Genomic DNA, 54,840 nt, shown 5'->3' with positions numbered 1-54,840 from the left:
ACAACCGGATCCGCATCCATTCGACGATCGGTTATCTTACCCCGCATCAATGCGAGAAAAGGTACTACGAGCAACACCAGGGCGCTTAGTTTCTGTGTCTACTTTCTTGACAGAGGTACAAAACGTCGAAGAATCGCCTTTGGCAATCTCCATAAGGCTGAAAAACCGCGTTACAGCTCGGAAAAAAGGAGCGGGACACGCGTAAATATCCCTTTTGAGGCAGCTCCATAGATTTGCTTGCTTCGGGATCGTGACCAACTTTAATTCGATAGCAGATGATGTTCTAGATCAAGAGGATATGAATTTTCCGAGTTTGCATGGGGAAGCTATGAAACCGAGATACAGCTACTATTTTCGGCAAACAAATTAATGGGAAAAGGTGGTGGCAGCAATGAGCGAGAAGCCAAAGGTTTTTATTACGGAGCAAATTGGGACGGAACCCGTCGAATGGCTTCGGCAGTATTGCGATTGTACGGTATGGGAGGGCGGCGGCAAGGCTCCGCGCAGTCATCTGCTGGAGGTGCTTGGCAGCTATGATGGTCTGATTACAACCGGCAGCGCAAGCTCGGGTCTTATTGATGCTGAACTGCTGGCTGCAGGCCAACAGCGACTTAAGCTCGTATCGACCATATCTGTGGGCTATAATCATTTCGATATTGAAGCGATGAGGGCTGCAGGGGTTATTGGTACCCACACGCCTTATGTTCTGGATGAAACGGTTGCCGATATGGTGCTCGGTCTTATGCTTAGCGTGGCAAGGCGCATGCCTGAGCTGGACAGGCTGGTGAAATCAGGCGAGTGGAACAGCTTGGCCGGAGATGCGCATTTCGGAGTGGATGTGCATCATAGCACATTGGGGATCATTGGCATGGGGAGAATTGGGGAAGCCATTGCCAGACGTGCTGTGGACGGCTTTGGAATGAAGCTGCTCTATTACAATCGCAGTCGCAGGCCAGAGCTGGAGAAGCGATATGGCGCTGATTATTTGCAGGTCGAGGAGCTGCTTCGACAATCCGATTTTGTCGTGCTGATGGTTCCGCTAAGCGAGGAGACTAGACAGTATATCCGCTCGGAGCATTTTGCCATGATGAAAAAGAGCGCCTTCTTCATCAACGCATCGCGCGGAGGAACGGTTGATGAGAGGGCGCTAATTGAAGCGCTTCGCAAGGGGCAGATTCGCGGTGCGGGTCTGGATGTCTATGAGCAGGAGCCAGTAGACAAGAATAATCCGCTGCTTGGCATGTCTAATGTTGTTGCGCTGCCGCATATCGGATCGGCGACTCACCGGACAAGGCAGGACATGAAGATGGTGGCTGTGCGCAATGCGGCTGCCATACTTACCGGACATGGGACCGCATATATCGTGAAAGAGCTCCAGCCGTAAGCAACGCGTGAACAAGTCAACCAACCAACCATCAACAATTCTGCTGCTCCGATCGAATGGACAGCGATAAGGGCTGCTCCGATTATCAGCAGCATCGCTGATATTGGAACAGCCCTTGGCGTTTGTCCTATTACTTGCTTGCACGGATGAGAGTGTTTCCCTCATCCTCGATGCGTTTCAATGTATCGGCAATGGATTGCGAGCCTTGCAGAAACAGATCGAGCTGGCTGACCGCCAAGTCATGAAGGGTCTGATCAAGCTGGGCGGGCTGTTTGGGCTTTTGATAGCTGCCGAAGCCGGCTTGGTAGAGCGGCTCAATATTTATGCCGTTAATGGTCGGGCGTTTATCGAATAGAGGCAGGTTGTCCAGACTTGGAACAGATACACGATCGCTCATTATATATTGCAGGATTTCCCATGCCAGCTCCTGATTATTGCTGGCGGAACCAATTCCAATCATTCCGGTTGCAGACAATTGGGAGCTCGTCTGGCGGTTATTCGCTTGGACAGGCGGAGCAAGCATTTGCCATTCGAAGTCGAGCTTTTTCGTTGAAAGCATTTCGCCATAAGAGGGACGCTGATAGGTAATCGCTGCCTTCCCTTCCGCAAATTTGTCCGCAACTGCAAGATCGAACCGCTCGCTTTTGAACAGGTTCTGGAAGGAGACGGCTTCCTCCTGCCACTCCTTATTATTAATCGTCATTTGCTTCCCGTCCCATATCTGGAGCGTATTCGACTTCGCTACACTCATGAGGAAGCTTGCCGGACTATCTTCATAAGCATCCAATCCAACGAGAGGGGATTCGAATCTGGAAGCAAGGCGCAGCACTTCTTGCCAGTCCATCGGTTCAGTCGTTGGAATCGGGACGCCTTCGGCCTGGAAGAGGCTTTTATTAATAAAAAGCGCGCTTGTCGTAAAGCCTGAAGGGATCGCGAACAGCTCGCCGCCGCCTATTTCCCTTAAATACGACAAGGAACCCAATGGATCATTCTCGTAATTTTTACTGTCCGTCGCAACAAATGCATCAAGCGATAACAGCGTGCCGGAATCAACTAAAGGCTGGTAGATGAGTGGGCCGACAATGGAATAGAGGTCAGCTGAAGTGCTTGTAAACCAATTAACATATTGATCGAAGGTCTTAATATCATCCGGCGGTGTGATGGTGTTTATCTTTACCTTCGGATAATGGATGCTTATGGCGTTGCCGTAAGCGGCGAGGAAACCCTCCTCCGAAGAGGTGACCACAGTTAGCGTGCCTTCGAGTTCTTCGTGACCTATCTCAGACGAGCAGGCAGGGAGAAGGGCAGCAGCACAGATGAGCAGCAACAGCAGACAAAGGAAGGATTTTCGAGTAGCAAGCAGCATTTACTTATCACCTCGCGCTTGAAGTTGTTCATTCCATTTGATTGCCGCCATATGCTCGATATTGTGCAGCGCTTGATCGATCGTTTGTTCCTGACTGAGGGTGCGAGCAATCTCGTTATCAATGATTCCAGTCAGGACAGGTGTGAAATACTCGATCAGCGAGTTGAAGGACGTCCATTTCGCAGCATCAGCCTCCAACCGATAGAAAGGCTCCCAGCGTTCATTGCTGATAAAAGCTGTTCTTACAGGAAGATCGGACGGCAATTCGTCCGCAACTCTTGACCGAAGACGCGCAGCTTCATCGCTGTTCATGAAAGCAAGCGCCTGCCAGGCTGTTTCGGCATGCGCCGATTGTCTGCTTATACCGATTGTTTTGGAGGGCTGCAGCGATCTGGAGACGGTTGGTTTGACCGGATTGATCGGCTCGCTCGCCAAGCCCCATTGAAAGCTGTCCTTCTGCAAATTCTGCATGTATTCCAGATTGGCGATTGTCATGGCTGACTTCCCTTTAAGGAAGGGGTCCAGCGTCAACGAGTTTTGTTTCTTCGACGGGTCCAGCTGTGCAGCCGTATCGAACACGACGCCAGTAGAGAGGGTGTCGGCAATTCGGGTCAGCACGCTGCGCCAGCCATCTGTGTTGAACAATACTTTTTTGCCAGCGGCGTCCAGCCATATTAAATTCTCACTGTGCCCTGCTTGAAGGACAAGCGAGCCCTTGCTCTGATAAACCTCGCTGTAACCGAAAGTATCCTTCAATCCGGCAAAACGCTGGGCGAGCTGCATGATTTCGGCGAAAGTCATGCCATCCGAAGGATACGGAATGCCATGCTCATCGAACAGCTCTTTATTGTAGAAGAGCGCATCGCCCGTGAAGGTCAGCGGCAGGGCAAACAAAGAGCCGTCCCCGGCGCTGCGGAGCTGCTCGACTGGACCGGGCATGAGGGCTTCTAAATCAAAAGCGTCCTTCCCGATTCGGCCATCCAGCGGCTCCAGAAGATCCTGCTTGACGAGCTTGCTGTACAGACCGGGAACATCATTGGGTATTGCAATCAAATCGGGCCGTTGCTCTTTAATAAATGCGATGAAACTATCCGTTCTATCTCTGCCCGGGGTGAAGATCTGCTGGAATTCAATGACCTGAATATTAACATTCGGAAGCTTGGCCTGAATCAAATTGTGGAAGTCGCTCTGAAATGCTGCTTTGGAAGCGTACAGCACCTTTAGTTCAACCTCTTCCACTGTATCCACCTCGGGTGGACTGCATGCGGCATTCAAACAAATGACAATCGTCAGCATCATGGTAAAATAAAAGGTTCGCATCATTTCTCCTTCGTTGCTTAGCGGCTACTAAGAAATTAATTAGGTTAACTATAGTTTCGCCAGAGAAGCGCATCTTCCTTTTATTTCCCAAAAATATTCCATCATTTAGCTGTATTTACTGTCATCGGTTTTATTAGCGCTCATCCACTTTCTCTTAAATTATTCGTTATAATAAGACTATACTTGGAATAAAGGAGCGGTCATTATGGGTAAGCTTTTCTCGCAAATAGAGCCCCAGCACGAGGCATTTATTAAGAAGCAGCGCATATTCTTCGTAGGGTCAGCGCCGCTGGATTCGGAGGGGCATGTCAACATATCACCTAAAGGCCATGATGTACTGCGAATATTCTCGCCGTCTGAAGTCGCTTACTTGGATTTGACGGGCAGCGGCAACGAGACGAGCGCACATCTGATCGATAATGGACGGATTACGTTCATGTTCATTGCCTTTGAAGGCGCTCCGATGATATTGAGGTTATACGGCAAAGGGCGTGTGGTGCTGCCGGAGACGCCGGAATGGGAGGCGCTTGTCGGACATTTCGACCCTCTGCCGGGCGCCAGACAAATTATTTGCGCAACAATCGATGCGGTAAAAACCTCCTGCGGCTTCAGTGTTCCTTTCTTCGACTATGTGGACGAGCGCAATACACTTCAGAAATGGGCGACACAGCAGGGGGAGGAAGGTCTTGCAGCCTACCGACAGGAGAAAAATTCAGTGAGCATGGACGGCATAATAACGCCGATAGGGCTAGTAAGCTCCTGATTGTTCGACATCTGTATCATGACAGAAATCAGTGTTTGACAACTTTTAGACGAAAGCGCTGCGGGGCAGAGGGCTTTTCCGATCGCTGTTAACCCCCCGCCAGCAGTCTATCGGTCATCGATGACCATCAGCTCGTCAAACGGCGAAATCTGCCGCAACTAACGGACACCTTTGTTTAATAGCTATCAAAAACAGCTTAAATGGGGCGGGAATGAGCGTTTATTGTCAATAGATGTCCTTTACAAAATGGGGTTTCCGCAAAAAGTGGTTCCTACGGTCATGGATGTCCGTAGAAACAAAGGCGGCCCAAAACCAAAATCCACAATAAGGTTAGTTGGAAGGAGGATTTACGAATGAAATTAAGCAATGATTATTATTCTTCTTTTATGAATGTGATAAGTAAGCATCCTTTTCTTTATGGAATTATATCTATAATAGCTTCAATCGTTCTTTTCTTATTGTGTGTGAAGGCTGGAAAAAACATTGGAGATGTATTGTGGAAGTAGTTGGCATATGAATTCCGCAGGTTGCTTGGGTGATTGTTTATTGGGAATTAGCGATAGATAATCAAGTATTAATATATAGTGATGGACGGCAGAGTAGCTCAATAGGGTTGGTGAGAACTCTATGTATGGTTTGGTTTCTGCGATTCGGAAGCGGACTAGCGCGCTCATGTTAAGAGGCTGTTCCAAAAGCAATAGTCTGCTTTGGGACAGCCTCGATTTCACCAGGAATCACTCTATTTTGCTGGTGCTACATCGCCTGCAGTCCGGCTTGATTGAGCAGGTTCCACGGCTTGTTGTAATGCGGCTGGAAGAAGAAGTCCACGAAGCTGAGCTGATCCATCGTCATGCCATTCTGAATGCAGACCGAGATCGTATTGATTGTCTGTGTCAGGTCAGCCTTCGAGAGAACCTGAGCACCGATGATGCGGCCGGTTTCCTGCTCGTATACGACCTTCAGCAGCACCTTTTCATACGTGGGCATGAACTCCGGTCTGTAATTCTCATGGAGGGTGACGGCCTTCACGCCCATTCCTGCGGCAAGTGCCGCTTGCTCGGTCATACCGGTCGAGGCGATATTATAGTGATAGATTTTGATACCCGAGGTTCCCTGCGTCCCCATATACGGAATTGTGGGCTGCAGCAGATTGCGAGCGACGAGCGTTCCCATCCTAACGGCGTTTGTCGCGAGCGGGATATAAGCGTGCTGGCCCGTAGGATTATATTTGACCGCACAGCTGTCGCCGGCTGCATAGACATCCTTATTGCTGGTGCGCATATAGCTGTCAACCACGATAGCCCCGCTTGGCAGCATCTCCACCTGCCCTTTGAGCAGATTCGTGTTGGGGCGGAAGCCGATACACAGCACAACCATATCTGTCTCGTATTCTCCGCCTGTTGTATGCACGCGGCTGACCATGCCTTGCTCGCCGCTGAACGAGGTGACAGTCTGCCCCAATTCCAGCTTAATGCCGCGAGCTTGCAGCGCTTCCTCCGTCATGTCGGTGAATTCGCGATCCAAATATTTGAACAATACACGATCTGTATTGTCGATTAGAGTGACCGTCTTGCCGAGCTGCTCGAACGCCTCCACCAATTCAATGCCGATGTAGCCTGCGCCAATAACGGTAATACGCTGCGCTTTCTGCGCTTTTTGAATAATCGTCTGAGCATGGGCGTAGTTTTTGCATAGTAAAATATTATCCAGCTCCATACCGTCCATCTGCGGAATAATCGGCCACGAGCCCGTCGTCATTACAAGCTTGTCGTACTGGTCCTCAAGCTCTTCGCCTGTCTCAAGATTGCGGACCAGAACGGTCTTCTTCGCTGTATCGACTGCTAGCACGTCGTGGCGCATACGCGTTGCGACGCCCAACTCCTCCAGTTGGGCAGGTGTGGCGTAGAAAAGCTGTCCCGCATCCTGCACAACTCCGCCGACATGAAGCGCGATTCCGCACGAGAGGAAGGAAATGTTGTCATTGCGCTCATAAACAGTTATGTTGGCTTCAGGGTGGAGCTTAGCGATTCCAGTAATGGCAGCTGTTCCGGCATGTGTACAGCCTATGACGATAATTTTCATTTGAAATTCCTCCTTGAGGTTTAGTTGTGATTAAATTCACAAATAACGACATGGAATAACGTGAATATTTTCACAAAACCATATAACATTGTGATTTAAATCACAATCATTGATTGGTACTATCATATGACTAACGAGGGAGATTGACAATAGGTAATTGTAGAATAGGTCGCATCTTTGTGATAACTTTCACAATTGTGTCACGCGTTGTTCATATTTTCAGATGGAGGAATGAACAGAAGTCGCTGCGGGAATGGATGAATAATTATGGTTGACAGAATTGGATTACGTGTGTAATCTAACGTTAGGATTACAAATGTAATCGAATGGAGAGTGAGAGTAATTGGATACCCGAGTACCGCGAATATCGGATGCGGAATGGGAAGTTATGAAGGTGCTGTGGTCACACTCGCCGCTTACAGCAAATGAGGTTGTCAAGGCGCTGGAGGGCAGCAAGGAATGGAATCCCAAGACGGTAAGAACGTTAATTAAACGGTTGGTTGAGAAGGAAGCTGTCGCCTGCAATCCCGACGGGCGAAACTATCTGTATGAGCCGCTAGTTAGAGAAGAAGAATGTGTCCGCTCGGAAACGACGTCGCTGCTGAAGCGTATATACGGCGGCGCTATGAAGCCGATGCTGGTCAATTTTCTGAAGGACGAGCAGCTGACGAAGGAAGACATAGCGGATTTGAAAGCGATTCTGGAGCAAAGAAGGGAGTAAGCCGATGCTATCCCTATTGACGCAATTTTTCCAGTGGATTCTGACCACGTCTTTGATGGCCTGTGTTCTTATCGTATTCATATTGGCGGCAAAGCTGCTGCTAGGAGAGCGATTAAAGCCGAGATGGTCCTATATGCTGTGGATGCTCCTGGTATTGAGATTGCTGCTGCCATGGACGCCGGATAGCTCGTTTAGTGTGTTCAACGTTGTGTCGTTGGATATACGAATGGAGGCAAATGAAGCCGGGCCAGCAGCGTCTTCTCCAGAGCAGACTCCAGCGGAGAAGGGAGCAGTAGAACAGACTTCGGCAGAGCAGACAACAGCAGGGCAGACATTAGTAGAGCAGACAACAGCAGGGCAGACATTAGTAGAACAGACAACAGCAGGGCAGACATTAGTAGAACAGACAACAGCGGGGCAGACAAATGCGGTGCGGCAGCAAGGGTTTGCAGCTCATGAACAAGAATCAGCAGCTCCTGCATCAGTTCCGCAATTAATCGCTTCATCGGACGCAGAGGAGAGCGCGCATATTGCGACGGAACGAAGCACGCTTTCCTTTGTACAGTTGATGTCTATGATCTGGTTGATAGGCGCTCTGGCAGCAGCGGGTCTGCTGATTAGAGTCAATGTGCCATTCATTAGGAGGATCAAGCTTGAGCCCCATGTTGCGAGGACGGACAGTCTGGCGATTCTTGAGCAATGCAAACAGGAGCTGGGCATTCGGCGCAAGCTTGCTTTAATAGAATCGAGGCATGTGGTCAGCCCGACTTTGATGGGTGTTTTCCGACCCAAATTGTTGATGCCGACAGGAGTCATGGAGCTGCTGAGCGAGCGGGAGCTTCGTCATATTTATCTGCATGAGCTATGCCATTTGAAGCGAAATGATCTTGCCGTTAACGCTATTATGAATGCGCTGCTCATTCTGCACTGGTTCAATCCGCTGCTCTGGTTTTCCTATAACAAGCTGCGTGAGGACCAGGAGCTGGCATGTGATTCTATGGCGCTGGCTCATATGGGAGCCCATGAATCTACTGATTATGCGCGTACGATTATTAAGCTGCTGGAGCTGTTCTCTGCACCGACTCGACGTTTGGCCAGTACAGTAACGATCTCAGGGAACAAGCAGGAATTGAAAAGGAGAATACGTATGATCCAATCTCAGAAACCGAATGCTTACCGATGGTCGCTGCTTGGCATCTCGCTCATGCTGCTGCTGAGCGGCTGCGCGCTGACGAATGCCAGTGACAGCTCATCGGGAAATACGCAAGGGTCTGCCGTTTATGGAGATCATATCATGCAGCTGGGTGGAAGCGAAAAGGAGCGGCAGCCAACGCAAGATGCTGCTCTGGGCGAGCTGTTAGTCGAGAATGACGGCGTTGCGCTATATGGCACACGGACGCAGGATGACATCATTGAAGATTATGGCACAACACCGGATGCCATCATTGAAAATATTACTGTTCGGACAAGCACGGGCTCGAAAACCTTCGCGTGGAAAAGTAGAACGAAGCTCACTACTTCTAAAGTTCATCCCTATGTAAATGTGGGAGATGTCGATGCTGACGGGCGGGATGAGATTGTCATTTTCTTAATCGCGAGCGATTCCGAGCAGCGGCCTGATAATATTTATAAGCAGGAGATTCATGTGTTGAATATGGAGGATCTTAGCGAGCTTCCGGTAGAAGACCCGATGAAGGCCATTCAAGAACGGGTAACATCCTCTATTACGGACAATGGCGATACGGTTAAAATTATTGTTGATACGGGTGATGAGCGGAGAGAGGAGAATTACGCCAAGTTTCTGCTGAACGATTGGGCGAATGAGGTTGATTTTCAAAAAGACTTCTACTATCTCTTCGCTGAGGATGGCATCAAAACCGTCGTTTCAAGCTCACCAACCCCTCCGGGAAGCGGAATTACATGGGGAAATATAAAACTATTAGTCGAATATGATTCCAGCCTTAAGGTGAAAAATATTAAAATCGCGTATATGTCATAGAACTTGCCCAAGCAGAAATAAGCTCGAAGATCAGCATGATGATCTTCGAGCTTTTTCTCGACTTGAATCGTATTGAATAAGAGGAACTATTATTGGAGGGCGATAATCGATTCGCGCTTCAAATATTTTCGGGCCAGATAGACATTGAAGTTGTCATTGTATAGTATGTAGTATTACAGGAAGTTAAGCAGACGAGGTTAATCACTCCAAGTTCGCTGTGGAGCGAAGGCCATTTTATTAGTAAGGACGGTTATAGAATGAGAACGCGCATGCGTATGGCTGCAATTCTGATCATGGTGTTGTGTCTCTCGCTTGCTGCTGGCTGCAGCATATTTGGAGGAGAGGCTGTTGAGCCCGTGGATAGCGATATTTCGGGCACGATCAAGGTGATGTACTGGGATGAGCAGAGCTTCATGAACAAATACGGCTATTTGTTTATGGCTGAGCATGAGCATATGGATATTGAAGTGGTTTCCACGTCAAAATTGCACAGCTACAGCCCCGGTGAGGTCCCCGACCTGAATGCGGCCTATCATAAGCTGATTGAGGAAGAGAAACCGGATGTCATCATGGTTGGCATTGATGAGCTGGAGCGGCTGGCTGCGGATGGGGTTCTATACGATTTGGAGCCTGCCATTATCCGGGATAAATTTGATATCGCGAACATTCACCCGACGATTATTGAGTATTTGAGAATGAAGGGGAAGGGCAAGCTGTATGCCCTCGCTCCGACTTTTACTAGCCAGGCGCTATTCATCAATAAGGATCTGTTCGAGAAGCATGGCATTGCGCTTCCCTCCGATAAGCTGAGCTGGGAGGAACTGTTTCTTACGGCGATGCGGTTTCCTGTTACTGGCGGCGACAAGGGCAGAATTTTTGGCTATGATAACGGGGAATATCGGAATACGCCTTACAATCTGCTGTTAACGGTGGCAGACGCGATGGGGCTTAAGATGGAGCAACAGGGGAAGGTTACGCTGCAGACCCCGAGCTGGAAGCATGCCTTCGAGCTTGTTGCGCAGCTGTACAAGAGCGGTGTTGTGCAAGTAGGGGATCTGCCGAAAACGCCGGACATGTCATACACGGAGATGTGGATGCTGGATCACCTGTTCCAGGCCGGACGGGTGGCAATGACGATGGGAGACCCGGATATGCTGAAGGATTTAAGCCAGATCGACGAGGCGGAAGGGGAGCGGACATTTAATTGGGAGATATTGAACGCCCCAACCGTTTCCTCAGGGCAGTCGAGAAATTTCGAGTTGAATGAAGTGTTCGCCGTAAATGCGCATTCACCGAATTTAGAGGCAGCATGGGAATTTGTAAAATATAGCAGCGGTGATGAAATTGCGCGAATCCGTTCCAGAAATCCGGATGAAATGTGGTCGCGCACTACGCATATGCAGACAAAGGACAGCAAAAACATGGAGCCGTTCTATCAGCTCTCATTTGACCGCAACGAAATGCCCGCTAACAGCCGATTCGCTGAGTTGCCCCAATTGCTGGAGACGGTAATCACGACAGAGCTCAACGAGGTTGTTGACGGTCGCAAATCGGTGGAGGAAGCATTGGCCGCTATTGAGCTGGAAGCACAGGTGCAGCTGATACAGCTGAACGCCCAAACGGAATAGCAGCCGCTGCTGTCTCCCTGCGGTTCGCCTGCATACAGCACAGATTGCCCGTCCGTGAGAAGGACGGGCAATTTGTGCTTGCAGAGCCTTTTCAAATCGGACTTCTCGTCATATAGTGGAGGGGAAGAGGAGGTGAAGGCATTGGACGGATCATTCTCATCATTAAGCAGGACTGCAATTTTGGAGCAAATGGCAGGGCAGGAGCTGGATGTGCTCGTTATCGGCGGAGGAATTACAGGAGCCGGCATTGCTTGGGATGCGTCGCTTCGCGGCATGAGGGCGGGCCTTGTAGAGAAGGGGGATTTTGCCTGCGGCACGAGCAGCCGCTCGACGAAGCTGGTTCACGGAGGCCTTCGCTATTTGAAGGGGGGCGAGGTGAAGCTTGTCGCTGAGGTCGGTCGTGAGCGGGCTCTTCTGCACAGACATGCGCCCCATGTCGTCATTCCGGCTCCGATGCTGATGCCCGTCTACGAGGGCGGAACCTTCGGCTATTGGGCTTCCTCAATTGGTTTATATATCTATGACATGCTCGCAGGCGTGAAACGCGGCGAGCGACGAAGGATGCAGCGAGCAGAAGAGACGCTCCGGCTGGAGCCGCTTCTGAAGCGGGAAGGATTGCGCGGCTCAGGCTATTATTATGAATACCGGACCGATGATGCGCGGCTTACGTTGGAAGTGGCGAAGACAGCCCGCCGTCATGGCGCGGACATTGTCAATTATGCAGAGGCGGTCTCGCTGCTGTATGAGGGAGGCCGCGTTTGCGGGGCGAAGGTGACTGATTTAATAGGTGGACAGCAGTATGCCATATACGCCAAGCGCGTGGTCAATGCAGCAGGACCTTGGGCAGATGAGGTGCGGCGGCTTGACGGCCGGATTCAGGGGAAGCGACTGATTCTGACCAAAGGGGTGCACCTCGTTGTGGATCATGCAAGGCTTCCTGTCAGGCAAGCCGCTTATTTCGACGTGGCGGACGGCCGGATGATCTTCGTCATACCCCGCGATGGCAAGACATACATCGGTACTACGGACACCTTCTATGACAGCAGTCTTGGTGTCGAGCCCAGAACGACGGAAGCTGACCGTCACTATTTATTGCATGCGGTTAATGCTGTGTTTCCATCAGTGGGGCTTGCGCCCTCCGATGTAGAGTCATGCTGGGCGGGCTTGCGTCCGCTCATCGGTGAAGAGGGCAAGCAGCCTTCTTCCATATCGCGGAAGGATGAGATATTTGTCTCTGACCGGGGACTTGTTACGATTGCCGGAGGCAAGCTGACCGGCTTCCGCAAGATGGCGGAGAAGGTGGTGAACCTGATCTCCGCGGGGATTGCCGCTGAGACGGGAGCGGTGTTCGGGCGCTGCCGCACCGACACAGATATGCTGTCCGGCGGCGATGCGGCGGGACATTCCTCCTATGCAGCGCTGCAGGAGGAGTTGCGCAGCTGCGGTCAGCGGCTCGGAATTGCCGCGGAAATAGTGAATGGCTGGATCGCGCGTTATGGCAGCAATGCAAGAGATATTATGCAGCGCTATGAAGCGCTGCCTGCCGATCAGGAACAGGGCCTGCGTGCAGAGCTTGCTTATTCCGTGGAGGAAGAGATGACGGTGCGAGCAGCAGATTACCTGCTGCTGCGCACCGGATCTATTTTGTTCGACAGGAAGGGTGCAGAGTCTCTTGCCCCGTCGCTCGTCCGGCTGCTCGGGGAGCAGCTGGATTGGAGTGCTGCGATGCGGGAAGAGGAGCTTGCCCGTATTGAGGCGGAGCTTCATGCCGCTTCAGCGTTTCCAGAGCATGATTAGCCGAGCATGGGAACACGAGATGAGTCGAAATGTAAGGGGGGAGGCTGCGGTGGAGCAGTATATATTAGCTTTGGACGAGGGCACGACATCCTGCCGCGCTATCCTTGTTGATGGCAGAGGAAAGACAGCGGCGGCTGCGCAGCAGGAATTCAGCCAATACTTCCCTCAGGCAGGCTGGGTGGAGCATGATGCCGATGAGATATGGCGCGTGCAGCTGCAAGTCATGCGAGAGGCAGCCGCACAGATCGACGGAAACGGAATTGCCGCAATCGGCATTACGAACCAGCGGGAGACGGTTGTGGTGTGGGATGCAATTACAGGTGAACCGCTCCACCGTGCGATTGTTTGGCAATGCCGCCGTACGAGCGCGTTCTGCGAGCAGCTGAAGGCGGAGGGCTGGGAAGCCGAGGTGCGGAGCAGAACAGGGCTGCTGCTCGACCCTTATTTCTCCGGCACGAAGCTCAAATGGCTGCTCGATGAGGTTCCGGGTCTTCGCGGGAAGGGAGAGCGCGGAGAAGCGTTATTCGGAACCGTGGACAGCTGGCTGATCTGGAAGCTGACCGAAGGTGCGGTACATGCGACCGATGTGTCCAATGCATCGCGCACCATGCTGTTTAATATTCATAGCCTGGAATGGGACGCACATATCCTGAGTAAGCTGAACATCCCGGAAGCGATGCTGCCGGAGGTAAAGCCGTCCACCGGTATATATGGCTACACCAGGCTGCTGCATGATGACGGCAGCATTGAGGTGCCGATTGCCGGTGTTGCGGGTGATCAGCAGGCGGCTTTGTTCGGTCAAGGCTGCTTCGACCCCGGAATGGCGAAGAATACGTATGGCACAGGCTGCTTCCTGCTCAAAAACACAGGAAGCAAGCCTGTTCAATCCGAGAAAGGCTTGCTTGCGACGATTGCCTGGAAGCATGGTGATGAAACGACTTATGCGCTGGAGGGGAGCGTCTTCACCGCAGGCGCTGTTGTTCAATGGCTGCGGGATGGTCTTGGGCTGATTGCGAATGCTGCGGAGAGTCAGACCATCGCCGCTTCGGTCGCGGATACGCAGGGCGTTTATTTCGTTCCGGCGTTTACCGGACTGGGCACGCCTTATTGGAAGCCGGATGCTCGCGGGATGATCACCGGGCTGACGCGTGGCATAACATCCGCTCATATCGTTCGGGCAGCGCTGGAATCTATTGCCTATCAGACGGCGGATGTGCTGAGGGCAATGAGCGCAGAATCTGGTATCGGCTTGCGCGAGCTGCGCATCGACGGAGGGGCGGTTGTGAATGATCTGCTCGTTCAGTTTCAGGCTGATCTGCTGGGTGTGACTGTCATCCGGCCCAAGACACTGGAAACAACTGCGCTCGGCGCAGCTTTTCTGGCGGGCCTTGGAATTGGCTTCTGGAGCAGTCTGGATGAATTGAGAGCGCTGTGGGAGCTGGATGCGACATTCACGCCGCAGCGCGATGAGGAATGGCGGCAGTCTGTCTATTCTGGCTGGCTGCAAGCGGTAGGCTATCAGGTATAGGCGGTACGTGTGGTGACACCCGTACCGCCCCACTGCGCGCGGTGCAGAAGCGAGAATTGTATGTTCGAAGTAGTAAGCAGCCTTGGTCGCCGCAGCGCCATCAGGCCAGCCAGAATAACTGGCTGGCCTTTTGATGCTGGTCATTGCCTTGGTCCCCGCTTTCCGCTTGCATGCGAAATGCAAGGTAGACAGTCACTGTCAAAACAACTTCCTCAAATATCTATAAATATAACGGGATATATAATATGTATATATAAGGAAATTAAATGAGCGCTAAAATCAAATTATGAGAAGATTATTATTGAACTATCTTAAAAACTTTAACCAAGTTTTAAGTTAAATTGTTATCTTAAAAAAGGAATGAGAACGTTTGCATAGTAAAGGGGGGATGTCCCTTGGTTATATTACATATTTTGGATATAACCAAAATTGCTCGGTTTATTAGCTCAACTTAGGAGGAAAAGTAAATGTTGAAAAAGAGCTACAAAGTTGTTCTAAGCACGATACTGCTCTGTTCCATGTTATGGAGTGTAGCGGTGTGGCCTGCTGAACAAGCGGCAGCAGCGGCAGATGCGCCAGCTGCAGCACCAGCGGCTGATGTGCCAGTCAATGGCACGATTATGCAGTTTTTTGAATGGAATACCGCTAAAGATGGCGGTCACTGGAACCACCTTGCTGCTGAAGCGGCAAATTTGAGTCATGCAGGTATTACATCAATCTGGATACCGCCAGCTTATAAAGGACATGTAGGAACAGACGATGTAGGTTATGGCGTCTATGATTTCTACGATCTCGGCGAATTCAATCAGAAAGGTACAGTTCGTACGAAATACGGTACGAAGGCTGAACTGAAAGCGGCAGTTGATGCGCTTCACAACAACAATATGCAAGTTTATGCTGACATCGTTGTCAACCATATGATGGGCGGCGATCAAAGCGAGAATATTAACGTGCAGCAGGTCCAAGGCTATGACCGCAATCAGGTTATCGGCCAGTTCAACACAAACGTTTGGACCAAATACAATTTTAATGGCCGCAATAATGCGTACTCCACGTTCAAATACAACTGGACGCATTTTAACGGCTCCGATGACTACGGTAAAATTTACCGCTATCCGGGCAAAAGCTGGGATTGGGAAGTCAGCGGCGAGAACGGCAACTACGATTATTTGATGGGTACCGACCTTGATTATGACAATCCGGCAGTAGCGGATGAGATCAAGAAGTGGGGCGTATGGTATGTGAACGAAATCGGTCTGGATGGTTTCAGACTAGATGCTGTTAAACATATCAAATACAGCTTTATGAAAGACTTTGTAGAAAACGCCCGCGCCCAAACAGGCAAGGAGCTGTTCACGGTCGGTGAGTTCATCGGTAGTGTGAGCGATTTGAACAATTATCTGGGCAAAGTGAACCAAAGCATGTCCCTGTTTGATTTTCCGCTTCGCAACAACTTTGCACAGGCTTCCAGCTCAAACGGAAACTTCAGCCTGCGCAACCTGTCCAGCGGAACGTTGACAGGCGGCAATTCTGTTAAATCCGTAACCTTTGTTGAGAATCATGATACGCAGCCCGATCGTTCGGATGCTCACGGAGCGCCAGTTCTTGACTGGTTCAAGCCGCTTGCATATGCGTACATTCTGACCCGTCAAGAGGGCTATCCTACCGTATTCTATGGTGATTACTATGGAACAAGAAGCAGCTCCACCGCTGCTCCTGGAACAGGTAAAATCAAATCGCTGAAGAGCAAGCTTGATCCGCTTCTCAAAGCGCGCAAGGATAACGCTTACGGCAAACAAAACGACTATCTGGATAACGATGATGTAATCGGTTGGACGCGCGAAGGACTGGCAGCCAAGCCAGGCTCCGGTTTGGCTGCGGTTATGTCAGACCGTGCTGCCGGATCAAAAACGATGCTTGTCGGAACAAGCCATGCTGGCGAGCAATGGAAAGATATCACTGGCAACTTCTCGGACAAAGTAACAATCGGCTCCAATGGTATGGGTACTTTCCAGGTTAAAGCCGGTTCTGTATCGGTATGGGTGCCAGATGTTCCAGTGGGCCCAATTGACCAAGCTCCAACAGCTCCAACGAATGTACAAGGAACAGCAGCAGGTACGACTTCTATTACCCTGACTTGGAATCCTTCTACAGACGACAAGGGAGTAGTGAAATACGAGGTTTACCGTGACGGCGTACTGATCGGTGAAACGACGACGAATTCCTACACCGACAACACGGTCGTTGCGAACAAGACTTACTCGTACACGATCAAAGCCGTCGATACAATCGGGCAGAAATCAGCGTTCAGCGCAGCAGTTGCGGTTACAACCGGCAACGGCGGCACGCAGGATCAGCTTCCTACTGTGCCGACGAATGTGCAAGGAACCGCTGTCGGTACGACAACTGTCAACCTGACATGGAGTCCTTCCACAGATGACAAAGGTGTTGCAAGCTACGAGATTTATCGTAACGGCACGCTGAAAGGCAGCTCCACAAGCACGTCCTACTCGGACACAACGGTAGCGAATGACAACACGTATTCCTACACGGTGAGAGCAGTCGATACAATTGGACAGAAATCAGCAGCCAGCGCTCCTGCAACCGTCAAGATCGGCAACGGCGGACAGCAGCCGCAAGCAGGCAGCCCATTCAGCTGGGATAATGCAAACGTATACTTCGTGATGACCGACCGTTTCAACAACGGCAACACGAGCAATGACGGCTCTTATGGAAGACCTAAGACCGATGCAGGCGGCAAGAATATCGGTACTTTCCATGGCGGAGACATTAAAGGCTTAACGAAGAAGCTTGAAGAAGGCTACTTCACCGACCTTGGAACGAATGCCATCTGGATTACAGCTCCATGGGAGCAAATGCATGGCTGGGTAGGCGGTGGACAAGGCGATTTCGCTCACTACGGCTTCCACGGCTACTATGCACTCGATTTCACTGCGATGGACAAGAACATGGGAACCATTGATGAAATGCGCGAGTTCGTTGATCTCGCACATACCAAAGGCATCCGCGTCGTTCTCGACGTTGTTATGAACCATGTGGCTTATCCGAACCTTGTCGACATGGCAGAATACAACTACGGCGATCGCGGCGGACTTGCTGGCAACTGGTTGCCAAATCTAAGCGGCGGTCAGAACTGGCACTCACACAACGACATTATGAACACTCAAAATGCAAGCGCTTGGTCAACTTGGTGGGGCAATAACTGGATTCGCCCGAACGGCATCGCTGGTTATGACCAATGCAGCGGCGGCGACTTCACTTCTTGCGTTGGGTTCTTGCCTGACATCAAGACCGATTCCACGAGCCCTACAACATTGCCGCCAATTCTGAAAACGAAGTTCGGCAGAGAAACAACCGGCTTTGACAACTGGATCGTTCCAGCTGCCAAGCAATACCGTAAAGACCTGAACGTAGCACCTAAAGACTACATGATCAAATGGCTGTCCTCATGGGTTGAAGAATTCGGTATCGACGGATTCCGTGCGGATACAGCGAAACACGTTCAATATGACAGATGGGGCGCACTGAAAATAGAAGCAAACAACGCCCTCGCGAAATGGAGACAGAACAACCCTACGAAGCCAGGAGCAGATTGGAACGACAACTTCTGGATGACAGGTGAAGTATTCGATAAAGGTCTCGGCAGAGACGGCAATTATTTCGATAATGGCTTTGATTCCCTGATCAACTTCTCGTTCCAATCAGCGAACTTCTCTGATTTGGAAGGCCTATTCTCGCGTTATGCCACCGAGTTTAACGGCAGCGCAGCGAACTACAACATGTTGAGCTACATCTCTTCACATGATAAGAGACTTTACACGCGTAGTAATCTGATCCAAGCAGGAACAGCGATGCTGCTTCTCCCTGGCGCAGTACAAACGTTCTACGGTGATGAAACGGCTAGACCAGTAGGCGAGAACGGTTCTGATCCGGATATGGGTTCACGTTCTGACATGAACTGGGGCAGCATCAATACAGCTGTTCAAAGCCACTGGCAGAAGATTGGCCAATTCAGAAACAATCACATCGCGATTGGCGCAGGTCAACATGCCAAAATCGCAGACGCTCCTTATACGTTCTCCCGTACGTATGAGAAAGGCGATATTCTGGATAAAGTTGTTGTAGCCGTAGGCGCTTCGGGCTCTGTAAGTGTAAACGTGGGCAGCATTTTCCCAGACGGCACGACAGTACGCGATGCTTACACGAAGAATGAAGTCGTAGTAAGCGGCGGCAAAGCTACATTTACGGCTGGCACGAATGGCGTTATCCTGATCGAGAATGTGGGCGCGAACAAGAAATTCCCGGTTCTGACCGCATCCCCGGCAGGCGGCAAGTTCAAGACAGAAACAACAACCGTTACCCTGTCGGTGAATAATGCAGACAGCGGCAAATACACGCTGGACGGCAGCGATCCGGTGAACGGCATTGCATTCACGAACGGCACAACGATCACGATTGGCGCAGGCATGGCTATCGATGAGACGAAAACGTTGAGAATGTATGCAGTGAATGAGAACGGCGAAGGCACAGGCTCGTTCACCTTTACGAAGGGCGATCCGAACGCCAAGCTTGATATCTACTTCAAGAAGCCAGCAGGCTGGGGAACACCGGCACTGTACTTCTACGAAACAGCACCTAAGCAAACGAATGAGCCTACATGGGCGACAGCTCCTGCAATGACAGACGTTGGCGACGGCTGGTATGTGTACAGCTTCGACACCGCTGAGAAAGCAACAATGATTTTCAAAGACAACACCGGCAAACAGCTTCCTGCTCAAAACCAGCCGGGCTTCACAAGAACCGCAACGAGCTGGTATGACGGAACGACTTGGCATGAAACAGATCCACGTCCAAGTACGAAGCCCGCAGCACCAACGAATCTGGCTTCATCGGCTAAAACAGACAAGACAGTAACCCTGACTTGGACGGCGTCCACTAGCGCAGGTATTGCGGGATACGACGTATATCGCAACAATGCGAAAGTTGGAACGACAACGGCAACGACGTATACCGATATGGGTCTGACGGCAGCAACGGCGTATTCGTACAAAGTAATCGCCAAAAACCAAGCGGGCGCAGAGTCCGATCCGAGCAACGTGATCAGCGTAACGACGAACCCGGCTGTTACGACGAAGCCGACGACTCCGACGAATCTGGCTTCATCCGCGAAGACAGACAAGACCGTATCCTTGACGTGGAGCGCATCCACAGATGCTTCCGGTATTGCGGGCTACGATATTTACCGCAATGGCAGCAAGGTGGGTACAGCTACGACAACATCCTTCACGGATACAGGTCTGACAGGTGCAACGGCGTACACGTACAAAGTTATTGCACGCAGCCAAGTGGGCGGCGTATCTGATCCAAGCAATGAGATCAGCGTGACGACCGAACCAGGCAGCAACAACGGCAACACGGTTACGGTTTACTACAAAAAAGGCTATGCAACACCATATATCCACTATCGTCCAGAGGGCGGCACGTGGACGACTGCTCCAGGCGTGAAGATGGATGAGTCCGAAATCCCGGGCTATGCCAAGTACACGATCGATCTTGGAACAAGCACAGCTACTCGTGTAGAAGCTGCATTCAACAACGGCAGCGGACAATGGGACAGCAATGGTCAGAAGAACTACTTCTTTAATAAAGGCGACAACACGTATAGTGCTGGTGTCGTAACGCCAGGCAAACCGGTATACGTACCAGGCAACAAAGTAACGGTCTACTACAAAGAGGGATGGACGAATGTCAACATCCACTATCGCGCAGAGGGCGGCACATGGACAGCTGTTCCAGGCGTGAAGATGGAGAACGATCCGCTCAACCCTGGCTACAAGAAAATAACGGTTGATATCGGCACGGCTACCCGTCTGGAAGCTTGCTTCAACAACGGCAGCGGACAATGGGATAGCAATGGTCAGGGCAACTACTTCTTCCCAGCAGGCGACAACACGTACATTCCTGGCAACAATGGCGCTCCAGGTCAAGTGAAAGTCGGGGAGAAACCGACAGGAGTCGACACGGTCGCTCCTTCGATACCAGCTAATCTGGCTGGCAACCTCAGCACAGGCACTCCCAAGACAGTTACACTGTCTTGGAGCGCTTCGACGGACAACATTAGCGTAACGGGTTATGAAATTACACGTAAAGCAGGCACAAGCACGGAGACCTTTACGGTGAATGCAACGACCTACATCGATAGCACAGTAGCGGCTGGTACGACGTACAAATACCAAGTTCGTGCGAAAGATGCAGCGAATAACTTCTCCGGCTACAGCAATGAAGTTACCATTGCAGTACCAAGCGATGTAGATACGATCAAGCCATCCGCGCCAACGAACGTAACCGGCACAGCGGCAACGACTTCCGTTGTCCTGTCCTGGACAGCTTCGACGGATAACGTAGGTGTAACGGGCTACGACATCTACAATGGCAGCGTTCTGGCTGGCAGCGCAGCTGGAACAGCTACCAGCTACAACGTGACGGGCTTGACGCCAAACACGGCGTACAGCTTTACAGTAAAAGCGAAGGATGCAGCGGGCAATGTGTCCGATCCAAGCGCAGCATTCAGCGCAACGACGCAGAACGTTGCAAGCAGCAACCTGCTTGTCAATCCAGGCTTTGAAACCTACACGGGAACGACAGGTGTAGCAGACAGCTGGAGCAAATCCGTAACAGCAGGCATCACGTCCACCTTTGAAGTGGCGGCTACACCAGTTGCTTCTGGAAGCAAAGCACAGAAGCTGACGGGCTCCAGCATGACAAACGGAAGTACGGTCAAGTTCTCTCAGTACGTTCCGGTTGAAGGCAACAAGCCGTATACCGCAAGCGGCCAGTTCAATGCCGTCAGCCTGACCAATGCACGCGCTCAACTGTATGTAGACTTCTACAATGCAAGCAACGCGATTGTTGGTTATGCGAAGTTCGACCAGAAAGTAGTAACGGACGGTTACATTACGCTGAGCTTGAACGGCGAAACGCCGGCAGGAACGACAAGAGCGAGAGTGTATGCGATCATTCGCAGCATTGGCGATAACGCTGCAGGCGTCCTGCTCGTCGATGATATGAAATTCTCGATTCAAGGCGAAGAAGATACGCAAGCGCCAAGCAACCCTGCAAGTCTTGCTTCTACTGGCAAGACAGATACAACGGTAAGCCTGTCGTGGACCGCTTCCACCGATAATGTAGGTGTAGCTGGCTACGAGATCTACCGTGGTGGCGTGAAAGTCGGCACGTCCGCAACAACGAGCTTCACAGATACAGGACTTACAGCAGCAACCTCCTACACGTACACCGTTAAAGCGAACGACGCTGCTGGCAACCTTTCAGGTGCCAGCAACGAAGTAACGGTGGTCACGAACAATGGTGTCGACACGCAAGCGCCAAGTGTGCCAGCAGGTCTTGCATCCACGGGCAAAACCGATACAACGGTAAGCCTGTCATGGACAGCTTCCACGGACAATGTGGGCGTAACAGGCTATGACATCCTGCGCAATGGCGTTAAAGTCGGTACATCTGCAACGACGAGCTTCACAGATACCGGCTTGACGGAAGAAACAACGTACAACTACAGTGTGAAAGCATTCGATGCGGCGAACAACTTCTCCGCAGCAAGCGCAGTTGTTCCCATTGTGACGTTGAAGGGAACGATCGTTATCCCAGGCGGCAACAAGCCGTATTCCACCAACCCATCGTTCGGCAAGCGCGTATCGACGCCAATTACAATCGATGGCGTGAACGGCGGTCAATGGACCGACGATATGCTGATCGCCATCGATATGGCTGGCGACGATCCGCGTACACTGGGCAGCAACTGGTCGCTGCACGAAACGCCATTGGATCTGTCCCACCTGTGGGCAGCATGGGACAATGAATATCTGTACCTGGCTTGGCAGTATGTAGATGTAACAGACATCGTTGATCCAGCGAATGCCGGTTCTGCAGGCGGTACGCCAATCCGTTCCATGGATATGCCGCAAACGATCGCGATCGATACGATTGCTGGGGCAGGCGCAACGCTTGACATGTGGAAGAAGAACGGTCTCCAGCCGATCTGGGGCGGTGCGAATCTGCCTGATTACCAGTTCAACATCGCATCGAACATGTTCCATTCCGGCTACATCTCCAAAGCAGTCAACGGCGTATTCCCGGTTGACGATGCTGGAGTGAATTACAAAACAGGCACTGCTGCAGGCATTACGGTGAAGTTTGCCAAGGGTGCAGGCTACAACACACTCTGGGGAGTGAAGGATGTAGACCATGCAGCGGATGCCAGCAAACTGGTGGACTTCAAGGCACTGGGCCACGATGTGAATCGTGACACGTTCTATGAGGCGAAGATTCCACTGAGCGCAATCGGCAATCCGAACATTGAAGGTTCAGGAATCGGCGTGAAGCTTCACCAAGGTGAATTCTCGCCGGTAGATACGATTCCGAATGATCCTGCAACAACGGATACACCAGGCGTAAGTGAGTCCAACTCACCTAAAGAGTGGGGCGATGTTGACTTGTTGACAACGGCTTTCGCTCGTATCGGCAAGTAATAAGCAGTAAAAGAAAACAGTGTATTCCAGATAATGGAATGCACTGTTTTTTTGTCCGGTTTTCGATAGGGAATATCGCTTTATAGACGATTGATATCAAGATACATAAATTCATATATTTGTAAATAGTAAAATTACATTAAAATTTTTAAAATTGTAATTTACTTCAATAATAATCCAATATATATTAGATGAGATGTACACAAACTAGACTAAGGATGCAGGTATATGGAACCAGAAATGAAAGTGGATATAGTTAAAAGGTCTTCAGAAGATCAAGCAGCTGCAAGAAGCAGAATGGATTCCGGGCTGCATTGTTTAATTACAATCGCGAATTACCACGGCATTGCAGCAGATGCTGCGCAAATCAAGCATGCGTATTCAATCGCAACCCAGGGTGCGACGTCAACGGATCTGCTGCGAATTGCCAAGGATCTTGGATTCAAGAGCAAGCAGGCAAGGATAGCGCAAACGCGGCTGAGGAAGCTTAATCTGCCTGCAATACTCGTCATGCAGGACAACAACTATATCATCGCCGCGAAATGTACGGATACGGAGCTGATCATATTTGATCCGTTAATCGGCAAACCGACCACGGTCAAATGGGAGGCGATTAGCGAGCAGTGGACGAACCAGGTTATTTTATTAGCTCCCAAGCAGAAGGACGACGACAAGCAGACGGGGTTTGGGCTGAAATGGTTTATACCAGCTCTATGGAAGCACAGGCGTCTCATTGGCGAGGTGCTTATTGCCTCCTTGTTTATTCAAATATTTGGCTTGATTTCCCCGCTTGTAACGCAAGTCATTATCGACAAGGTTCTCGTTCATCAAGGAATTACAACCCTGAATGTGCTCATAATCGGGCTGCTTATTGTGATCGTATTCGAATTTCTGATGGGGATCAGCAAGAACTATGTATTCACGCATACGACGAGCCGCATCGACATTACACTGGGCGTACGGCTGTTCCAGCATTTGTTTCGATTGCCTCTGGCCTATTTCGAGAATCGCAGAATAGGGGAGACGATTGCCCGCATAAGAGAGCTGGAAAATATAAGACAATTTCTTACCGGCGCACCGCTGACGGCCGTTCTGGATTTCTTGTTTATTTTCGTCTATTTCATCGTCATGTTCTATTACAGTCCTTCTCTATCGTTCCTTGTGCTTGGCTCATTCCCGTTATTCATCCTGTTGTCGGCATTGTTTACCCCTCTTATCCGGCGGCGTCTGGAGGAAAAGTTCGAGAAGGGGGCGGAGCAGCAATCGTATCTGGTGGAAGCTGTTTCAGGCATCCAGACGATAAAGTCATTCGCGCTGGAGCCGCTTTCCCAGAAGAAATGGGAGGGGCTGTTGTCCGGCTATGTGAAATCAGGCTTCAAATTATCGATTCTGTCCGGGACTGCCAGCTCATTGGCCCAGGTTGTGCAGAAGGTGTTTACGCTCGCCATTCTTTGGTACGGAACACATCTGGTGCTCAGTGGGGATATTTCGGTAGGGCAGCTTATTGCCTTTCAAATGATGGCTGGCAGGGTCAGTGATCCGGTGCTTCGGCTCGTTCAGATGTGGCAGGACTTCCAGCAGACGGGCATCTCCATCAAGAAGCTGAATGATATATTCTCCGTTCAGCCTGAGCCTAGCATCTCTGCAACGAAGACGCGGCTGCCGCAAATTAAGGGCAGCATCGAATTTCAGTCGGTCACGTTCCGCTATCGGCTGGATGGCCCCGAGGTACTGAGAAGATTATCGTTCACCGCCGAGCCGGGTCAAGTGATCGGCGTCGTGGGCAGAAGCGGATCGGGCAAGAGTACGCTGTCGAAGCTGATTCAGCGGCTCTACGTGCCGGAGTCGGGCAAAATTCTAGTGGACGGCATTGATCTGTCGCTCGCTGATCCGTCCTGGCTGCGGCGGCAGGTTGGCGTTGTCCTTCAAGAAAACTATTTATTTAGCGGTACGATACGCGAGAATATAGCGATTCACAGTCCTTCGTCATCCATTCAGGATGTGGCCAGGGTAGCTCAGCTGGCGGGGGCGCATGAGTTTATTCTGGAATTATCCGAAGGCTATGATACGGTGGTCGGCGAGAGGGGCGCTACGCTTTCGGGCGGCCAGAAGCAGCGGGTAGCCATTGCGAGAGCGCTGCTGGCCAACCCGAGAATTCTTATCTTCGATGAAGCGACATCGGCGCTTGACTATGAATCGGAGAGAATCATCCAGCAAAATCTGCAAAAAATTTGCCAAGGTCGAACAGTCATTATGATCGCCCATAGACTATCGACGATCAGGATGGCGAATAAAATTATAGTTATTGACAAGGGGGAGCTGGCCGAGCAGGGGAGCCATGATCAGTTGATGGCTGCTGGCGGGCTGTACAGATATCTCCATTCCCACCAAGAGAGGGTATAGGTATGTTTGGAATAAGAAGCAAGGATCGGCTTGAGTACGAGTTTATGCCGGATGCGATGGAAATCGAGGAAACACCGCCATTGCCCTTGGGCAGATGGCTCATATGGACAATAGGCAGTCTGTTCACGATAGCGGTTATTTGGTCCTGTATCGGGCAGGTTGACGAAGTGGCTACAGCGAGGGGCAAGGTGTTCCCTGAAGGAAGAACGAAGGTGCTGCAGCCGATGGAGGAAGCGTCGATCAAGTCCATATTCGTGGAGGAAGGCCAGCGTGTGAAGAAGGGCATGGTATTGATCGAGTTCGACAGTACCGTTGCCGTCGCTGATCAGGAAGGTCTCCAGAGGGGGCTGATGATTGCGCAAATTGAGAAGGATATGATCGCAGCCGAGCTTCTTGGAGATCCCTATGTGCTCTCTAATTACGGAGCGGACGGACAGCAGGCGGAGGCCAAAGAAATTGTTGATATGCAGCAGCAGCTGCGGGAAGCAAGAGATAATGCCTATGCAAGCAGGCTCGGGGCAGCCGAGCTTGTCGTCGCACAGCGGGAGAAGGATGTGACGCTGGCCCAATCCAAATTGGAATCCTTGCAAAAGCAGCTGCAGCTCAACAAATTATCGCGCTCAGAAGAGCAGGCGGATTCAACCTCAGTGGCAGACTTATTGAAAGAAGATAATAAAGTGGTTCAATCTGAGCGGGATATAGCGGATCAAGAGAGGAAGATCGAGCAGGCCGAGGATGCTTTGTCCGAGGCGCAGCAGAACGTAAGCGCCATCGAGGAGCAGCGGAAGAGAGAGCTGCTTGACTTGCTGGTAGAGAAGGAAAAGGCGATTACGAGTCTGAATGCAGAGCTGACCAAGGCCACTAAGAAAAAGGATTTGCAGCAGCTGATATCACCTGTAGACGGTACGATCCACGGCATCTCATCGCTTACGATCGGCGGTGTCGTCAAACCGGCGGAAGCGGTTATTTCCGTTGTTCCAGAGGATACGCCGCTAATCGTGGAGGCAACCGTCACCAATCAGGATATCGGCTTCATCAAGGTCGGGCAGGAGGTATTCTTGAAGGTGGATACGTTTCCTTTTCAGAAGTACGGTTATCTTTATGGCGAGCTCTTGCATATTAGCCCGGACGCCTTCGATGACGAGAAGCTGGGACCTGTGTACAAGGCCAAAGTTAAGATACGCTCGAATGAATCGTCACGGGGAGTGGCAATTCATCTCGTGCCGGGCATGTCGCTGACAGCTGAGGTCAAGACCGGCCAGCGCCGAATTATTGAGTTTTTCCTGTCACCTATTATGAAGTCAGTCGAAGAGGGCTTTAAACTACGTTAAGCGAGGAAGTTAGAGGGATGCGCAAATTCCGTTTATTCATCTGCTGTTTCATTATATTGTCAATCACGCTGGCCTTGAATGGCCGCACCGATCAGACAGCCGCCGCAGGCAAGGCCGTATCGACAGTAACGGTAGGCAAAATTGCCGTCGGCCAAACAACAATCGAGGTGATCGAGCCCCAGTTGACGAATTGGGGCAGCTCTGCGGTGTTTTCATTTCGTGTACGAGTAACCAACAACAGCAGTCAGCCGGAGAAGCTGATGCGTTTCGACTTCAAGGTTGCAACCGGGCAGGGAGCTGCTATTGCCGCCAAATTGGCAAGCAAGGATATAAGCACAACGATCAAGTCGAATTCTTATCAGGAATTTCAGTATTATGCGGAGGTAACCTCTCGTGAAACGCTCGGCAATCTCAAGCTGGTCGTCTCCGAATGGAATATTCATTATGCTGATTTCACGAAGAAGCTTGGCGTCATTGCGATTCCTGCTTCCTATCGTCCAACGGTTGGCATAGGTGACTCCAAGACGACGCAGATCAATCGGCAGCAGGTCAATCTCTCAACGAGCCATTTTTATTCTTTTGACCATTCGGACCATATGTCTCTGTCATTGAATCTTCATGTGCAGAATTGGGGGAAGAGCCAGCTCGAAATGCCTCAATATGCGTATTACTTGAAATCCGCTGAGGGTGTCCTGTATGAGCTGAAGCAGTTGGAGCAGGCATCGCAGGCCGTTGAATCCAAAGGACATCGTTCGATGATGCTGTACACGACGGTTCCGAAAAAAATGAGCAATCAAAAGTTCCAGCTTTTAATCGCACAGAAAGCAGGCGGCGATGGCGCTGTTTATGCGTCACAGTACGGATTTGAATTAGGGACTCCACAGAGCTGGAAGGCCATGAAGCCGTCAAGCGCTCCGGTCACGATTGCTTTTAACGAAGGGCAGTTCATGTTCAGTCTCAATAAAGCCGAATCAGCGAGCTATGATGGCGATGGCACAGCCCAGATTGCTGCCACGTTCCAAATTAAGAATACACGCCAGCTCAGTTTGCCATTGCCGAAATTAACGGCATTCTATGATATCAACGGGATACGATATGATGCCAAGCTGACGATCGGCAACGAGACAGGGCGATTGCTGCCGAAAGCTGTTGCAAGCGCTCATATGATTGCGGAAATTCCGAATGGGCTGGTTGCCGGCAAGAAGACACTGTATGTCATGGAGGTCCTCGCTGAAGGAGACAGCCCTGTATACCGCCCTCTGTTTGCCTATCAGGTTGAGCAGCAGGCATCGCCGGATGACAGTACTTCCCTGTACGGATACAAGTTTATTCAGAAGCACGGCGTCGAGCTGGCGCTTCATATTGAATCCATAGCCGTCCAGAAGGCCGGAAGCCAGCAGAAGGTCAATGGAATCATCAATATCGAGAACATCGGGAACCGTTCCGTTCAATTAGGCCAATATCGGGTTAGCTTGTTGACGAATGCAGGTATGGCGTATAGCGAACAATCAGGGGAAGGCTCCAGCGGAACGACACTGCAGCCAGGCTTTGCGCATAGCAAGACATTCGAGCTTACGCTTCCTGCCAATGCGAGTCTTACACAGGCTTCGATCAGATTGGAGGAGGCCATCGTGGACAATAACGATGACTTCTATCGTCCTGTTGCCAGCTTCACCATAAGCAGCGCGGGGGAGCTTGCAGCTGTGCAGGATAAGTGGAGCGATCTCATCTCAGACAGCGGCACATATCGTATAAAGACAGTATCGACGAATCGATTGCCGCTGGAGGATAAGGACATTATCGTTACTGAGGTGCAGGTCAAGGGAAAAGGTCGCGAGGGGCTTCCGCCGCCGCAATTGTCGGCGGGCTATATTCTGGATGGACAAACAAAGATCGATGCCGTCATTGTGCCGATGGATGACATTGCGTCTATCGCTGGTCAGACGCTGACCTATCAAGTTATTGGCGAGCTGCCGTATTCGTCGGTTGTCCGCAAGGCTGCTCTATCGATTTCAATTGAGGGAACCGCTCGCAAGAGCGCCCTCCAGTTTAATATCAGCAGCATGAGTCCGGTACAGAGCTATGACGGGGATCAATTGTACGCCGTCGGCGCAATAGGGAACAGCTCTGAGGTAAAGCTTCTTCATGTGCAGACCTATAAGGGAGATCGAGATGACTTAATCGAAGTGCAGTTCCTTCAGAAGTCGCTCAATAAACGAAGCGTGCAGCCGAATCAGCTTGCCGGCTATCTGGTCGGCGCCGACGAGACTTACTATCCGCTTGCCTTCAGTGAGCAGAGCGCGAAGATGAATAACGGGGAATATGCCGTTCTTTCGGCGACGGCCAAGGTTCCAGGCGGAACGAAGAGCGGCTCCCTGCAATTGCTGCTGGGGCAAGGCGTGAGCGGCGGCAAGCTTGCCAAGGGGAGCGGCAGTTCGAGCGGATATGTCAGGGCTGTGCGATATCAGCTGCCTGCCGAAGCAGAAGCAGTAGCAGTAGCAGTAGCTGAAACCCCCTCCACCACAACGGGGTTGAAAATGCTCGATATTAGCCCTTACGCGCTGACCGTTCATGCTGTAAGACCAAAGGTGTCCACAGGCATACTAACCTATGACTTGGAGGCGGAATTGGTTAAGAAAATGGATTTTCACCACTTTGAGTCGAAGCATGAGCTGGTAGTCGAGCTGATCGACAATAAGGGCAACAAGAGCGAGGAATCGTTCTTTATCAATAACGGGAGCTCCGGTCAGCAATTACGGCTTGGCAAAGAAGTTTACGAGCTGCAGGCATTGGCGTTTGAAGCAGCGTCCAGAGTCAATTTCTATGTGAGATTGGATGGTTATAAGAAATTGCTTGCTTCTTCGGCTGTTGCCTATTGATTCCTTGTCCATTGGTTAGTCGTTGATCCAAATGAATACAAGTGGAAGTGGCGAATACTGTGAAAAAAGTTATAGTTGGATTTTCAGTGCTCTTTCTAATTCTGTTTCTGTATTTCTATTTTGCGCCGAGAAGGCCAGAGCTGTATGAGCGGGCGCGTACGGCTGCAGAAAGCTTTATGAAAGAGAAGTACGGCAAACAAATGAAAGCAGATTCAGTAGACTATCACTCCAATGAGAACCAATCCTATTATGCTGTCGAGATGATTCCGCTTGATTCAGAGCATGAGGTCAGCATTGCGGTCAATGTGGCGTTGTATAAGGCGGGACACAATGTGCTGAATGCTGACCTAGATGGTGACTTTTTGAATTATTTGATAGGCGAGGACATGAACGCCAGGCTGCATCAGCTTGTGAAGAGTGAGTACCACCGCTTCAAAAGTGATGTGGATATTAAATTCAAGTTTAATGGTTTTAGCATCAATGACCGTGCCAAGCTTTTAAACCGTGAAAACTTCGGATCATATTTTTTCGATATTACCTTTTATATTTTGCAAAAAGGGAAGACGGTTGATCTCGATGCCGAATCGTTAACACTGCTAAATATAATAGCCAAACTCCACAAATTCGGATTGAAGGACTACGGTTTAAGAGTCGTCGTGCTTAATGACAGTAATAAACAATATTATTCGGAAAATAGTGCAGAGATCGAAAAATTGATAGCGGGCAGAAAAGCGGATTTCAGCGGTTTCCATTTCGATTCATCTCAAGCGGAACAAATAAAGACAGCTGAAGATATTAAAAGATACTTTGTTGAAAGATTAGGTGAAGGACAGAGCTGACCGAGGGAAATGTCCGAAGCTTAACGGATATGGGAAGCTGCTCGCTATAACGTCTATTTGTGGCGGACAGCTGGTAGCCGGCGAAGTGCTAGTTCAGAAAGCTGAAAGTGGGGGATCAAATGAAGCGAGCGCTGGTATTCATTGCAGTGTGCTTGGTATTAGCCATTCCTGCTGGCTGTGACAAATCCTACACCGAAGAAGAGAAGGCGTTTATGAAGGAGGCCGAGCTGAAGATTGAAAGCCTTCTTCATGAGGATGTAACTGTTACGGATATGCTCAAAGGAGAATATATCTTTAAAATCTTGATTTCTGGATATGTGAATCGAGTGGACTATCCGTTTGAATTTGATACGAATGAGGAGCTGAATGGTTTTGATTTCCTTAGCAGCTTTCATTTGAACCTAATGAGTTTTGATGCAAGAGAAGATTTTGAGGATATTATTAATGCTTCCTTCCCTGAGAAAACAGTTTTTGATCCCGATGTACATGTGGGCAAGATCAAGACGGAAGAGAAGTTTTTGAGCTATAAGCAATATAAGGAGAAGTACGCGGGAGAGATCATATATTCCTTGACCGTGGACAGAGATGTTGAGCTGAATCAAGAGACGGTTGAGCGTGAGGCGAAGGCAACGTATGCCTTCATTCAGTCTCTACGTGCTAAAGGCCTGAAAATTAGCTTTCTTAGAATGAAATATCCAGGTATGGTGATTATTGATTTGAAGAATTTTAGTGATCCTGACGAATCGTTGGATGAAACGGCGATTGGAGAAATATTCAAAGAGAAATTGGATGCCAATAAAATATCAAAATAGAAGAGGGGAACGACATCTCAAGCGGAACATATACGGACAGCTGAAGATATTAAAAAATACTTTGTTTAAAGATTAGGTGAAGGACAGAGCTGACCGAGGGAAATGTCCGAAGCTTAACGGATACGGGAAGCTGCTCGCTGCAACGTCTATTTGTGGCGGACAGCTGGTAGCCGGCGAAGTGCTAGTTCAGAAAGCTGAAAGTGGGGGATCAAATGAAGCGAGCGCTGGTATTCATTGTATTGTGCCTGGCAATAGCCATTCCTGCAGGCTGTGACAAATCCTACACGGAAGAAGAGAAGGCGTTTATGAAAGAGGCCGAGCTGAAGATTGAAAGCCTTCTTCATGAGGATGTAACTGTTACGGATATGCTCAAAGGAGAATATATCTTTAAAATCTTGATTTCTGGATATGTGAATCGAGTGGACTATCCGTTTGAATTTGATACGAATGAGGAGCTGAATGGTTTTGATTTCCTTGACAGCTTTCATTTGAACCTAATGAGTCTTGATGCAAGAGAAGATTTTGAGGATATTATTAATGCTTCCTTCCCTGAGAAAACAGTTGTTGATCCCTTTGTACATGTGGGCAAGATCAAGACGGAAGAGAAGTTTTTGAGCTATAAGCAATATAAGGAGAAGTACGCGGGAGAGATCATATATTCCTTGACCGTGGACAGAGATGTTGAGATGAATCAAGAGATGGTTGAGCGTGAGGCGAAGGCAACGTATGCCTTCATTCAGTCTCTACGTGCTAAAGGCCTGACAATAAGCGAGATAAGTATGAAATATAAAGGGATGGTTGTTGATTTGAAGAATATTAGTGATCCTGATAATTCGTTGGATGAAACGGCGATTGGACAGATGTTCAAAGAGAGATTGGATGTCAATAAAAAATCAAAATAGAAGAGGGGAACGACAATGAGTGTACGGGATTTTAGTTATGGATTTTTAAGCGCAGTTGTGTATGACCAATTAAGAGGCCAGCCTGATCTTGAGATAGGAGCGAAATTCGACGACAGATTTTCTAATTATTGGGAAGTTATCGGAGTTGTCGACGACAACAGCACCTTTTCTTATGATGGAAGCGGTCTATATGCTGCTGCTTTCAAAGAATTCGATACAGCGGGAAATTCAACAGGCAATATTGTCATTTCTATTCGCGGAACAGACAATCCTTATAAAATCGGAAATATTACATGGAATAAACCTAGTACATGGGATGACTTTATACCTTTTCTTGAAGATGCTTATTACAGTGATTACTTAGGAGTTGCACAAGGGGGGGATAACCCGCAGCTTCCGGAAGCGATCAAATTTATTGATTCCATTATTACGGGCTTCGGCGGGAGTAATAATATATCTATCACAGGCCAGTCTCTGGGTGGATATATCAGCAGTCTTCTGGCGGCACACTATCAGGGCTCTGCAAGCGCAACTAATCACGGTCTGAACGCAGTTACCTTCAATGCGCCGGGAGTAGCTGATGCTTCCCAATATACGGGCAATTATGATGCCAGCATCGTGAACTATGTCAGCTCATCAGACGTTGTAGGCAATGTTGGCACGCACTTGGGGCAAACCTATATCTTCAATCAGGGCTTCGCTACCATTGGCCGAACTCCTGACTTTACCAAATTTTCAGATATCGCTGCATATTTTGAGAAAATGCTATTTGGAAGACATAACGTAGAAGAGCTTTTAATACCGGGTGGATATGCCGGCGGCAGTTTCTTAAGAGGGGATTATTCTTCATACTTTATTAAATCGGATGGCACATTGAATAACGGGAATTTTGTGAGAAGTAAAGCAACCAACAATAATTCGAATTTGAACAATGTCATCCGTTATTACATTGAGGATTTTCTCAAGCCGTTTACGATTGCTGATCAGAATGACATGACAGGAACTTGGGCAGATAATTTTATTGATTATTCTGAATCGGTAGTAAATGCATTCCATGGGATGTTCCAGAGCATGTCGGAAGATAAGGACATCACGCCTTATTTTATCAAAGGGACAGATAATTCAGATGTATTGAATGGGGACTATTTAAACAATGTTTTACTCGGTGGAGATGACGACGATCACTTAACGGGGAATTCCGGCGAGGATCTTCTGCTGGGTGAAGCCGGCAATGACGTGCTTGATGGCGGACTTGGATCTGACATTTTATATGGAGGCAGCGGCGACGATACTCTTATCGGTGGAATTGGCGGTGATTATCTGAAGGGAGGGAAGGGGTCTGACAGCTATGTATTCGAAAAAGGCTTCGGATCGGATACGATAGAGGATCAATACGATGAGAACGAGGTTATTATTAAGGGCTATGCTCTCAAAGATTTATATGTGACGAGGAATGGCACAGATATCGTCTTCAATTTCCACTCCAGTCATGATCAAATTACGGTTAAAAGTGGGACGATCATTGAATTTGTGGAGATTCAAACTCCTATGGAATGGGGCACAATAACCCATCGTAAGAGATTTGCTGAGCTTGTGGCAATTGAGGGGACAAGCGGGAACGATATTCTGTTTGGAACGGAATATAATGACACCATCATTGGATACGCTGGAGATGATACGCTGTTTGGAGAAGACGGCGATGATACGATTCTGGGCGGTGTAGGCGTTGATGAGCTTTACGGCGATGACGGGGAGGACATGCTGCTCGGCGGTGAGGGCAACGACATTCTCTATGGCGGAGATGGGATCGATGAGCTGCTCGGTGAAGTGGGCGATGATGAACTGCATGGTGGTGAAGGCAAGGATACTTTAATTGGCGGAACAGGCAACGATACGCTTTATGGCGGCGAAGATGCGGATATTTATGTGTTCCACAAAGGTGATGGCACTGACCAGATCATCGATTCCAGCGACGATAATATATTGCAACTAAACGGCTATAGCTGGACTGACATGGAGATATCCTTCCCAGTGCCAGGAGCGTCGGATTTTATGACGTTAAAATTCAGCAACTCAGACAAGATCGAGATTTATGGTTTATTCTCTCCTGTTATTCAGTTTATAGAGTTCATGGATACGAATCAAAAGGTTCTGAAAAAGGTCGATTTATCTATACTCATTGATGAAATCGCCAAATCGAGAGATTCCTTGTTCGGCATGCAATTTGGTATTGGTAGTATTGCAGCCGAATTTGATAGAGCAAGTATTATCGCTCCGGCTCCTGTTGATCCGCTCATCCTTGATCTGGATGGGGATGGAATCGAGACGACCAATGTGAATGATAGTCCGCATTTCGATCATGATGGCAACGAATTCGCGGAGCGGAGCGGGTGGGTAGCGCCGGATGACGGCTTGCTGGCTATGGACCGCAATAATGATGGCATCATTAATGACGGAACGGAGCTGTTCGGGGATTTCACACCATTGTCGGATGGTACGAGGGCTGCCAATGGATTCGCTGCGCTGGCGGATCTGGACAGCAATCGCGATGGGAAAATCAATGCCGGGGATGCCAGATTCGGGGAACTGAGAGTTTGGCGGGATCTTAATCAGGACGGGCTATCCAGCTCTGATGAGCTGTTTACGATGGGGCAATTGAACATTAAGGAGATCAGCACTTCTAATACTGCTGTCAATCGGACAGACGCGCAGGGAAATCTGAAGCGGGCTGTGGGAACGTATGCCAAGCATGATGGCAGTGTGCATGAAGTCGGAGAGTACATGCTTGTACGCGATGAAATGAATAGCCAGGCGAAGCAAATTCTTGACGTTCCGACAGATATCAAGCTGCTTCCGAACGTCCGGGGATACGGCAATGTGCATTCTCTTCATCAAGCAATGATAAGGGATGCGGAGCTGAAGAAGCTCGTTGCAGCGTTCACGCAGGAGAAGAGCATTACGGTTCGCTCCATTACGCTGGACAATATTCTATACCGCTGGACGGGGAGCGCGAAGATTGATCCGACCTCCAGAGGCGGTTTAGTTGATGCCAGAAAAATTGCAGCCATGGAGCGGCTGCTGGGCAAATCCTTCCTTGGCACATCCTCTAATGGCATTCCGAATGCTTTGGCTGCCGATGTGCTGCATGCAGCGTATCAACAGCTATCAGAGAGTATATACGGCAAGCTGATCTCTCAATCTCATCTCAAGCCATTAACAGCATCAATCTCTTATTCCATCGGAGCCTCGGGCGCAATTGCAACCAACATTTCGCTCGTTATGCAGCGTTTGCAGAGCCTGTTTCTTACTGAGCCGGATAAAGGGCGGGAGCAAATCAGCGAGTTTGTAAGAATGCTTCGCGGCTTGGGGATGGAAGCCAATGTGGATATGAAGCATCTGAGAGATACTTTTGTGGGGATGGATGCTTCGTTGGGATGGACTATTGATTCGGCAGGCCGATATACGCGGCTTGGTACTGCGGTTAATGATACTGTTAATGGCTCCTCTGCTCATGATGCGCTCAAGGGAGCCGAAGGCGATGATATTATTAACGGGCTGGCCGGCGATGATGCGCTCTATGGCGATCAGGGAGCTGACAAGCTGTACGGCGGCGATGGAGCTGACCTTCTGGATGGCGGCGTCGGCAACGATTATATGGAGGGTGGAGCAGGCAACGATACGTATATGTTCCGCAAGGGTGACGGCGAGGATACGATTAATGAGAACGGCACGGGAAGCATTTCGGACACGCTGCGGCTCATTGATATAACGCCTGAAGAGGTAACCGTCAATCGAATTGGCAATGATCTGGAGCTTCTTGTAAACGGAAGTGCGGATAAGGTGACGATTCGGAACTATTTTCAAAACCAATCCTTGGTCGAACAGATTCAATTCGCTGACGACAGCATATGGAAATACGCGGATGTGTACAGTTTTTCGTTGAATCTGACAGGTACCGAGAATCAGGATACACTGACAGGCAATGGCGGCAACGATGTTCTAATCGGCCTTGAAGGAAATGATCGGCTGAACGGCAATGAAGGAGATGACCGTCTTCTTGGGGGTATCGGCTTTGATGCGCTTAATGGCGGGGCAGGTAATGACTATCTGGACGGCGGCAGCGGCGATGATACCCTTGAAGGGGGAAGCGGCATTGATATGCTTATTGGCGGGAGCGGCAATGATGCGCTGTATGGACAGGAAGGCGATGACAGTCTGATCGGAGGGGAAGGCTCGGACGTGCTGAATGGCGGCATCGGATCGGACCTTTTAGACGGGGGGACTGGCAACGACCAACTGGATGGCAGCGCGGGCAATGATGTCTATTTATTCAGCAAGGGATATGGCCAGGATACGATCTATGATTATGATTCAACTGCAGGTAATGTCGATACACTTCGAATGACGGATATTGCTTCGAGTGAAGCTGTGCTGAGCCGCAGCGGCGATCATTTGATTATAACTCTAGCGGACAGCGATGATCGGATAACACTCCAGAATTATTTTTATAGTCACGCTTATAGAATCGAACGGTTTGAATTTGCTGACGGAATCACTTGGATGTATGCGGATGTACTGAATCAGCCTATCCAGCTATTAACAGGAATAACCCTCTATGGAACAGCTGCGGACAACACCCTTACAGGCGTCAGCGGTAATGATTATTTGGAGGGTTACGGAGGAAACGATTCATTGTTTGGCGAGGGCGGTGATGATCGCCTGTATGGCTCAGAGGGTAATGACAGCCTGAACGGCGGTTCCGGGAACGATGTGCTGTACGGTGGATCAGGGTTGGATACGCTGGACGGAGGCCTTGGCAACGATACGTTGGAAGGCGGCAGCGGCAATGATACGTATTTGTTCCGCAAGGGAGATGGTCAGGACGTCATCGCCGACCTGGATGGGACAAGCGGCAATATGGATAGACTGCGGCTTGTCGATATTATGCCGGATGAGGTTGCGATTTCGCGCAGCGGCGATCATTTGATTATTGCTGTGAAGGGAAGCGCGGATAGAATCACGATTCAAAATTATTACGCCTACTCCTACTACTCTTCTTCCTACGGCTATCACTATCGAGTGGAGCAAGTCGCGTTCGCGGATGGGACGGTCTGGACGTATGAGGATGTCTATCGTCAGGCGATGAATCTGATCGGAACGGATGGCAATGATACGCTGACCGGCAATTCGGGTGATGATAGTCTGAGCGGCTTGGCAGGCGACGATACGCTGCAAGGCAATGACGGTCACGATCAATTGTCCGGAGCAGCCGGGAATGATGCGCTCTATGGCGGCAATGGCAACGATCTGCTGGACGGGGGCAATGGCAATGATTACTTGGACGGCGGAGTCGGCAATGATACGCTGCTCGGCGGCTTGGGTAATGATAGTCTTTATGGTTCTGACGGCGATGACAGCCTGAATGGCGGAGTCGGCAATGATGCGATGTACGGGGGAGCAGGCTCGGATACGCTGGACGGAGGCCTGGGCAGCGATACGTTGGAAGGCGGCAGCGGCAATGATACGTATTTGTTCCGCAAGGGAGATGGTCAGGACGTCATCGCTGACCTGGATGGGACAAGCGGCAATCTGGATAGACTGCAGCTTGTCGATATTATGCCGGATGAGGTTGCGATTTCGCGCAGCGGCGATCATTTGATTATTGCTATTAAGGGTAGCACGGATAGAATCACGATTCAAAATTATTACGCCTATACCTACCATGCTTCCTCCTACGGCTATCACTATCGTGTGGAGCAAGTCGCGTTCGCGGACGGGACGGTCTGGACGTATGAGGATGTCTATCGTCAAGCGATGAATCTGATCGGAACGGAAGGCAACGATACGCTGTCCGGCAATTCGGGTGATGATATTCTGAGCGGCTTGTCAGGCGACGATGTCTTGTATGGTAATGATGGTCACGATCAGTTGTCCGGCGGAGCAGGTATCGATACGCTCTATGGCGGCAATGGCAACGATCTGCTGGATGGTGGAGTCGGCAATGATTATCTGGACGGCGGAGCCGGCAATGATACGCTGCTAGGTGGCAATGGCAATGATTATCTGTATGGTTCTGACGGTGATGACAGCCTGAATGGCGGAGTCGGCAATGATGCGCTGTATGGCGGAGCAGGCTCGGATACGCTGGACGGAGGCCTGGGCAGCGATACGCTGGAAGGCAGTATCGGCAACGATACGTATCTGTTCCGCAAGGGAGATGGCCAGGACGTCATCGTAGACTTGGATGGAACAAGCGGCAATCTGGATAGACTGCGGCTCGTCGATATTATGCCGGATGAGGTTGCGATTTCGCGCAGCGGCGATCATTTGATTATTGCTGTAAAGGGTAGTGACGACAGAATCACGATTCGAAATTATTACACCCATACCTACCATGCTTCCTCCTACGGCTATCACTATCGCGTGGAGCAAGTCGCGTTCGCGGACGGGACGGTCTGGACGTATGAGGATGTCAATCGTCAGGCGATGAATCTGATCGGAACGGAAGGCAATGATACGCTGTCCGGCAATTCGGGTGATGATATTCTGAGCGGCTTGGCAGGCGATGATGCCTTGTATGGCAATGATGGTCACGATCAGTTGTCCGGCGGTGCTGGTATGGATACGCTCTATGGCGGCAATGGCAACGATCTGCTGGATGGTGGAGTCGGCAATGATTATCTGGACGGCGGAGCCGGCAATGATACACTGGTAGGCGGTATTGGCGATGATCGTCTGTATGGTTCTGAGGGCGATGACAGCCTGAATGGCGGAGTCGGCAATGATGCGCTGTATGGCGGAGCCGGCTCGGATACGCTGGACGGAAATCTAGGGAACGATACTTTAGAAGGCAGTATCGGCAACGATACGTATCTGTTCCGCAAGGGAGATGGGCAGGACGTTATCGCAGACTTGGATGGAACAAGCGGCAATCTGGACACGCTGCGGCTTGTCGATATTATGCCGGATGAGGTTGCGATTTCGCGCAGCGGCGATCATTTGATTATTGCGGTTAAGGGAAGCGCGGATAGAATTACGATCCAAAATTATTATCTCCATACCTACCATGCTTCCACCTACGGCTATCACTATCGTGTGGAGCAGGTTGCGTTCGCGGACGGAACGGTCTGGACGTATGAGGATGTTTATCGTCAAGCGATGAATCTGATCGGAACGGAAGGCAACGATACGCTGGCTGGCAATTCGGGTGATGATATTCTGAGCGGCATGGCAGGTGACGATACGCTGCAAGGCAATGACGGTCACGATCAATTGTCCGGAGCAACTGGTAATGATGCGCTCTATGGCGGCAATGGCAACGATCTGTTGGATGGTGGAGTCGGCAATGATTATCTGGACGGCGGAGCCGGCAATGATACACTGGTAGGCGGCATTGGCGATGATCGTCTGTATGGTTCTGAGGGCGATGACAGTCTGAATGGCGGAGTCGGCAATGATGCGATGTACGGGGGAGCCGGCTCGGATATGCTGGACGGAGGTCAAGGCAGCGATACGCTGGAAGGCAGTGTCGGTAATGATACGTATCTGTTCCGCAAGGGAGATGGTCAGGACGTCATCGCCGACCTGGATGGGACAAGCGGCAATATGGATAGACTGCGGCTTGTCGATATTATGCCGGATGAGGTTGCGATTTCGCGCAGCGGCGATCATTTGATTATTGCTGTGAAGGGAAGCGCGGATAGAATTACGATCCAAAATTATTATCTCCATACCTACCATGCTTCTTCCTACGGCTATCACTATCGCGTGGAGCAAGTCGCGTTCGCGGACGGAACAGTCTGGACGTATGATGATATCTATCGTCAGGCGATGAATTTGGTCGGAACGGAAGGCAATGATACGCTGTCCGGCAATTCGGGTGATGATATTCTGAGCGGCATGGCAGGCGATGATGCCTTGTATGGCAATGACGGTCACGATCAGTTGTCCGGCGGAGCTGGGAACGATACGCTCTATGGCGGCAATGGCAACGACGCTCTGGATGGTGGCGAAGGCCATGATTATTTGGACGGCAATGCAGGCAACGATACGCTGCATGGCGGTGAGGGCAACGATCGTCTGTATGGTTCAGAGGGCGATGACAGCCTGAATGGCGGGGCAGGCAATGATGCGCTGTACGGCGGAGCAGGGTCGGATACGCTGGACGGAAGCCAAGGCAACGATACGCTGGAAGGCGGCAGCGGCAATGATACGTATCTGTTCCGCAAGGGAGATGGTCAGGACGTTATCACAGACTTGGATGGAACAACCGGCAATCTGGACACGCTGCGGCTCGTCGACATAATGCCGAATGAGGTGGCGATTTCACGCAACGGCGACCATCTGATCCTAGCTGTAAAGGGCAGCCAAGATAGAATCACGATTCAAAATTATTATACCTATACCTACCATGCTTCTTCCTACGGCTATCATTATCGTGTGGAGCAAGTCGCGTTCTCGGATGGAACGGTCTGGACGTATGACGATGTCTATCGTCAGGCGATGAATCTGGTCGGAACGGAAGGCAATGATACGCTGGCCGGGAATTCGGGTGACGATATTCTGAGCGGCTTGTCAGGTGACGATACGCTGCACGGCAATGACGGTCACGATCAATTGTCCGGAGCAGCTGGTAATGATGCGCTCTATGGCGGCAATGGCAACGATCTGCTGGACGGGGGCAATGGCAATGATTACTTGGACGGCGGAGTCGGCAATGATACGCTGCTCGGCGGCTTGGGTGATGATGGTCTGTATGGTTCTGACGGCGATGACAGCTTGAACGGCGGAGCCGGCAATGATACGCTGTCCGGCGGAGCCGGCTCGGATATCCTGGACGGAGGCCTGGGCAACGATACGCTGGGAGGCGGACTCGGCAACGATACGTATCTGTTCCGCAAGGGAGATGGGCAGGACCTAATTGCTGATAATGATTCAACGATCGGCAATTTGGACACGCTTCAGCTTGTTGATATTGCGCCGCAAGAGGTTGCGCTTACGCGCAGCGGCGATCATCTAATAGTCGCTATTAACGGCAGCAATGACAGAATTACGATTCAGCACTTTTTCTATAGTGTGAACTACCGTGTGGAGCGGATTTTGTTCGGGGAAGGCACTGTTTGGACGCAGGAAGATATATTGAGGCAGCCAATGAACCTCCTTGGAACAGAAGGTCAGGATACGCTGACAGGCAATAGCGGAGACGATTGGATAAGCGGCTTGGATGGCGATGATACTTTAACAGGCAATGAGGGGAACGACCAACTGTCGGGAGGCAGCGGCAATGACAGGCTTTATGGCGGAGCCGGCAATGACTTCCTGGACGGCGGTAGCGGGGATGATACGCTGGATGGCGGAACTGGAAGCGATACGCTGTTAGGCGGATCAGGATCAGACCAGTTGTCGGGAGGTGCAGATGCAGATATTCTCGATGGCGGGCTTGGCGATGATAGTTTGGACGGCGGTACTGGCAATGATACGTATCTATTCCGCAGAGGCGATGGTCAGGATACGATCCGCGACTATGACTCCGCAAGCGGCAATGTCGATATACTCAAGCTTCTAGATATTGCTCATGACGATGTGATGCTTAGCCGCATCGGCAATGATTTGATCATAAGCATTAGCGGCAGTACAGACAGCTTAACGGTGCAGGGCTATTTCAATATCAATTATCGGATGGAACAGATTCAATTCGGCGATGGAACGATTTGGAGCTATGAGGATGTTCTTAATCAACCGATTGTAGATATTACAGGTGTAACGAAGTATGGAACGGCAGCGGATGAGGCTCTTGCAGGCGGCTCCGGCAATGATTATCTGGATGGCCGCGATGGAAACGATATGTTGAACGGCGGCAGCGGGGCAGATGCGCTCTATGGCTCTGGCGGCAATGACAGTCTGTACGGAGAAGAAGGGGCGGACCGTCTGTTTGGCGGAGCCGGCAATGATATTCTGGATGGCGGCAACGGGAATGATTATCTGGAGGGCAGCTCCGGCAACGATACGTATCTGTTCAGCAAGGGCTCTGGTCAAGATACAATTTATGACGCTGATGCGACAGCCGGAAACGCGGATACGCTGAAGCTCGCTGATATTTTGCCTAGCGAAGTGAAGCTCCTTCGTATGGGAGACAACCTGGTCATTTCGATAATTAACAGCGTGGAGCGAGTGACGATCCGTGAATATTTCAACACAAGCGGCTATTATCGCGTGGAGAATATCCAGTTTGGGGATGGAACGCTATGGGAGTACAGCCATGTCATGAGCCAGACCATCTTCACCATTGGAACGGAGAGCAACGATACGCAAAATGGCGGTGAAGAACGCAATGTCATGAGCGGTCTTGGCGGCGATGATCGACTCAATGGCGGAGGCGGCAATGATACGCTGGATGGCGGCAGCGGTCATGATCTGCTGGACGGCGGTGCAGGCAACGATACACTGGCAGGCGGCAGCGGAAACGATACGCTGTATGGCAGAGACGGCGATGACAGTCTGAGCGGAGATGAAGGGGCCGATCAGTTGTACGGCAACAATGGCAACGACTTGCTGGATGGCGGAGCAGGCAATGATAATCTGGAAGGCGGCGCGGGCAACGATACGTATCTTTTCCGCAAGGGCTCTGGTCAGGATGTCATATATGAAGCGGATTCCACCAGCGGCAATAACGATATTTTGCGGTTGGTCGATATTGCTCCTGACGAGATTAAGCTTCTCCGTACCGGCGACCATCTCACGATTAGTATGAAGGACAGCACGGACAGCGTAATGATCCGGGAGTATTTTAACAGCAACGGATACTACAGAGTGGAGCAAATTGTATTTGCTGACGGAACGATATGGGACTACAGCGGGATTCTTGCTCAGACCGTATATGTAACAGGTACGGAGGACTTCAACGATACGCTTATCGGTGGCGATGAGAAGAATGTCATGCTTGGGCTGGGCGGCAATGATAGCCTGAACAGCGGCGGCGGCGATGATCTGCTGGATGGCGGCACGGGCAATGATAGTCTGCAGGGTGGAATCGGCAATGACATTCTGCTGGGTGGAGCGGGAGATGATTCGCTCAATGGGCAAGATGGCGCTGACAGCCTGAGCGGAGGCGAAGGAGCGGACCGCTTGTATGGCGGCAATGGCGCCGATCTGCTGGACGGAGGCGCGGGGAATGATACGCTGGAAGGAGGTACGGGCAATGATACGTATCTGTTCCGTAAAGGCTCCGGTCAAGATACGATTTATGACGGCGATGCTCTCAGCGGCAATATCGACACATTGATTCTGGAAGATATTAATCCAGGCGAGATTGTGCTTGCCCGAGACAACAATGAAAGCCTCATTGTGCGGGTAGCAGGAAGTGATGACAAAATTACGCTTCAAAGCTATTTCTCATCATCAGGTTATTACCGGATTGAACGCATTCAGTTCGCTGATGGAACGGTATGGGATTATTCCGCCATTATTGGACAACAGGTGCATACAACGGGAACTGAGGGCGATGATACATTCTACGGCGGCGATGAGAAGAATGTCATCTATGGTCTTGACGGTCACGATAGACTGTATGGCGGAGCGGGCGATGATCTGTTCGATGGCGGCATCGGAAATGACTCTCTATACGGTCAGACGGGTGATGATACGTTAAACGGCGGAGCAGGCGATGACCAATTGAACGGAGATGCTGGCGATGATAAGCTCTACGGGGGCGTTGGAGCAGATTCGTTAAGAGGGGGAGCCGGTTCGGATCTGCTGGATGGCGGAGCAGGTAATGACTCTCTTGAAGGCAGCGCCGGCAATGACACGTATCTGTTCAGAAGAGGAGACGGCCAGGATACGATCACCGAATATGATTCGACAGCCGGAAACGCAGATACATTGCAGTTCATGGATATTGCCTCAAGCGAAGTGAAACTCAGTCGAAGCGGCGATCACCTGATTATTAGCGTTAATGGGAGTACGGACAGTGTGACGATAAGGGACTATTTCTATTCATTGGGCTATTATCGGGTGGAGAGCATTACGTTCTCAGACGGAGTGACATGGGATTATAGCGGTGTCATAAGCCAGAAGATTTTCACCATTGGAACAGAAGGAAATGATTCGCAAGTCGGCGGTGAAGAGCGTAATGATATGTTAGGCTTGGGTGGCAATGACACGCTTGATGGCGGAGCGGGCAATGATGCTTTGAATGGCGGAGCCGGCAATGATGTTCTGAATGGTGGAGTTGGCGATGATATTCTGGACGGCGGAGTCGGTAATGATAGTCTTCAGGGTCAGGCAGGCAATGATAGATTGTCTGGCGGAGATGGCGACGATCTGCTGAATGGCGGTTTAGGAGACGACATTCTGGACGGCGGAGCGGACAATGATACGCTGGAGGGCAGCTCGGGCAATGACACCTACCTGTTCAGCAAGGGATATGGACAAGATATCATCTATGAGTATGACAGCACAGCTGGAAATACAGACACACTGCAGCTCGTTGATATTATGCCTGATGAGGTTACGCTCTCGCGCATAGGAGATAACCTGATCATTTTGGTTGACGGAACTGCGGACAAAATGACGATCCGTGAATATTTCAACACTTTCGGCTATTACCGCGTGGAGTATATTCAGTTCGGGGATGGAACGAAGTGGGATTACAATGGTGTCTTAAGCCAAACCATCTACACGGTCGGAACCGAAGGCAACGATACCCAGTATGGCGGCGACGAGATCAATGTGATGAGCGGATTGGGCGGTAATGATACTTTTGTCAGCGGAGCAGGCAATGACCAGTTGGACGGAGGCGCAGGCAACGATTCATTGCAAGGCGGAGCCGGAAACGATCTGCTGGATGGCGGCATTGGTATCGATTCATTGATCGGCGGAGCCGGCGATGATCGAATGGATGGCGGCAGCGGCAATGATACGCTCCAAGGAGAGTCCGGCAATGACACGTTGTTTGGGGGAGCTGACAATGATTCGCTCTACGGCGGAGCCGGCAATGACGTTCTCGACGGAGGGATTGGCAACGATATTCTGCAAGGGGATAGTGGCAATGATACGTATTTGTTCGGCAAAGGCTATGGGGAAGATACGATAACAGATTATGATTCAGCGAGCGGGAATATCGACACGCTGCAGCTGTTTGATATTGATCCCCAAGAGGTTGAGCTAAGCCGGAGCGGCGACAGCTTGACCATCGGTATTGTCGGCAGTACGGACAAAGTGACGATCCGTGAATATTTCAATACCTCTGGGTACTATCGCGTGGAACGGATATTGTTCGCCGATGGAACGGAGTGGGGCTTTGACAGCGTCATCGGCCAGCCAATCTATACGTTTGGCACTGCAGGCAATGATGTGCAGTACGGCGGTGACGAGAGCAACCACATGATTGGCCTCGGCGGCAATGACAACTTCTACGGCAGGGCTGGCGCTGATTATTTGGATGGCGGAGCTGGCAACGATACCCTCGATGGCGGAATCGGCAATGATACTTATATTTTCGGCTATGGGTATGGCCAGGATACGATTACGGATTATGACACAACTGCCAATAACGAGGATGTTGTGTATCTGAATGCGAATCCATTGGATTTGATTCTGGGCAAGTCTGGCAGCCATCTCACGATCTCGATCGATGGAACCGCGGATCAGTTGACCGTTAACAATTGGAATGGGGGTGTTCCCAACCAGGTGGAGCAGTTTATTGCGGAAGACGGCAATGTTCTGATGAATTATCAGGTCAACCAGTTGATCCAGGCGATGGCCGCCTATACTTCAAGCTCTGGTATGAGCTGGTCGCAGGCTGTTCAGGAAAGACCGAATGAAGTAAACAGCATCCTGTCGCAATATTGGGTGAAGACAGATTCAAATTAACTGCATTTTCGATAAGTACAACGGTTCTTCCGCTGGGAGCGGATGCGTGTGGACGTGGACTAGGTTTGATTAAAGTTGAAGATGCTGTTCCATTAGTAGAAAGCTGCTAATTGGGACAGCATCTTTTTCGTGCAGCGTACCTAGAGGCGCGAATCGTATAGTTAGTGAAAGTCAACTGCAGCAGGGATCAAGCAGCTTCGTAGCTAGACTACCTGCGTATGGTGGAATCTGTGCGTAGAAGCGTATCGACATATCCGCCTGCAGCGGCATGGTATGCTGTTCCCGCCGCAAGCTTCATTTGACAGAGGAGCGGTATTCATTGGGTGAAATTCCTGCTCCTTTCTTGAATGCCTTGGAAAAGGAGAACATATCGACATATCCGATGGATTGAGCAATGGCGGAAAGATTCAGCTCCGTCGTCCTGAGCAATGTTTTGGCTGCCGATACTCGTATTTCCTGTAAATATTTCATCGGTGTAATTTTGTAGGACTGCTTGAATTTTCTTGAGAAATAGGATCGCTCTATCCCTACGTACTGGGCCACGGTTTCGATATTAATATCCTCTGAGTAGTGCAGCTCCATATGCTCCTTGGCACGCTCAAGCCATTCATCCGAGCATACCTGATTCCGGTCCGTATCTGATACTTTTGCAGACAGTGCTTTGAATACCTGATGAAACGTAATTAGCCGCGTCAGATCCTGATCACGCTCAAAGTCGTTTTTCGCCAACGAAATTAATGTCTGGAGAAAATCAAGCGCATTCGGGTTCGCGGCATTGAACTGGTACGGCGTGCAATGCTTGATGCCGATACGTTCAAGCAGCAGGCCGGAATGCGGCCCTTCGAAAGCAAGCCACATATAGCTCATGGGATGAGCGTCATTGCTGAAATATTCATGAGACACCTGCGGAAAGCAGCAAAATATATCATTGCGCCGCAAATGGTAGGTTTTGCTTTTTTGGATAAATGAACCTTCTCCATTTAGAATGAAAATCAAGTTGTAATAGGGCAGGACACGAGGACCTGTATGAAAATGGCTGGCATTCTCATGAATACCAATTCTAAGCGGCCATGCAGCGCTTGATTTTTCAAATTCAGTTGGTACAAACAGATATTTCCTTGAATGATCTATGTTTGTAGAGATAGGCCTCTTCAACAAAGTACTCCCTCCTTGAATGAAGTCAAAGCGATAGATGAATTGTAAAGCTTGCAACGATTATAATACCTTTGGAATTAAAATCATAGTAAAATGATTGGAATAGTCATAATTGGACAAGCGAATAAATCACATTTGGACATTCTGTTCGTCATTTTGAGCTGATATATTTTTAAAACAAGAAATTTAACTTTGTGGAGAAAGGTGGGGGAGATGCGAAATGCCTTCTGCACAGAACCAACTTGTAAGAACGCAGCAAGAATGGCTTGCCCGCTTGGACGAGGTGTTGCAGCGAAATACTGCCGGGACAATAAAAGCCGATGAAACGAACGGCTTCAACTACGGCCTTATTTCCGACCTGAAAGCGATCGGATATCCTCAGTTGGCTGTACCGGTCGAGCTTGGGGGAGAGGGTCTGTCCTTGACTGATTTGCTGCTGTATCAGGAACGGATTGCCAAGACGGATGCTCCTGCTGCGCTGGCGATTGGATGGCATATGAATACGGTGCTGCAATTAAGCAAGACGCGCCAATGGAAGGAAAGCGATTATAGGGAGCTGTGCAAGGCAGTTCTTGAGCGCGGCGCGCTGGTTAACCGCGCGGATTCGGAAGCGGCGACCGGCAGTCCCTCGCGGGGCGGCAGGCCGCAGACGACAGCCAGTAAGACGGAGAATGGCTATCGGTTGACTGGCAGGAAGTCGTTCACTTCGCTGGCGCCTGTTCTCGACTACTTTATTGTATCGGCATTCGATGAGGATGCGGATTGCCTCTCGGATTTCCTTATTCCGCGAGAGACGGAAGGTTTATCTATTGAGGCTACCTGGAATATGGTCGGCATGAGAGGGACGGGAAGCCACGATCTGGTTCTACAGCAGGCCTATGTGCCCGCAGCCGCCAAGGTGAATTCGCGAAGCGGCTCAGGCGCCGGGCAGGCGAAGGGAAATCAGAGCAACGCCCACAATTTGTGCATACCAGCCGTCTACTTGGGCATTGCTCTTGCGGCAAGAGATGAAGCTATACGCTTTGCCAAAAGTTATCAGCCGAACAGTCTGCCTCACCCGATCGCTCAGCTGCCCCATATTCAGCAAGCGATCGGACGGATTGAGATGGAGCTGTCGTCGGCCCGTCATTTTATGTACGCCATTGCCGGTAAATATGACAGCCAGCTCACTGTAGCCAATGAAGATTTTGCAGCTGTAAAGGTATATGCGATACAAACCGCCTTGTCCGTCGTTGATAAAGCCATGCGAATTGTTGGCGCGCATAGTCTGGCGATGACCCATCCTCTTCAACGCATGTATCGCGATGTTCGCTTTGGACTGCACAATCCTCCGATGGAGGATTTGGCGCTAAGCCAGCTTGCGCTGCGCGCTATTGAAGAGATATAGCGATAGTAAAAATAAGTGAAAAGTAAGGTACACGATATGATCGAAATAAGAAACCTAAGCAAAACATTCGATGGCAAGCAGGTTCTTCAAGGAATCGATCTGACAATTGATAAGGGAGATATATACGGCCTCGTTGGCGTCAGCGGCGCGGGCAAATCTACTTTGCTGCGCTGCATGAACGGACTGGAATCGTTTGATTCCGGGGACGTGATCGTGGACGGCGTTCATATTAACCGTCTTAACAAAAAGGAGCTTCGTTATTTCAGAAGCGGCGTAGGGATGATTTTTCAACAGTTCAGTCTGCTGGAGCGCAAAACCGTCTATGAGAATATATTGTTTCCGCTAAAATGCTTTAAATCCAAGATGAACAATGTCGATCAGAGAATACGCGAAGTATTGGAGCTTGTCGAGCTTACGGAAAAGATCGATGTGCTGCCAAGGCAGCTAAGCGGCGGACAGAAGCAAAGGGTAGCCATTGCGCGCGCGCTTATTATGAACCCGACAATTTTATTGTGCGACGAGGCAACCTCGGCACTCGATCCGAATATTAAGCAGTCCATTCTGGAGCTGTTAAAAAAGATCAACAGAGAGCTGGGCATTACAATCGTCGTCGTTACGCATGAAATGTCCGTCGTAAAAGGAATTTGCAACAAAATGGGGGTGTTGAGCGGAGGCAAGCTGAAGGCCGCCGGCAGTGCGCAGGATATTTTTCTGAATATGCCTGACCTATTGGACGATTTCATGGGTGAAGAAAACTATCGCGACGACACGTCCCATCATCAAAAAATCAAGCTTGAAATTATTCAGCGCAACGGAGAAAACGATGATATTCTCTCCAGGCTGGCCATTGAGACAGGCGTGAAATTCGAGCTTGTCTGGGGCGGACTGAGCAAGTACAGCGATTCCATTGCCGGAGCGCTTATGATTCGTATCCACGATACGGAGCTTGCCCGAATCGAGGCCTGTCTGGACAAGCATCGCGTGGAGTGGAGGAAGGTGTAGCATGTATCAATACGATCTGGAAACGATGCTGTCAAAAATAATACTGCCTGGTCTGCGCGATACGTTTCTAATGCTCGGAGGCTCGATTGTAACCTGCTCTGTCTGCGGCTTTATATTGGCGATTATTCTAATTACAACAGACTCCAGAGGGCTTCGCCCGAATCGCGTCATCTATGAGACGATCAGCGCCATTATTAATGTGCTGCGTTCCGTTCCTTTCATCATCGTCATTATTGTCATTATTCCGGTCACCCGATTTGTAGTCGGAACCTCGATAGGGGTTGGCCCTGCTATTTTCTCCATTACTGTTGCGGGCTCTCCGCTAATCGCCAGATTGCTGGAGGGCTGCTTCAAGGAAATCGACGCCCGGCTCATTGAAGCGGCGAAATCGTTCGGAGCGTCGGATTGGCAAATTACGTGGCATGTGATCGTGAACGAATCGATTCCGTCCATTATATCGAGCATGACACTAGGTATTGTGTCGCTGCTGGGCTATACGGCTATAGCAGGAACTGTCGGCGCCGGAGGGCTCGGAGCGGTAGCCTTGACATACGGCTATCAAAATTTCGACGATACGATTATGTACAGCACCGTCCTCGTCCTTATTGTCATTGTGCAATTCATTCAAATCGCTGGCAATGCCTTGTACCGAAAGCTGAAATAACTTACTGCAGAGAGGGACTACATCAGATGAAAACAAAACTTGCATCCATTCTACTTGTAACACTATTGCTTACGAGCGCCTTATTAGCTGCTTGCTCATCAGAGAAACAGACGGATGAGTCGGGCGCCAATGCAAATGCGGACAAAAAAATAGTGGTCGGGGTACTTGCCCGCGAGCAGCCCGATCTTGAATATGTAGCGGAAAAGCTGAAGCAGGAAGGCTACGACATTGAAGCCCGCGTATTTAACGATAATGTAGCCATTAATACAGCTACAGAGGATGGCAGCATCGACGCGAACTATTTTCAAAATGAGCGTTATCTGAACAGCTTTAACAGCAGCAAAAATACGCATCTCAAAACGTATGGCCCTTCTATTTTTACAATGCCGGTGTTGTTGGTGTCGAAGAAATACGGATCTGTTGAAGAGCTGCCTGAGGGTGCAAGAATCGGCATTGCCAACGATGCGGCCAACCGTGCGAGAGAGCTTCAGCTGCTTGCCGATAACGGGGTTATTAAGCTGAAGGAGGGGGTGGATCTGCCTACGTTGCTTGATATCGTTGAAAATACTAAGAAGCTTGAATTTGTGGAGACAGACCCTAGAAACAGAGTGGGCATCTTCCCCGATTTGGACGCGATGACGGCGCCGTCTATTACGGTGTATCAGATGAAGGACCCTGCCATAACGGTGGATACCGCCCTGCTGGCGGAGACGCCGGAAGTCTACAAAACATATGGCGGCACATTGTTTGTTGTTCATGAAAGCAAGAGCAATCTGGAGTGGCTCGATAAGGCAATTGAAATTATGACCTCTAAAGAATATTCAGAGTGGCTCTTAGAAACGTACAGCGGCGTCAAAAAACCGCTGGCGGAGTAGAATTCAAATTATATTTTGGGAGGAATAACGAATATGGCAACCGTAATCGGAGTCTCAAACACAGCATTAGCAGGTGAGCAACTGGAACGCTTCATCGACATTATTGGAACGGCGGTAACGACAGGACTGAAGCTGCCCCCTGAGCTGAGAAGCGTGCATCTATATCAACTGCCGAAAGAAACCAGCACGAAAAAAAGCGGGGAAGAAATAACGTTCTTCGTCTACACGGCGCCCAACAAGCCTGTTGATGCAAAGCGTGATCTAGTGAAGAACATACAAGCGGCGGCGGATGACTTTTTCCAATCGTCCGGTCCAGTCAAAACGATCGTAATTATTAAAGAGCATTCGGATGAAAATGTAGGCGTTGGCGGAATACTGCGGCTGGATAACTAAAGGAGGCTTTCTCTTATGGAGCATATGGAAATTGGACGCTCCGGCATAAAGGCGTCGGTCATTACTCTCGGAGCTATGGGTATTGGAGGAGGGTTCCGCTATCCCGATACGGATGATCAGGAATCGATCCGCACCATACATGCGGCGCTTGATGCCGGAATCAATATGATAGATACAGCGCCGGTATATGGCTTTGGGCATAGCGAGGAAATAATCGGGAAAGCCTTGAAGGGCAGACGTGACAGCGTTGTGCTGTCTACCAAATGCGGACTTTGGTGGGGAGATGATGAGGGAACCTACCGATTCACTTGGGATGGTCATGCGGTGAAGCGCAATTTAAGCAGCCGGACGATCAGAATCGAAGTCGAAGAGAGCTTAAGACGCCTCAATACAGATTACATTGACGTCTACTATACGCACAATCCGGCCATGCCGCCCTTCAACACTCCTATTGAGGAGACAATCGGCACGTTGATGGATTTGAAGAAGGAAGGCAAAATTGTAACGATAGGAGCCTCCAACTGCGATCCGCATCATATTAAAAGCTACTTGGAGCTTGGAGAGGTATCCATTGTGCAGCGGCGCTACAATATGCTGGCGAATGATGTAGAAGACGAGATTTTACCGCTTTGCGAGGCTAATGGCATCAGCTTTCACGCCTATTCTCCGCTTGCCAATGGACTGCTGACCGGGAAGTTTGGCCGCGATTATCAGCTGCCGAAGGGAGATTCCCGGGAGGGCGATCCTTGGTGGGAGCCGCCGCTCTACCATTCCGCGCTGGATTTTGTAGAGAGTTTGAATGCTATTCGCCAGCAGCTTGGCTGCAGCCAATCCGCTCTTGCCATTGCTTATTTGCGCTCCAAAGGAGAGCATATCAATGTCATCTGCGGCATCCGTACCGAGAAGCATCTGCAGGAAAATGTTGCCGGAGCAAAGCTGAAGCTGTCTCAGGATATTGTGGCAGAGATTGACCGCCTCAGGGCGCAGAGGCTCGTCCGGTCATGACAGAGCGCAGCCATCAAGTCTCTGATGAGATGATTGATAACTGGATTGCATCCAAGAAACCGGAAATCATTGCGTCGATCAAGCAGCTGGTGCGCGTGCGCAGCGTGTACGAAGGCTTTGATCCTGAAGCGGAGCATCCGTTCGGCAGCGGCTGCGCTCAAGCTGTCGATGAAGCGCAGGACATTATTGTCAAGGCAGGGCTGCAAGCGGTCAATCATGACTACTATGGCATTTCTGCCCTATATCCGGGCAAGAGTGAGCGGAAAATCAGCTTTTTCTCCCATCTGGACGTTGTTCCCGAAGGGGAGGGCTGGACATTCAATCCCTATGAGCCGTTTGAACAGGATGGTTATCTGTTTGGGCGGGGAGCCAGAGACAACAAAGCTGCGGCAGCGGGTGTTATCTATACGCTGCAGTTTTTCAAGGAGCATCGCATTCCGCTCAAGCATACGGTTTCTGTCTTTCTTGGCTGCAATGAGGAAGCGGGGATGCGGGATGTCGCCTATTACTTGCAGGAGGAAGACCCTGCTTTCTCTATTGTGTCGGACGCCTACTTTCCAGTAGGCAACGGGGAGAAGGGCATATTGACGGCAGACTTTACTGCTCATGTTGCAGATGGCAACCTGCTGGACTTTTATGGCGGCGAGCTGTCCAACGTAGTGCCCAGCACGGCCAGAGCGGTCATTAGCGGCTTTACTCCTGAGCAGGTTCAAACGGCGCTGGGCGAATCGTTTAAAGCAATTCCCCACCCGCAAGGGGTTGCAATAGAAGCGGAAGGCTTGGGCGGACATGCCGCGTTCCCCGAAGGAACGATAAATCCGATCCATAAGCTGGCTGCGGCACTGCTGCGGCATGGACTTGTAACAGGAAGCGCCTCGTCGGCCGTTTCCTTTATAGCCGAATCCTTCGCCGACTATTATGGTCAGGGATTGTCTATTGCGTACGAGGATGAGGTGTCCGGCAAAACAACGCATACGGTTGGAATTGTAAGGCTGTCGGGCGGAAGACTGACCGTGAATACGAATATCCGCTACCCTATTTCAGCCAAAACGGATGATATTGTCGAGAGACTGAGAGTCAGAGGAGCGGAATACGGTTTTGTGCTGGAGAATGTGCATGATAACCCGCCATATTATGTTTCCGGGGACGATCCTGTCGTGCAGCAGTTGACGGCGCTGGCTAATTCGGTGCTGCAAACGGACCAGAAGCCTTATGTGATGGGGGGAGCGACACATGCCCGCAAGCTGCCTCGCGCGATAGCTTTCGGTCCTAGCCGTTCCGATGCAAGCAAGCCTTTCCCGCCCGGCAGGGGCGGCCCGCATCAGCCGGATGAGGCTGTAAGGCTGCAAAATATTTGGGATGCAATGAAGGTGTATATTCACGCACTGCTGCTTCTGGACGATCTTGTCGAATAGACAAGGGGTGAGCGGAGCCGATATGATATGAAAAGCTGTCCATTTGTAGAAATCTACTTAGGGGCAGCTTTTTTCCTGTTTACTAGAGATTGCTGATCATATGAGGGTTCTGTTATTCTGGTTAGGGAACATTTGTTCCGTTCTTATGGTGAAGTGATGATATAAAGTATGAACACATTGTTTAGAGGGGGATCTTATGTCTACTAATTATGAATTGCTTACTCACTTTCTTGTAGAAGCCAAGAGAAGCACTTACGCATCTCAGGGGGATGAAGCTTCAGTTCAACCGCTATTAAATGGGTCCAAGCAACTTGAATATGAGAGTGGCGACTACTTCTATCGCGATATTTATTTCGGCTCTGCTTTTTTTATTGGGCAAGAAACCGTTGCGTTGGAGAATCGTCCGATCTGGTCGATGGTCTATTCAGGGGGGATTATTCATCCAAATGCATCATGGGACTTCATCGCTCCTGTCTATGGTTTTCTGCGAAAAGCATTAATGTTGGTCGATACAGACTCTATTTATCGCGGTCCGCACCGATATGTAGACAATAATTATGTTTTTGAGAATGAGTATGAAGGCACTTTGGACGACTTTTATGGCAAGGAAATCATTTTGTTGGACGGTCAAAAAATATATGAGTTGCGGTACAACGGCGGTATGATTCGATAAATTCGTCTGATTTCCAAGCAAATGTATTGAAATTGAAATTTTTGAGGACGCAAGATCTGACATATTTCTTCATTTGAGCCGGAG

28 protein-coding genes are annotated in these 54,840 nt (G+C 50.2%); 24 read left to right on the top strand and 4 right to left on the bottom strand.

Features of this window, described 5'->3' with window-relative positions:
• Positions 1 to 391 precede the first annotated feature (391 nt).
• Complete coding sequence (locus tag L6H65_RS14055; protein ID WP_236343167.1) at positions 392 to 1,384, top strand: 2-hydroxyacid dehydrogenase; 993 nt, start codon at positions 392 to 394, stop codon at positions 1,382 to 1,384.
• Positions 1,385 to 1,514: 130 nt separating this feature from the next.
• On the opposite strand, the gene L6H65_RS14050 is transcribed toward L6H65_RS14055, so the two are convergent.
• Together L6H65_RS14050 and L6H65_RS14045 are read right to left on the bottom strand one after the other, a co-directional pair.
• Positions 1,515 to 2,750, bottom strand: coding sequence for an ABC transporter substrate-binding protein (locus L6H65_RS14050; protein WP_236343166.1), 1,236 nt, complete (start codon positions 2,748 to 2,750; stop codon positions 1,515 to 1,517).
• Complete coding sequence (locus L6H65_RS14045; protein ID WP_236343165.1) at positions 2,751 to 4,073, bottom strand: ABC transporter substrate-binding protein; 1,323 nt, start codon at positions 4,071 to 4,073, stop codon at positions 2,751 to 2,753.
• 202 nt (positions 4,074 to 4,275) lie between these two features.
• On the opposite strand from L6H65_RS14045, the gene L6H65_RS14040 reads away from it, so the two are divergent.
• Positions 4,276 to 4,833, top strand: coding sequence for a pyridoxamine 5'-phosphate oxidase family protein (locus L6H65_RS14040; RefSeq protein WP_236343164.1), 558 nt, complete (start codon positions 4,276 to 4,278; stop codon positions 4,831 to 4,833).
• A gap of 353 nt (positions 4,834 to 5,186) precedes the next feature.
• Positions 5,187 to 5,339, top strand: a complete 153-nt coding sequence (locus L6H65_RS14035) for a hypothetical protein (protein WP_236343163.1) — start codon at positions 5,187 to 5,189, stop codon at positions 5,337 to 5,339.
• Positions 5,340 to 5,586: 247 nt separating this feature from the next.
• Here the strand turns inward: L6H65_RS14035 and L6H65_RS14030 are convergent, their stop codons facing one another.
• Positions 5,587 to 6,915 carry an FAD-dependent oxidoreductase gene (locus L6H65_RS14030; RefSeq protein WP_236343162.1) on the bottom strand — a complete coding sequence of 443 codons (1,329 nt, stop codon included), beginning with the start codon at positions 6,913 to 6,915 and terminating at the stop codon, positions 5,587 to 5,589.
• Positions 6,916 to 7,258: 343 nt separating this feature from the next.
• Here L6H65_RS14030 and L6H65_RS14025 point away from each other — a divergent pair, with 343 nt between their 5' ends.
• The 13 genes from L6H65_RS14025 (at position 7,259) to L6H65_RS13965 (ending at position 46,187) form a co-directional block, all read left to right on the top strand.
• Positions 7,259 to 7,636 carry a BlaI/MecI/CopY family transcriptional regulator gene (locus L6H65_RS14025; RefSeq protein ID WP_290370428.1) on the top strand — a complete coding sequence of 126 codons (378 nt, stop codon included), beginning with the start codon at positions 7,259 to 7,261 and terminating at the stop codon, positions 7,634 to 7,636.
• A 4-nt stretch (positions 7,637 to 7,640) separates the two neighbouring features.
• Positions 7,641 to 9,635, top strand: a complete 1,995-nt coding sequence (locus tag L6H65_RS14020) for a M56 family metallopeptidase (RefSeq protein WP_236343161.1) — start codon at positions 7,641 to 7,643, stop codon at positions 9,633 to 9,635.
• A gap of 257 nt (positions 9,636 to 9,892) precedes the next feature.
• Positions 9,893 to 11,263, top strand: a complete 1,371-nt coding sequence (locus L6H65_RS14015; protein WP_236343160.1) for an ABC transporter substrate-binding protein — start codon at positions 9,893 to 9,895, stop codon at positions 11,261 to 11,263.
• Between the two features lie 132 nt (positions 11,264 to 11,395).
• A complete protein-coding gene (locus L6H65_RS14010; RefSeq protein WP_307728346.1) occupies positions 11,396 to 13,060 on the top strand; it encodes a glycerol-3-phosphate dehydrogenase/oxidase in 1,665 nt (554 codons plus the stop codon).
• 49 nt (positions 13,061 to 13,109) lie between these two features.
• A complete protein-coding gene (gene glpK / locus L6H65_RS14005; protein ID WP_236343172.1) occupies positions 13,110 to 14,588 on the top strand; it encodes a glycerol kinase GlpK in 1,479 nt (492 codons plus the stop codon).
• A gap of 467 nt (positions 14,589 to 15,055) precedes the next feature.
• Positions 15,056 to 23,152 carry an alpha-amylase gene (locus L6H65_RS14000; RefSeq protein WP_236343159.1) on the top strand — a complete coding sequence of 2,699 codons (8,097 nt, stop codon included), beginning with the start codon at positions 15,056 to 15,058 and terminating at the stop codon, positions 23,150 to 23,152.
• Between the two features lie 228 nt (positions 23,153 to 23,380).
• On the top strand, positions 23,381 to 25,555 hold the full coding sequence (locus L6H65_RS13995; RefSeq protein WP_236343158.1) for a peptidase domain-containing ABC transporter: 2,175 nt from the start codon (positions 23,381 to 23,383) through the stop codon (positions 25,553 to 25,555).
• A 2-nt stretch (positions 25,556 to 25,557) separates the two neighbouring features.
• The gene (locus L6H65_RS13990) at positions 25,558 to 26,886 is read left to right on the top strand and encodes an HlyD family type I secretion periplasmic adaptor subunit (protein WP_236343157.1); all 1,329 of its coding nucleotides are present in this window, start codon (positions 25,558 to 25,560) and stop codon (positions 26,884 to 26,886) included.
• A 17-nt stretch (positions 26,887 to 26,903) separates the two neighbouring features.
• On the top strand, positions 26,904 to 29,765 hold the full coding sequence (locus L6H65_RS13985; protein WP_236343156.1) for a hypothetical protein: 2,862 nt from the start codon (positions 26,904 to 26,906) through the stop codon (positions 29,763 to 29,765).
• Positions 29,766 to 29,824: 59 nt separating this feature from the next.
• Complete coding sequence (locus L6H65_RS13980; RefSeq protein ID WP_236343155.1) at positions 29,825 to 30,604, top strand: hypothetical protein; 780 nt, start codon at positions 29,825 to 29,827, stop codon at positions 30,602 to 30,604.
• 119 nt (positions 30,605 to 30,723) lie between these two features.
• Positions 30,724 to 31,416 carry a hypothetical protein gene (locus tag L6H65_RS13975; RefSeq protein ID WP_236343154.1) on the top strand — a complete coding sequence of 231 codons (693 nt, stop codon included), beginning with the start codon at positions 30,724 to 30,726 and terminating at the stop codon, positions 31,414 to 31,416.
• A 212-nt stretch (positions 31,417 to 31,628) separates the two neighbouring features.
• The gene (locus L6H65_RS13970) at positions 31,629 to 32,318 is read left to right on the top strand and encodes a hypothetical protein (RefSeq protein ID WP_236343153.1); all 690 of its coding nucleotides are present in this window, start codon (positions 31,629 to 31,631) and stop codon (positions 32,316 to 32,318) included.
• A gap of 15 nt (positions 32,319 to 32,333) precedes the next feature.
• Positions 32,334 to 46,187 carry a calcium-binding protein gene (locus L6H65_RS13965; RefSeq protein ID WP_290370427.1) on the top strand — a complete coding sequence of 4,618 codons (13,854 nt, stop codon included), beginning with the start codon at positions 32,334 to 32,336 and terminating at the stop codon, positions 46,185 to 46,187.
• 294 nt (positions 46,188 to 46,481) lie between these two features.
• On the opposite strand, the gene L6H65_RS13960 is transcribed toward L6H65_RS13965, so the two are convergent.
• Entirely contained in the window at positions 46,482 to 47,345 is an 864-nt protein-coding gene (locus tag L6H65_RS13960) for an AraC family transcriptional regulator (RefSeq protein ID WP_236343152.1), read from the bottom strand.
• Between the two features lie 217 nt (positions 47,346 to 47,562).
• On the opposite strand from L6H65_RS13960, the gene L6H65_RS13955 reads away from it, so the two are divergent.
• The 8 genes from L6H65_RS13955 (at position 47,563) to L6H65_RS13920 (ending at position 54,756) form a co-directional block, all read left to right on the top strand.
• Positions 47,563 to 48,729, top strand: coding sequence for an acyl-CoA dehydrogenase family protein (locus L6H65_RS13955; RefSeq protein WP_236343151.1), 1,167 nt, complete (start codon positions 47,563 to 47,565; stop codon positions 48,727 to 48,729).
• Between the two features lie 36 nt (positions 48,730 to 48,765).
• Positions 48,766 to 49,731 carry a methionine ABC transporter ATP-binding protein gene (locus L6H65_RS13950; RefSeq protein WP_236343150.1) on the top strand — a complete coding sequence of 322 codons (966 nt, stop codon included), beginning with the start codon at positions 48,766 to 48,768 and terminating at the stop codon, positions 49,729 to 49,731.
• A gap of 1 nt (position 49,732) precedes the next feature.
• Positions 49,733 to 50,395, top strand: coding sequence for a methionine ABC transporter permease (locus L6H65_RS13945; RefSeq protein ID WP_236343149.1), 663 nt, complete (start codon positions 49,733 to 49,735; stop codon positions 50,393 to 50,395).
• 26 nt (positions 50,396 to 50,421) lie between these two features.
• A complete protein-coding gene (locus L6H65_RS13940) occupies positions 50,422 to 51,270 on the top strand; it encodes a MetQ/NlpA family ABC transporter substrate-binding protein (RefSeq protein WP_236343148.1) in 849 nt (282 codons plus the stop codon).
• 33 nt (positions 51,271 to 51,303) lie between these two features.
• Positions 51,304 to 51,663: a hypothetical protein gene (locus L6H65_RS13935; RefSeq protein WP_236343147.1), complete on the top strand. Its 360-nt coding sequence runs from the start codon at positions 51,304 to 51,306 to the stop codon at positions 51,661 to 51,663.
• A gap of 15 nt (positions 51,664 to 51,678) precedes the next feature.
• Positions 51,679 to 52,668: an aldo/keto reductase gene (locus L6H65_RS13930; RefSeq protein ID WP_236343146.1), complete on the top strand. Its 990-nt coding sequence runs from the start codon at positions 51,679 to 51,681 to the stop codon at positions 52,666 to 52,668.
• On the top strand, positions 52,665 to 54,083 hold the full coding sequence (locus tag L6H65_RS13925; RefSeq protein ID WP_236343145.1) for a Sapep family Mn(2+)-dependent dipeptidase: 1,419 nt from the start codon (positions 52,665 to 52,667) through the stop codon (positions 54,081 to 54,083). Before L6H65_RS13930 ends, L6H65_RS13925 begins: the two co-directional genes overlap by 4 nt.
• A 196-nt stretch (positions 54,084 to 54,279) precedes the next feature.
• A complete protein-coding gene (locus tag L6H65_RS13920; RefSeq protein ID WP_236343144.1) occupies positions 54,280 to 54,756 on the top strand; it encodes a DUF5680 domain-containing protein in 477 nt (158 codons plus the stop codon).
• Positions 54,757 to 54,840: the final 84 nt, after the last annotated feature.

Source organism: Paenibacillus plantiphilus (assembly GCF_927798095.1).
Lineage (GTDB): Bacteria > Bacillota > Bacilli > Paenibacillales > Paenibacillaceae > Paenibacillus_Z > Paenibacillus_Z plantiphilus.
This window is presented reverse-complemented; position numbering and strand designations above follow the sequence as displayed.

Bases quoted from the DNA above. Each gene is read 5' to 3' on its own strand.
- L6H65_RS14055 (WP_236343167.1), top strand. From the start codon at position 392: ATGAGCGAGAAGCCAAAGGTTTTTATTACGGAGCAAATTGGGACGGAA.
- L6H65_RS14050 (WP_236343166.1), bottom strand. From the start codon at position 2,750: ATGCTGCTTGCTACTCGAAAATCCTTCCTTTGTCTGCTGTTGCTGCTC.
- L6H65_RS14045 (WP_236343165.1), bottom strand. From the start codon at position 4,073: ATGATGCGAACCTTTTATTTTACCATGATGCTGACGATTGTCATTTGT.
- L6H65_RS14040 (WP_236343164.1), top strand. From the start codon at position 4,276: ATGGGTAAGCTTTTCTCGCAAATAGAGCCCCAGCACGAGGCATTTATT.
- L6H65_RS14035 (WP_236343163.1), top strand. From the start codon at position 5,187: ATGAAATTAAGCAATGATTATTATTCTTCTTTTATGAATGTGATAAGT.
- L6H65_RS14030 (WP_236343162.1), bottom strand. From the start codon at position 6,915: ATGAAAATTATCGTCATAGGCTGTACACATGCCGGAACAGCTGCCATT.
- L6H65_RS14020 (WP_236343161.1), top strand. From the start codon at position 7,641: ATGCTATCCCTATTGACGCAATTTTTCCAGTGGATTCTGACCACGTCT.
- L6H65_RS14015 (WP_236343160.1), top strand. From the start codon at position 9,893: ATGAGAACGCGCATGCGTATGGCTGCAATTCTGATCATGGTGTTGTGT.
- L6H65_RS14000 (WP_236343159.1), top strand. From the start codon at position 15,056: ATGTTGAAAAAGAGCTACAAAGTTGTTCTAAGCACGATACTGCTCTGT.
- L6H65_RS13995 (WP_236343158.1), top strand. From the start codon at position 23,381: ATGGAACCAGAAATGAAAGTGGATATAGTTAAAAGGTCTTCAGAAGAT.
- L6H65_RS13990 (WP_236343157.1), top strand. From the start codon at position 25,558: ATGTTTGGAATAAGAAGCAAGGATCGGCTTGAGTACGAGTTTATGCCG.
- L6H65_RS13985 (WP_236343156.1), top strand. From the start codon at position 26,904: ATGCGCAAATTCCGTTTATTCATCTGCTGTTTCATTATATTGTCAATC.
- L6H65_RS13975 (WP_236343154.1), top strand. From the start codon at position 30,724: ATGAAGCGAGCGCTGGTATTCATTGCAGTGTGCTTGGTATTAGCCATT.
- L6H65_RS13970 (WP_236343153.1), top strand. From the start codon at position 31,629: ATGAAGCGAGCGCTGGTATTCATTGTATTGTGCCTGGCAATAGCCATT.
- L6H65_RS13965 (WP_290370427.1), top strand. From the start codon at position 32,334: ATGAGTGTACGGGATTTTAGTTATGGATTTTTAAGCGCAGTTGTGTAT.
- L6H65_RS13955 (WP_236343151.1), top strand. From the start codon at position 47,563: ATGCCTTCTGCACAGAACCAACTTGTAAGAACGCAGCAAGAATGGCTT.
- L6H65_RS13950 (WP_236343150.1), top strand. From the start codon at position 48,766: ATGATCGAAATAAGAAACCTAAGCAAAACATTCGATGGCAAGCAGGTT.
- L6H65_RS13945 (WP_236343149.1), top strand. From the start codon at position 49,733: ATGTATCAATACGATCTGGAAACGATGCTGTCAAAAATAATACTGCCT.
- L6H65_RS13940 (WP_236343148.1), top strand. From the start codon at position 50,422: ATGAAAACAAAACTTGCATCCATTCTACTTGTAACACTATTGCTTACG.
- L6H65_RS13935 (WP_236343147.1), top strand. From the start codon at position 51,304: ATGGCAACCGTAATCGGAGTCTCAAACACAGCATTAGCAGGTGAGCAA.
- L6H65_RS13930 (WP_236343146.1), top strand. From the start codon at position 51,679: ATGGAGCATATGGAAATTGGACGCTCCGGCATAAAGGCGTCGGTCATT.
- L6H65_RS13925 (WP_236343145.1), top strand. From the start codon at position 52,665: ATGACAGAGCGCAGCCATCAAGTCTCTGATGAGATGATTGATAACTGG.
- L6H65_RS13920 (WP_236343144.1), top strand. From the start codon at position 54,280: ATGTCTACTAATTATGAATTGCTTACTCACTTTCTTGTAGAAGCCAAG.